The organism is Candidatus Spyradosoma sp. SGI.093 (assembly GCF_050314555.1).
Taxonomy (GTDB): Bacteria; Verrucomicrobiota; Verrucomicrobiia; order Opitutales; family UBA953; genus Spyradosoma.
Genome location: NZ_JBNPNH010000006.1, coordinates 1 through 57,671, shown reverse-complemented (window position 1 = coordinate 57,671; position 57,671 = coordinate 1). Strand labels below are relative to the sequence as shown.

The 57,671-nt window shown below is 61.3% G+C and carries 46 protein-coding genes (1 of these 46 running past the window's edge); 22 read left to right on the top strand and 24 right to left on the bottom strand.

What is annotated here, in order from left to right; translation table 11 throughout:
* The 3 genes in view from ACQREB_RS06815 to ACQREB_RS06805 are tightly spaced (at most 12 nt apart) and all read left to right on the top strand, a layout consistent with a single transcriptional unit that may run on beyond the window.
* A protein-coding gene (locus tag ACQREB_RS06815) for a hypothetical protein (protein ID WP_427766893.1) crosses the window boundary here: on the top strand, positions 1–94 show its final stretch. It extends 500 nt beyond the left edge of the window; the window shows 94 of its 594 coding nt (coding positions 501–594); its start codon lies beyond the left edge, outside the window; it ends in the stop codon at positions 92–94.
* A 12-nt stretch (positions 95–106) separates the two neighbouring features.
* On the top strand, positions 107–2,464 hold the full coding sequence (gene gspD, locus ACQREB_RS06810) for a type II secretion system secretin GspD (protein ID WP_427766891.1): 2,358 nt from the start codon (positions 107–109) through the stop codon (positions 2,462–2,464).
* Entirely contained in the window at positions 2,461–3,039 is a 579-nt protein-coding gene (locus ACQREB_RS06805; protein WP_427766890.1) for a hypothetical protein, read from the top strand. The genes gspD and ACQREB_RS06805 overlap by 4 nt, the downstream gene beginning before the upstream one ends.
* Before the next feature lie 19 nt (positions 3,040–3,058).
* Here the strand turns inward: ACQREB_RS06805 and hisF are convergent, their stop codons facing one another.
* The 8 genes from hisF to ACQREB_RS06765 all read right to left on the bottom strand — a co-directional run bounded on the left by hisF (position 3,059) and on the right by ACQREB_RS06765 (position 10,340).
* Positions 3,059–3,820 (bottom strand): imidazole glycerol phosphate synthase subunit HisF, encoded by a 762-nt coding sequence (gene hisF, locus ACQREB_RS06800; RefSeq protein WP_427766888.1) that lies wholly within the window; start codon positions 3,818–3,820, stop codon positions 3,059–3,061.
* 154 nt (positions 3,821–3,974) lie between these two features.
* Positions 3,975–4,526, bottom strand: coding sequence for a NuoI/complex I 23 kDa subunit family protein (locus ACQREB_RS06795; RefSeq protein ID WP_427766885.1), 552 nt, complete (start codon positions 4,524–4,526; stop codon positions 3,975–3,977).
* Positions 4,527–4,553: 27 nt separating this feature from the next.
* The gene (locus ACQREB_RS06790; RefSeq protein WP_427766882.1) at positions 4,554–5,759 is read right to left on the bottom strand and encodes a complex I subunit 1/NuoH family protein; all 1,206 of its coding nucleotides are present in this window, start codon (positions 5,757–5,759) and stop codon (positions 4,554–4,556) included.
* A 21-nt stretch (positions 5,760–5,780) separates the two neighbouring features.
* A complete protein-coding gene (locus ACQREB_RS06785) occupies positions 5,781–7,457 on the bottom strand; it encodes a 2Fe-2S iron-sulfur cluster-binding protein (RefSeq protein ID WP_427766880.1) in 1,677 nt (558 codons plus the stop codon).
* Positions 7,458–7,542: 85 nt separating this feature from the next.
* The gene (locus ACQREB_RS06780) at positions 7,543–8,337 is read right to left on the bottom strand and encodes a hypothetical protein (RefSeq protein WP_427766878.1); all 795 of its coding nucleotides are present in this window, start codon (positions 8,335–8,337) and stop codon (positions 7,543–7,545) included.
* A gap of 17 nt (positions 8,338–8,354) precedes the next feature.
* Positions 8,355–9,176: an ABC transporter permease subunit gene (locus ACQREB_RS06775; RefSeq protein ID WP_427766875.1), complete on the bottom strand. Its 822-nt coding sequence runs from the start codon at positions 9,174–9,176 to the stop codon at positions 8,355–8,357.
* Positions 9,173–10,051, bottom strand: coding sequence for an ABC transporter ATP-binding protein (locus ACQREB_RS06770; RefSeq protein WP_427766873.1), 879 nt, complete (start codon positions 10,049–10,051; stop codon positions 9,173–9,175). The genes ACQREB_RS06775 and ACQREB_RS06770 overlap by 4 nt, the downstream gene beginning before the upstream one ends.
* Before the next feature lie 7 nt (positions 10,052–10,058).
* Positions 10,059–10,340 carry an acylphosphatase gene (locus ACQREB_RS06765; RefSeq protein WP_427766870.1) on the bottom strand — a complete coding sequence of 94 codons (282 nt, stop codon included), beginning with the start codon at positions 10,338–10,340 and terminating at the stop codon, positions 10,059–10,061.
* A gap of 82 nt (positions 10,341–10,422) precedes the next feature.
* On the opposite strand from ACQREB_RS06765, the gene ACQREB_RS06760 reads away from it, so the two are divergent.
* The 3 genes from ACQREB_RS06760 (at position 10,423) to ACQREB_RS06750 (ending at position 13,680) form a co-directional block, all read left to right on the top strand.
* Positions 10,423–10,860: a 6-pyruvoyl trahydropterin synthase family protein gene (locus ACQREB_RS06760; protein WP_427766868.1), complete on the top strand. Its 438-nt coding sequence runs from the start codon at positions 10,423–10,425 to the stop codon at positions 10,858–10,860.
* A gap of 36 nt (positions 10,861–10,896) precedes the next feature.
* Positions 10,897–11,514 (top strand): 7-carboxy-7-deazaguanine synthase QueE, encoded by a 618-nt coding sequence (locus ACQREB_RS06755; protein ID WP_427766865.1) that lies wholly within the window; start codon positions 10,897–10,899, stop codon positions 11,512–11,514.
* Between the two features lie 411 nt (positions 11,515–11,925).
* Positions 11,926–13,680 carry a peptide ABC transporter substrate-binding protein gene (locus ACQREB_RS06750; protein ID WP_427766863.1) on the top strand — a complete coding sequence of 585 codons (1,755 nt, stop codon included), beginning with the start codon at positions 11,926–11,928 and terminating at the stop codon, positions 13,678–13,680.
* A 35-nt stretch (positions 13,681–13,715) separates the two neighbouring features.
* Here ACQREB_RS06750 and ACQREB_RS06745 read toward each other — a convergent pair whose 3' ends face one another.
* From ACQREB_RS06745 to ACQREB_RS06735, 3 genes are all read right to left on the bottom strand, one after another.
* Positions 13,716–15,263 carry a YihY/virulence factor BrkB family protein gene (locus ACQREB_RS06745; protein ID WP_427766861.1) on the bottom strand — a complete coding sequence of 516 codons (1,548 nt, stop codon included), beginning with the start codon at positions 15,261–15,263 and terminating at the stop codon, positions 13,716–13,718.
* Positions 15,264–15,324: 61 nt separating this feature from the next.
* A complete protein-coding gene (locus ACQREB_RS06740; RefSeq protein WP_427766858.1) occupies positions 15,325–16,107 on the bottom strand; it encodes a potassium channel family protein in 783 nt (260 codons plus the stop codon).
* Positions 16,108–16,212: 105 nt separating this feature from the next.
* Positions 16,213–16,836 carry a hypothetical protein gene (locus ACQREB_RS06735; protein WP_427766856.1) on the bottom strand — a complete coding sequence of 208 codons (624 nt, stop codon included), beginning with the start codon at positions 16,834–16,836 and terminating at the stop codon, positions 16,213–16,215.
* Between the two features lie 106 nt (positions 16,837–16,942).
* On the opposite strand from ACQREB_RS06735, the gene priA reads away from it, so the two are divergent.
* The 3 genes from priA (at position 16,943) to ACQREB_RS06720 (ending at position 20,714) form a co-directional block, all read left to right on the top strand.
* Positions 16,943–19,231 carry a replication restart helicase PriA gene (priA, locus tag ACQREB_RS06730; protein WP_427766854.1) on the top strand — a complete coding sequence of 763 codons (2,289 nt, stop codon included), beginning with the start codon at positions 16,943–16,945 and terminating at the stop codon, positions 19,229–19,231.
* Between the two features lie 77 nt (positions 19,232–19,308).
* Positions 19,309–19,869 (top strand): OmpA family protein, encoded by a 561-nt coding sequence (locus ACQREB_RS06725; protein ID WP_427766851.1) that lies wholly within the window; start codon positions 19,309–19,311, stop codon positions 19,867–19,869.
* 68 nt (positions 19,870–19,937) lie between these two features.
* Positions 19,938–20,714 carry a hypothetical protein gene (locus ACQREB_RS06720; protein WP_427766849.1) on the top strand — a complete coding sequence of 259 codons (777 nt, stop codon included), beginning with the start codon at positions 19,938–19,940 and terminating at the stop codon, positions 20,712–20,714.
* A gap of 656 nt (positions 20,715–21,370) precedes the next feature.
* Here the strand turns inward: ACQREB_RS06720 and ACQREB_RS06715 are convergent.
* From ACQREB_RS06715 to ACQREB_RS06705, 3 genes are all read right to left on the bottom strand, one after another.
* Positions 21,371–23,839 (bottom strand): autotransporter-associated beta strand repeat-containing protein, encoded by a 2,469-nt coding sequence (locus tag ACQREB_RS06715; protein WP_427766846.1) that lies wholly within the window; start codon positions 23,837–23,839, stop codon positions 21,371–21,373.
* A 443-nt stretch (positions 23,840–24,282) separates the two neighbouring features.
* Positions 24,283–24,786: an anaerobic ribonucleoside-triphosphate reductase activating protein gene (gene nrdG / locus ACQREB_RS06710; protein ID WP_427767018.1), complete on the bottom strand. Its 504-nt coding sequence runs from the start codon at positions 24,784–24,786 to the stop codon at positions 24,283–24,285.
* Positions 24,787–24,896: 110 nt separating this feature from the next.
* Positions 24,897–27,104 (bottom strand): anaerobic ribonucleoside triphosphate reductase, encoded by a 2,208-nt coding sequence (locus tag ACQREB_RS06705; protein WP_427766844.1) that lies wholly within the window; start codon positions 27,102–27,104, stop codon positions 24,897–24,899.
* Between the two features lie 239 nt (positions 27,105–27,343).
* Here ACQREB_RS06705 and ACQREB_RS06700 point away from each other — a divergent pair, with 239 nt between their 5' ends.
* A complete protein-coding gene (locus tag ACQREB_RS06700) occupies positions 27,344–27,664 on the top strand; it encodes an ArsR/SmtB family transcription factor (protein ID WP_427766841.1) in 321 nt (106 codons plus the stop codon).
* Positions 27,665–27,736: 72 nt separating this feature from the next.
* Complete coding sequence (gene prmC, locus ACQREB_RS06695) at positions 27,737–28,603, top strand: peptide chain release factor N(5)-glutamine methyltransferase (RefSeq protein WP_427766839.1); 867 nt, start codon at positions 27,737–27,739, stop codon at positions 28,601–28,603.
* Positions 28,604–28,714: 111 nt separating this feature from the next.
* Here prmC and ACQREB_RS06690 read toward each other — a convergent pair whose 3' ends face one another.
* From ACQREB_RS06690 to ACQREB_RS06645, 10 genes are all read right to left on the bottom strand, one after another.
* Entirely contained in the window at positions 28,715–30,823 is a 2,109-nt protein-coding gene (locus ACQREB_RS06690; protein ID WP_427766836.1) for a sodium:solute symporter family transporter, read from the bottom strand.
* A 476-nt stretch (positions 30,824–31,299) separates the two neighbouring features.
* Positions 31,300–32,193 carry a succinate--CoA ligase subunit alpha gene (sucD, locus tag ACQREB_RS06685; protein ID WP_427766834.1) on the bottom strand — a complete coding sequence of 298 codons (894 nt, stop codon included), beginning with the start codon at positions 32,191–32,193 and terminating at the stop codon, positions 31,300–31,302.
* 24 nt (positions 32,194–32,217) lie between these two features.
* Positions 32,218–33,420: an ADP-forming succinate--CoA ligase subunit beta gene (gene sucC / locus ACQREB_RS06680; RefSeq protein WP_427766832.1), complete on the bottom strand. Its 1,203-nt coding sequence runs from the start codon at positions 33,418–33,420 to the stop codon at positions 32,218–32,220.
* A 138-nt stretch (positions 33,421–33,558) separates the two neighbouring features.
* Entirely contained in the window at positions 33,559–34,338 is a 780-nt protein-coding gene (locus tag ACQREB_RS06675; RefSeq protein WP_427766829.1) for an SDR family NAD(P)-dependent oxidoreductase, read from the bottom strand.
* A gap of 53 nt (positions 34,339–34,391) precedes the next feature.
* Positions 34,392–35,309 (bottom strand): ABC transporter permease, encoded by a 918-nt coding sequence (locus tag ACQREB_RS06670; RefSeq protein ID WP_427766826.1) that lies wholly within the window; start codon positions 35,307–35,309, stop codon positions 34,392–34,394.
* A 48-nt stretch (positions 35,310–35,357) separates the two neighbouring features.
* Complete coding sequence (locus ACQREB_RS06665) at positions 35,358–35,672, bottom strand: hypothetical protein (protein ID WP_427766823.1); 315 nt, start codon at positions 35,670–35,672, stop codon at positions 35,358–35,360.
* 213 nt (positions 35,673–35,885) lie between these two features.
* A complete protein-coding gene (locus ACQREB_RS06660) occupies positions 35,886–36,680 on the bottom strand; it encodes a PEP-CTERM sorting domain-containing protein (RefSeq protein ID WP_427766821.1) in 795 nt (264 codons plus the stop codon).
* A gap of 358 nt (positions 36,681–37,038) precedes the next feature.
* Positions 37,039–38,181: an alanine racemase gene (alr, locus tag ACQREB_RS06655; RefSeq protein ID WP_427766818.1), complete on the bottom strand. Its 1,143-nt coding sequence runs from the start codon at positions 38,179–38,181 to the stop codon at positions 37,039–37,041.
* A gap of 34 nt (positions 38,182–38,215) precedes the next feature.
* On the bottom strand, positions 38,216–42,229 hold the full coding sequence (gene dnaE, locus ACQREB_RS06650) for a DNA polymerase III subunit alpha (RefSeq protein ID WP_427766815.1): 4,014 nt from the start codon (positions 42,227–42,229) through the stop codon (positions 38,216–38,218).
* A 74-nt stretch (positions 42,230–42,303) separates the two neighbouring features.
* A complete protein-coding gene (locus tag ACQREB_RS06645; protein WP_427766813.1) occupies positions 42,304–42,525 on the bottom strand; it encodes a SlyX family protein in 222 nt (73 codons plus the stop codon).
* 380 nt (positions 42,526–42,905) lie between these two features.
* Between ACQREB_RS06645 and ACQREB_RS06640 the strand changes: the two genes are divergently transcribed.
* From ACQREB_RS06640 to ACQREB_RS06590, 11 genes are all read left to right on the top strand, one after another.
* Positions 42,906–48,464, top strand: a complete 5,559-nt coding sequence (locus ACQREB_RS06640; RefSeq protein ID WP_427766812.1) for an RHS repeat-associated core domain-containing protein — start codon at positions 42,906–42,908, stop codon at positions 48,462–48,464.
* Between the two features lies 1 nt (position 48,465).
* Complete coding sequence (locus tag ACQREB_RS06635) at positions 48,466–48,912, top strand: hypothetical protein (RefSeq protein ID WP_427766809.1); 447 nt, start codon at positions 48,466–48,468, stop codon at positions 48,910–48,912.
* 50 nt (positions 48,913–48,962) lie between these two features.
* A complete protein-coding gene (locus tag ACQREB_RS06630) occupies positions 48,963–50,078 on the top strand; it encodes an RHS repeat domain-containing protein (RefSeq protein ID WP_427766807.1) in 1,116 nt (371 codons plus the stop codon).
* 13 nt (positions 50,079–50,091) lie between these two features.
* Complete coding sequence (locus ACQREB_RS06625) at positions 50,092–51,243, top strand: hypothetical protein (protein ID WP_427766805.1); 1,152 nt, start codon at positions 50,092–50,094, stop codon at positions 51,241–51,243.
* A gap of 19 nt (positions 51,244–51,262) precedes the next feature.
* A complete protein-coding gene (locus ACQREB_RS06620; protein ID WP_427766803.1) occupies positions 51,263–53,077 on the top strand; it encodes an RHS repeat-associated core domain-containing protein in 1,815 nt (604 codons plus the stop codon).
* A gap of 279 nt (positions 53,078–53,356) precedes the next feature.
* Entirely contained in the window at positions 53,357–54,247 is an 891-nt protein-coding gene (locus ACQREB_RS06615) for an RHS repeat domain-containing protein (RefSeq protein ID WP_427766801.1), read from the top strand.
* Positions 54,248–54,306: 59 nt separating this feature from the next.
* Complete coding sequence (locus tag ACQREB_RS06610; protein ID WP_427766799.1) at positions 54,307–54,819, top strand: hypothetical protein; 513 nt, start codon at positions 54,307–54,309, stop codon at positions 54,817–54,819.
* Between the two features lie 90 nt (positions 54,820–54,909).
* The gene (locus tag ACQREB_RS06605) at positions 54,910–55,404 is read left to right on the top strand and encodes a hypothetical protein (RefSeq protein WP_427766797.1); all 495 of its coding nucleotides are present in this window, start codon (positions 54,910–54,912) and stop codon (positions 55,402–55,404) included.
* A gap of 4 nt (positions 55,405–55,408) precedes the next feature.
* On the top strand, positions 55,409–56,365 hold the full coding sequence (locus tag ACQREB_RS06600) for an RHS repeat-associated core domain-containing protein (RefSeq protein ID WP_427766794.1): 957 nt from the start codon (positions 55,409–55,411) through the stop codon (positions 56,363–56,365).
* Position 56,366: 1 nt separating this feature from the next.
* A complete protein-coding gene (locus ACQREB_RS06595) occupies positions 56,367–56,855 on the top strand; it encodes a hypothetical protein (RefSeq protein WP_427766790.1) in 489 nt (162 codons plus the stop codon).
* 282 nt (positions 56,856–57,137) lie between these two features.
* Positions 57,138–57,671, top strand: a 534-nt coding sequence (locus ACQREB_RS06590; RefSeq protein ID WP_427766788.1) for a hypothetical protein, incomplete at its 3' end; no start/stop codon positions are given.

Genomic DNA, 57,671 nt, shown 5'->3' with positions numbered 1-57,671 from the left:
TCAGCCTTCGGGCTCCGACGGGCTCACGCTCACCGCGAGCTATGAAATCACTTCGTTCCAGCTGCAGCCTTCCGCGCAGAAAAACCTTCGCTGAAAAATCTCCGTCATGAAAATCTCCTCGCATTTTCTTTTCGCCGCGGCGCTCTTCGCCGCCCTTTCCTCGGGCGTTCCCGCGTCCGCGCAGCAGACGCAGGCCGTTCCCGTGCGCCGCACGATTCAGGCGGGCACGACGACGCGCGCGGGCGCGACGCCCGTTCCCGCCGGACGCGCGGCCGAACAGACGCCCGCGAACAACGAGCCGATCGCGGTGAAGTTCGTCGAAGCCGCGCCCGCGGGAACGCCCGACGGCGAAAAGCCGCGGCTCATCGAGCGCCTCCTCATCGTCGATTCTCCCGCGCCGCAGGTCTTCGACCTGCTCGAACGGCTCACGGGCAAGAGCGTCATCCGCAGCCAGACGCTTCCCGTGCTGCGCATCAATTTCGACTCGCGCGGGCCCATCGCGACGGACAAGGCGATCGTCGCGCTCGAATCCCTGCTCGCGCTCAACGGCGTCTCCGTCATTCCCGAAGGCGAGGATTTCCTGAAGGCCGTCGTCTCCGGCTACGCGACCTCGGAGGCGCCGCCGCTCTACGTCGATTCCGTCGCGGACCTGCCCGCGAGCGAGCGTTCCGTCGCGCGCCTCTTCCGCTTCAGAAACATCAACGTCGCGAACGTCGAGCCGCTCATGCGCGGGATGGTGACGCACCACCGCGGCGGCTCGCTGCTTTCGATGCCGGCGGCGAACTCCATCCTCGTCACGGATTCGCTCACCAACGTCCAGCGGCTCGAACGTCTCGTCGGCAGCCTCGACGTTCCCGGCCAGGTGCTTTTCTACAATCTCAAAAACGTCAAGGCGTCCGAGATCGTCAAGCAGCTGCAGGCGCTCCAGCAGGGCGGCATGAAGAATCTGCTGCAGGGTGAAGTCGGCTTTTCCGCGAACGACACGACGAACCAGCTCCTCATCGTCACCAGCACGGCGAACAAGGATTTCATCGACTCGCTCGTCGAGCGGCTCGACGTCGAGACCGTCCCGCTCACGCGCAGCGCGATCTTTCCGCTGAAGCACGCGGACGCGGACGACGTCGCCGACGCGCTCAAGGGCGTCATCGAAGGCTCGCGCCCGAACGTCTCCGGGCAGAACAAGACCGCCTCGGTGACGATCATCGGAAACGGCTCCTCCTCGACGGGAACGTCTTCCTCGTCTTCTTCGTCGCGCGCTTCCTCGTCGGCGTCCTCCGGCGGGAGCACGTCCGCGCGGCGTTATTCGGCGGACGGCGCGGACGGGAGCGCCGCAGCCTCCTCGGGCGGCACCTACGACGTCGTCTCCGCGCCTCGCGGGAGCGGCGACGGCGTTCCCGCGACGACGGCGGAAAACGCCTCCGACACGCAGCGCTTTTCGGATTACCTGACAATCATCGGCGACACGCGCGCGAACTCCGTCATCGTCATCGGCACGAACAGCGACATCCGCCAGATCGCGGACGTCGTCGAAAAGATCGACATTCCGCTCCCGCAGGTGCGCATCGAGGCGATCATCGTCGAAGTGCTGCTTTCGGACAGCGACGTCAGCGGGCTGAACACGCTCGGCTTCGGCTACAAGCTCTCGCCGACGGGAACGACGAACACGCTCGCGGGCAACTACCGGCTCGCGGCGGGCGCGCCCAACGGCGCGTTCTCGATGGAGGGCTCGCTGCGCGACCTCGCCTTCGAGATGGTCTTCAATCAGGCGAAGACGGACTCGCGCGTGAAGGTGCTTTCCTCGCCGACGATCATGACGATGCACAACAAGAGCGCGCAGATCGTCATCAGCGAGCAGCGTCCCGTCATCACGGGTTCGACGACGGACTCGACGAGCATGAACACGTCGTCGCAGGTCACCTACAAGGACATCGGGCTCGAGCTCGAAGTCACGCCGCGCATCGGCTCGAACGGCACGGTGCAGATCGACGTCTCGCAGAAGATCGACAACATCATCGGCACGACGAGCATCGACGGAAACGAACAGCCGCTCATCTCCTCGCGCCGCGCGACGTCCTACATCAGCATCAAGGACCGCGAGACGATCGCGCTCGCCGGTCTGCAGTCGTTCGACGAGACGACCAACAAGGGCAAGGTCTACATTCTCGGCGACATTCCGCTGATCGGCGCGCTGTTCCGCCCGAAGACGTACTCCTCGACGCGGCGCGAGCTCATCGTCTTCCTGCGGCCCTTCGTCATCACCGACGCCGGAGAGGAGAAAAATCTCGGCGTGCGCGACGAGGCGCTCACCCGCGACGACGCGCGCGCCTTCATCGAGACGGGACGCTTCCCGCAGCTCGAGAATCCGGACTTCACCGCGGAAAAACGGGCGAAAGCGGAAGCCGACGCCGCCGCGGGAACGCCCGAAGACTCCGAAACTCCGAAGGAAACGGAGGACGCGCGATGAAGAACGCCGCGCGTGAAATTCTTTTCGTCGGCGCGGCGTTCGCGCTCGCCGCGGCGGCGCGAGCCGAGGAGACCGCGGCGGGAACGCCCGCCGAAGACGCCGCCCTTCCCGCGCATTCCTTCGCCGCGCTCGTGAGGAATTCGCCCTTCAAGGCGACCGCGAAAAACAAGGCCGGCGGGAACGCGCCCGCCGCGTCGCGCCGCCTGCGCTTCGTCGGCATGCTGACCGTCGCCGGGCGGACCGCGTTCGGGCTCTACGACGACGCCGCGCAGCGCGGCTTCTGGCTCGGCGTGCGGGAGACGAACGACGCCGGGATTTTCGTCGAAGGCTTCGACGCCGAACGCAGGACGCTCGCCGTGCGCGTCGGCGCGGAACGCCTGACGATTCCGCTCGCGACGCCGGAAGAAAAGCCGCTCGCGATTCAGGGCGCGACCTACGTTCCCGCGCCGCGGCCGACGACGCAGACGAACGCGACGCAGCCCGTCGCGCCGGCGACGAAAATCGCGCCCGCGCAGCCCGCGGACCGGAATCAGCCTCAGACGCGGCGCGGCAATCGCGGAGACCGCCCGCGCTGAGCGCGGGAACGCGCGGAAATCACAGGCGCACGGGAACGCCCGCCGCGCGCATCGCTTCCTTCGCCTCGCGGATCGAATACGTCCCGAAGTGGAAGATCGACGCCGCGAGCACCGCGCTCGCCTTGCCCTTCTTCACGCCGTCCACGAGGTGTTCGAGCGTTCCAGCGCCGCCCGAGGCGATGACGGGAACGCCGACGCTCTCGCTCACGCGGCGCGTCAGCTCCAGGTCGTAGCCCGTCTTCACGCCGTCGCAGTCCATGCTCGTGAGCAGGATTTCGCCCGCGCCGAGCGCGACGACCTTTTTCGCCCACTCGACGACGTCGAGCCCGCAGGGCTTGCGCCCGCCGTGCGAATACACCTGCCACGTGTCCGTGCCGGGATTGCGCCGCGCGTCGATCGCGACGACGATGCACTGGCTGCCGAACTTCTTCGCGGCGTCGAGGACGAGCTCCGGCGCGGCGATCGCCGAGGAGTTCAGCGAAACCTTGTCCGCGCCCGCGTTCAGCATCGCGCGGATGTCCTCGAGCGTGCGCAGCCCGCCGCCCACCGTGAGCGGCATGAACACCTGGTCGGCGGTGCGCTCGACGACGTCGCGCATGATCGCGCGCCCGTCGGACGACGCCGTGATGTCGAGAAAGACCAGCTCGTCCGCACCCTGTTTTTCGTAGGCGCGCGCGCAGTCCACGGGATCGCCCGCGTCGCGGAGCGACTCGAACTGCACGCCTTTGACGACGCGCCCGGCTTTGACGTCGAGACAGGGAATGATGCGGACCGAAAGCATTTTTCAAAAAAAATCGTGAGCGCGATAATGCCCGATTCGCTCCCTCGCGAAAAGGTTTTATTTCCCGTCCGTAAAATCGAGGGGCGCGGACGCGAAAAAATCCGCCGCGGGAACGGGCCTGCGGCGGATCGACGAAAAACGGACGGGAACGCGCTCAGTGCGCGGAAGCGCGCGCGCGGGCTTCGGCTTTCCGGTCCCACTTGCGGATCTTGTCCGGAAGCGTGCCGCCGAGCTCGTAGAGCTTCGCCTTGTCGTGAATCATCGACGCGCGGGAGAAACCGTTGAGCGAGTATTCGTTCTGCAGCCAGATCGCCTCTTCGGGGCAGACTTCCTGGCACATGCCGCAGTAGATGCAGCGGAGCATGTTGATCTCGAAAGCCTTGGGCGCCTTTTCGACGACGTCGGCGTGCGGCGCGGCGGGATCGATTTCGCCGGGCGTCACGCGGATCGCCTTCGCCGGGCAGACGAATTCGCAGAGCTGGCAGGACACGCATTTTTCGCGCCCGGAAGGATCTTTGACGAGCGTCGGCACGCCGCGATAGCCTTTCGGGATGTTCGGGCGCTCTTCGGGATACTTGAGCGTGACCGGTTTGCGGAGCATGATGCCGAGCGTGATCTTCATTCCCGCGAGCACCTGCGGAATGTAAAGTTTTTCCCACCAGCGGAGCGGCTTGCGGGTGACGACCTTGATGTTTTGCGTAGCCATTGCGTTGAATCTTTCAGTACGTGAACGTTATTTCAGCAGACCGTCCCACACGCCGAAGCCGACGAGATAGGCGACGAGGTTGGCGATCGCGAAGGGCAGGAGCAGCTTCCAGCCGACGCGCATCACCTGGTCGAAACGGAAGCGCGGCACCGTCCAGCGGATCCAGATGATGACGAAAAGCATGAAGACGATCTTCACCAGCAGGCAGACGACGCCGAGAATCGCGGCGGGGACGCCGGCGAGCCCGAGCGTCGGCAGGAACGGGAACGCGTGCCAGCCGCCGAGGAAGAACAGCGAGAACATCGTCGATCCGAGAATCATGTGCAGGTATTCGCCCGTGAAGAAAAGGCCGAACTTGAACGTGCCGTATTCCGTGTGGAAGCCGCCGACGGTGTCCGTTTCCGATTCCGGCATGTCGAAGGGCTGGCGGTTCATTTCCGCCATGAGCGCGACGAAGAAGAGAATCGCGGAAAGCGGCGCGAGCACGACGTTCCAGAGCCCGTTCTGTTCGCGGACGATGTCGAAGAGCGAGAGCGGGTTCGCGTCGGGATTGCCGCTCGTGAGCAGCACGACGGGCAGCACAGAGAGCACCATCGAAAGCTCGTAGGAAATCAGCTGCGCGCTCCCGCGGACGGAGCCGAGGAACGGATACTTCGAATTGGACGCCCAGCCGCCGAGCACGACGCCGTAGACGCCGAGCGAGCTGACCGCCATCACGAAGACGAAGCCGGGATTCATGTTGCAGAGCATCAGCGCCGTCTCCTTGCCCGTCTCCGGATCAACGTAGGACGTGAACGGCATCATCACGATCGTCAGAATCGCGGGCGCGAGCGCGAGGCACGGCGCCAGGCAGTAATAGAACTTGTTGACGTGCTCGGGCATCGGCTCCTGGCGCATGAAGAGCTTGCCGCCGTCGGCGATCGGCTGGATGAAGCCGCAGTAGGTCAGCACCTTGCCGACGACCGGAATCGCCGCGATGAAGGGCATCGTCGTGCGGCAGGGACCGACGCGGCCCTGCGCCCACGCCGCCGTCTTGCGTTCAAGCAGCACGGTGTAGAGACACCCGCCCATGATCACGAGGACGAGCGCGACGGCGAAAATCGCCTTGAAGACCGCGCCCGTGACGGCGACGGCGTCGTCGCCCGCGGGAATGTCCGGAATGCCGAGCCAATCCTGCACGCACGTGTCCGTGCCGTTGAACCACTCGATGAAGGCTTTTGCGAATTCGTTCATGGTGAATTTCTCCGAGAAAAATTATTTCGTCGCCGGCTTGTAGAGCAGCGAGCCCGTTTCCGGAAACGCGATTTTCGCCCAAGGCGCGGCGTCGAGCAACACGCCCTCGTCCGGAATCTTCGCGAAATCGACCGTGGCGAGCGCGGGGCATTCGCGGCGCATCCCGATCCAGATCGTTTCGACGGAAGCGTCCGCGGCGGCGTTCCCGCCCGAGGCGAGCGCGGCGAAGACGTCGAGCTCGTCGCGCGTTCCCGCGATTCCGGGAATCGCGGCGTCGAACTTCTGCAGGCGGAACTGCTGGTTGACGAAGGTGCCGGTCTTTTCGAACACCGTGCGGCCGGAGAAGACGACCGTCGCCTCCGCCTCCGTCGCGTTCCTGTGCGTGCCGAGATAGACGACGTCCGCCTTCTTCAGCTGCTTCTGCGTGAAGCCCTGCGCGAGGAGATCTTCGCCGCAGACGAAGACGGTCTTGACTTCGCCCGCCTCGACGGCGGCGGCGAGCGCGGAGACGTCCGCCAACTCGAAATCCTTCACGAGCCCGGAGACGAGCGCCCCGCGGCGGTTCGGCGTGCGGTCCTCGGAAATGAGGAAGCCGTCGTTGGCGTCGAGCGTCTTCGCCAAATAAACTTTACCGCCGAAGGACGCGGCGAGCTTCTTGAGCGCCCACTGCTCTTCGAGGCTCATCCTGCCGGAAGCGACGAACGCCGGCGTTCCCGCGGAAAGCAGCGCGCGCGCGGCGTCGACCGCCTCTTCGAACTCGACGGCGCTTTCCCCGCGGCGCGTTCCCGCGAGGCGGTTCGCGTCGTCCACGGTCTTGTAGATCATGCGGCCGGAGTCGGACATCCACGCGTCGTTCACGCAGTCGTTGCGGCGCGGCGTGATGCGGTAGATCTTGCCTTCGCGGGACCAGACGGTCGTGTTCACGCCGACGCTGGATTCCGTGCACACGCTCTTCGTGCGCTTCAGGAACCACACGCGCATCTTGAAGCGGAAATCCTTGCTGGTGAGCGCGCCGACCGGGCAGAGATCGACGACGTTCATCGAATAGTTCCCGTCGAGCTCCTGTCCCGGATAGCAGTCGATCTGCGTCATCGAGCCGCGCTGGACGGCGCCGAGAACGGGGCGCTTCAGAATGTCGCGGCAGAAGCGGACGCAGCGGCGACAGAGCACGCAGCGCTCGTTGTTGAGCGAGACGCGCGGACCGATGCTCTTGGCGCGCGGCTTCACGTTCTTGTCGTCGCGGTAGCGGGAACGCCCCTTGCCGTACGCGAACGAAAACGCCTGCAGCGTGCACTCGCCCGCCTGGTCGCAGATCGGGCAGTCCAGCGGGTGATTGGCGAGAAGAAATTCCGTCACGCCCTCGCGGCTGGTCGTCACCATGGGAGACTTCGTCTTGACGTGCAGATTCGGCGAAACCGTCGTGCCGCAGGCGATGGCGGGCTTGGGCATCCAGCCGATTTTCGGCGAACCGTCTTCGTTCAGCACGGGCGCGCCCGTCGCGCGGTCGCGCATCGGCATGCCGATTTCGACGAGGCACATGCGACACGTTCCCGCCATCGGCAATTTCGGGTGATAGCAATAGTGCGGAATTTCGATTCCGACGCTCTTCGCCGCCTCGATGAGATTCTGTTTGGCGGCGACGCTGTAGTCCTTGCCGTCAATGTTGATGGTGACTGAGTTCGACTGTTCTTCTGCCATGGGAGAAAATTCAAAAATGCTTCGCCGAGCATATTCCGCCGCTCCCGCGAGTGCAAGGAATATCGCGGCGCGCGCCCGCGGCGGGTCAGTCCGTTTCCGGGCGGAGGAGCTCGTCGAGGGCTTCGGCGAGGATTTTCGCCCTGCCGGCGTTCCCGCGGCGCTCCGCGGCGGCGAGCTGTTCCCGGAAATACCGCTCCGTCTCGGGGACGCGCTCGGGGAAGTGCAGCTTGACGATCGTCGCGTAGGAGAGAAACGCGAACCACGGCGCGCGGCGGCTCTCCATCGCCTTTTTGTAGAAGGCGAGCGCGGGCTCGAAGTCGGGCTCGCCGTAGATCAGCGGCGTCTTCACGTTGGAGACCTGCGCGCCGAGCGCGAAGACCTTGCCTTCGCCGGGGAAGCGTTTCTCCATCTGCGCGACGAGCTCGAGCGCGCGCTCGTAAGCCTTGCGGTGGATTTCCGCGCGCACCTGCGGCGAGACGCGCCGCCCGCCGCGCGCCGAGACGATCCACGACGGGAAGTCGAACGCGACGTAGTTCACGGAATGTTCCCAGAAAAAGTAGTTCTGCGGGTCGAGGGCGCGCGCGAGGTCCGCCAGCGCCTCGCAGCTTTGCAGGTCGCGTTCGCTCCAGAAGTGGAACGCGCGCAGCCACGCGACGTCGGCGAGCACGGTGCGGAAGCCGCCGAGCGTGCCGAACACGACGCCCGTTCCCGCGGTCTCCGCGAGCGTTTCGGCGGAAAGTTCCGGGAGCGTCGCCTTCACGGCGGCCCAGGCGGGCTTTTCGAGCGGCGCCGAGGCGAATCCCGCTCCCGCGAGCACGAGCGCGGGAACGCCCCAGCGCTTCGCGAAGCGGAAAACCGTATCCGAAATCCGATGACGCATGGCGGGAACGGGCCTCCTCACATCTCCCGGCTCCGGAAGAACCAGAGCGTCACGACGAGCGGCGCCGCGATCCACAGCGCGCCGTAGCCGAAGATCTCCCACAGCGTCTCCGCGGGAAGTCCGGCGCGCTCGAGCGTGAGCTGCGGCCCGACGTTGAAGAGCTGGAGATTCGGCACGACCTTCGCGAGCGCCGCCGCGCCGAGCTTCGCCGCCGCGGAGGATTTTTCCGAAACCGCGACGTCCTGAAGCACGTACTGCAGCTGCGCGATCAGCAGCCCGCAGAACGAGACGACGACAGCGTAGAGGTACGTCTGCGAAAAGCTCGTGAACGCCATCGTCATCGCCGCGACGACGCCGAGCCGCGCCCACTGGACGAGCGCGAAGACGGCGAGCCCGCCGAGGCTCAGAAACGGCTCCGGCATTCCGCGCGCCGCCGCCTGCGCCGCGAGCGCGGGCTGGCGCAGCGCGAGCACGAGACCGAGCAGCGCCGCCAGAATCAGCGTGAAGACGCCCAGCAGCAGCCACACGCCGAAGAATTTCCCCAGCACGAACGAGGCGCGGCTCACCGGCTTCGCCAGCAGCGTGATCGCCGTGCGGTTGTCGATTTCCGCGAAAAAGAGCTGCACGCTCATCACCACGGCGAGCACCGAGCCGAAAAGAAACAGCCCGCCGAAACCGAAGTCGGCGACGAACTTCAGCTCCGTGCCTCCGAAATTGAGCCCGGAAAGCCCGACGGAGACCAGCGTCAGCGCCAGCCCGAGCAGGAGCAGGAAATTGAAGAATTTTTGCCGGACGGCTTCGAGAAACGTGTTTCCGGCGATCAGGGCGACGGCTTTCATGAGCGGCGGTTCTCCTTGGAAAAGTTGCTGACGAAGAATTTTTCGAGCGACATGCGCGGGTGCGCGACGGATTCGATTTCCGCGCCGCGGGAACGCAGGAACGCGCGCAGCTCCGCGAAGTCCGCCTCCGAAAGTCCCTCGGCGCCGGAAAGCGTCAGCGTCGTGCGGTCGCGGCGCGTGAGCACGGCGTCGAGCGTTCCCGCGACGACGAGCCTGCCCTTGTCCATGATCGCGATGCGGTCGCAGATGTTTTCGACCTGCCCGAGCAGGTGCGAGCACAGCAGCACCGTCTTGCCGCGGCGCTTCATGCCGAGGATGCACTCGCCGATTTCCGCCGAGCCGATCGGGTCGATGCCCGCCGTGGGCTCGTCGAGAATCACGAGCCGCGGGTCGTGCACGATCGCCTGCGCGACGCCGATGCGCTGCAGCATGCCCTTGGAATACGTCTTCACGCGGCGGGAAGCGGCGGCGGTCATTCCCGTGATCTCGAGCGCCTCCTCGACGGCGGCGTCGAGCCGTTTCGCGGGAACGCCGGCGAGCTTCGCGTAAAACCGCACCAGCTCGCGCCCGGAAAGCCAGCCGTAAAAATACGGCGCCTCGGGCAGAAACCCGACGTCGCGGCGCGCGGCGGCGTCCGTGCTTTCCCTGCCGAAGAGGCGGCACGTGCCCGAAGTCGGGCGGAAGAGCCCGAGCATGATCTTCAGCGTCGTGGATTTCCCCGAGCCGTTCGGCCCGAGCAGCCCGAAGATCTCGCCCGGCGCGACGCTGAAGGAGACGTCGTCCACGGCGCGCAGCTTCACGCCGCGCACGCCGATGCGGAAGTCTTTGGTCAGCCGCGAGATTTCGACGGCGGGAACGGTGTCGGAAGATGCCATTGCTTTCTCAGGAAACGATGGTGAAGCCGCGTTCCCGCGGCGGGGCGACGCTGAGGCGCGTTTCGACGGAGCGGATGAAGGAACGCATCTCTTCGGCGACGGCGCGCGTGAACGCCGAGACTTCTCCCTCGGCGCCTTCCGCGTGGAGCAGCACGCGCCCGTCGGGAAGATTGCGGACCGTCCCCGAAACGTCGTAGCCGCGCGCGAGCTTCAGCGTCTGATACCGAAACCCGACGCCCTGGACGCGCCCCTCGAACCAGACGTCCGCATGGTGAATCTCTTTGTCCATGCCGCAATGCAAACGAGTTCCCGCGCCGCCGCCAAGAAAATTTTCTCGCAAGCCGGACGCGGGAACGCATGATTGAAAAGCCATGCATACCTGCGAAAAAATCTATACCGACGTTCCGATCGGCCACGTCCAACACCGCCATCCCGGGCACTGCCGTTTCGTGCACGGGCACAACTGGTCGTTCGCGCTGACGTTCGCCTGCGAAGAGCTCGACGAGCAGGGATTCGTCGTCGATTTCGGCGGGATAAAATTCATCTCCCGGTGGATCGCGGAAAACCTCGACCACGCGTGCACGTTCGCGAAGTCCGACGCCGAGGGGCTCCGGATGCTCGCGGCGTTCCCGCATCTCTTCAAGCCCTACGTCATGGAAAACTGCTCGGCGGAAGGCATGGCGGAGCACCTGTTCGGCGTCTTCGACAAACTCATCCGCGAGGAATCGAAAAACCGCGTGCGCCTGCTTTCCATCCGCGTCGGCGAGGACAGCAAGAACTTCGCGACCTACGCGCCGAAAAGCGCCTGAGCCGCGCGCGGACGCAATGCTTCGCGGGAACGAAAAATGACTTATCCGGTTTTTGAGACTTTCCACTCGTGGCAGGGCGAGGGCGAACACGTCGGGCGCTCGGCGTTCTTCATCCGCCTCTACGGCTGCCCGATCCGCTGCAGCTGGTGCGATTCCGCGGGAACGTGGAAGCGCGACTGGACGGGCTCGCGCGACGTGCGCGACCTCGACGCGCGCACGCTCGCGGACGCCGCCGCCGCGGCGCGTCCGGACTTCGTCGTCGTCACCGGCGGCGAGCCCGCGATCCACGACCTCGCGCCGCTCGTCGACGCGCTTCACGCGAAGAAGCTCCGCGTCCACGTCGAGACCTGCGGCGCGTTTGAAATCCGCGGGAACGTCGATTGGGTGACGCTTTCGCCGAAGCCGCAGCGCCCGCCGCTCGCGGAAAACTGGGCGCGCGCGAGCGAAATCAAGCTCATCATCTCCGAGCCCGCCGACATCGCGTTCTGGGAGGCGCGGATCGGTCCGAACTCCGTGCGCTCGATCTGGCTGCACCCGGAATGGTCGCGCCGCGAAAACGCCGAAGTCCTCGACGCGATTTCGGCGCACGTGCGCGCGCGCGGCGCTCCCTTCCGCGCCGGCTGGCAGACGCACAAGCTCTTCGGCGTCCGCTGACGAAGTTTTCCGTCAGAAAACCGCAAAGTCAAAGGACGTTAAAAAAAGTTTTATTTCGGGGATTTTAAGGGATTCGATTCAGCCCCGCGAAACGCCCGCCGGAAAACCGAAAAAATATGCGCCGCCTCACGACCGAAGGCAGGAATGCCTTCGCCCCCAAGGCGGCGTTCCCGCGGAGCCCCGTTTCCCTGCTCCTCCGTTCCTCTGTGTTAAAATTGTGCGGGAAGGAATTTCAAAGAAGCGGCTGGAAAACCGCCTTTCCTCCATAAACTTTCTTTAACTTCCTTTGACTTCGCGGTTCTTCTCTGCGTTCTTCGCGTTTTTTGATTTCGCGGGCAAGCGGGACGCTTACTCTCCCGAAAATTCCGCGTTTGCGGTTTCGGCGGGAGCGCGTATGCTTGCGCGGAGTTTATGAGGTTCACGCCCGACAATCATCCGCCGAGAGGCCTGCTCCGCGGCGAAAAAATCTCGGCGGCGGCGCGCGCGCGAGGGTTTCTCGCGGCGTTCGCGCTCGGGCTCGCGGGAACGCTGACGGCGGCGCTTTTCTGCGGCTGCGGCGAGAACGTGCCGCCCGCGGAACTCGCCGCGCGCGCGGGCGTGCTGCTCGCGAACAACGGCGGCGAGCCGTCGGCGCTCGATCCGCAGTTCGCGCAGCCGGGCGTCATCGAAAACCGCATCATGCTCGCGCTCTTCGAAGGGCTCGTCACCTACGATCCGCGCACGCTCGCGCCCGTTCCCGCGATCGCCGAATCGTGGGAGACTTCCGCCGACGGGCGCACGTGGACCTTCCGCCTGCGGGAGGACGCGAAGTTTTCCGACGGCGCGCCGATCACGTCCGCGGACTTTCTTTTTTCCTTCCGCCGCATTCTTTCGCCGAAGCTCGCCTCGCCCTGCGCGTCGCTGTTTTTCGCGCCCGTGAAGAACGCCCGCGCGTTCGCGAAAGGCGAGCTGACGGATTTCTCGCAGGTCGGCTTTTCCGCGCCCGACGCGCGCACGATCGTCGTCGAGCTCGAAAGCCCGTGCCCGTACTTCCTGTCGCTAGCGTGCCATTCGAGCTGGAGCGTCGTTCCCGCGCACGCGATTCTGAAATTCGGCGCGATCGACGAACGCTCGACACGCTGGACGCGCCCGGAAAACTTCGTCGGCAGCGGACCGTTCCGCCTCAAATCCTGGCGCGTCGCCTACCGCATCGAGACCGAAAAAAATCCGTTCTACCGCGACGCCGCGCGCGTCGCGCTCAGCGGCGTCCGCTTCGACGCGGTCGAGGACCAGTTCGCCGAGGAAAAGGCGTTCAACGACGGGCAGTATCACGTAACGAACACCGTGCCGCCCTCGCGCGTTCCCGTGCTGCGCGCCGAGGCCTCGCCGACGCTGCGTCTGGACCCGTATCTTTCGACCGCGTTCATCCGCGTGAACTGCGCGCGCCCGCCGCTCGCCGACCCGCGCGTGCGCCGCGCGCTCTCGCTCGCGCTGGACCGGCGCGCGCTCGCCGAACGCGTCATGCGCGGCGGCGAAACGCCGACGGCGACGCTCGTGCCCGAAGCCGCCTACGCCGCCTGCGCGGGAACGGCGCCCGCCGCGCCCGAGGAAGCCTCGCCCGCCGAATACGCCGCGACGCGGGAACGCGAAATCGCCGAAGCGCGCCGTCTGCTCGCCGAAGCCGGATTTCCCGGCGGCGCGGGCTTCCCGGAAATTTCCTACCTCTTCAACACCTCGGACGGCGCCCAGTTCTTCGCGCAGGCGATTCAGGAAATGTGGCGGAAAAATCTCGGCGTCCGCGTCGAGCTGCGCAATCAGGAATACAAAGTTTACCGCACGAGCCTCGCGCGCGGCGACTACGAGCTGGCGCGCTCGGCGTGGAGCGGCGACTATCTCGACCCGACGACGTTTCTCGAGCTCTTCGTCTCCGGCGGGCACATCAACTGGACGAACTGGAACGACGCGCGCTACGACGCGCTGCTCGCCGCCGCCGCGCGGGAACGCGTTCCCGCCGCGCGCGAGCGACTGCTCCGCGACGCCGAGGCGATTCTGATCGACGCGGCGCCGATCATCCCGACTCTGCATTCGCGCAGCAAGTTCCTGCTCGACCCGCGCGTCCGCGGCTGGCATCCGAACCTGCTCGACATCCACCCCTACAACGCGGTGACGCTGGACTCCGGGAACTGAGCGGATTTCGGAAAATCCTCTCCCGCGGGAACGCGTCAGGAATCCTTGAGGAGGGATTCGAGCGTGACGGAGTCTTCGGCGGTTTCGAAGCTCGCGGAAAATTTAGCGAGCGCGGCGTGCAGTTTTTCGTCGCCGGCGAAGCTGATTTTTTTGCGGATGGTGTCGAATTTATCCCGCAGCTTGCTGAGGGTGATTCTGTTCAGCGTTCCCGCGGCGGCGTAGCGGGTTTTCCCGGTCTCGTCGGGCGCGAGCGCGCTGACGAGCTTCATCTCCGTCAGCGTTCCGACGCATTCGGAAGCGAAATTGGCGGGAATGCGGATTTTGTCGCAAAGTTCTTCGAGCGTCGGTCCCACGCCCTTGCTCGCGCCTTCCGCGAAAATCACGAACAGGCAGGCGAAGAGCGCCTCACGCTTGGAGCGCGGGCTGAGCTCCGCCCACTGCCGGCTCACGTTCCGGTACGTTCCCGCGTTCTGCACGGCGTAGGAAATCTGCCCGCCGACGAGCAGGAACATCCACGAAAGATAGAGCGCGAACATCAGAATGAAGATCACGCTGAGGTTGCCGTAGATCGAATTGAACTCGGAAATCTTCGACACGAACAGCGACGCCGCCTTGCCGCACGCCGCGAACGTCGCGGCGACGGTCGCGCCGCCCAGGAGCGCCGGACCCCAGTTCACGTTCGTCTTCGGCAGGTAGCGGTTCAGGCTCGCGAAGAGCACCGTCGTGACCGCGAACGCGAAAAGCCCGGGCACGAACGAGGTCATCACGTCGAAAAAGACTTCACCGTTCGGCACGGCGGCGAACCAGGCGGCGACGTCGTTCGTGTGTTCCGAAAGGTTTTTGAGAATCGCGGAAACGGAAAGCACCGACATCGAAATCGCCGAAAACACGCCTCCGAGAAGCAGAAAAAGAAAATACACCCAGAAGCGGCGCGCCCAGCTGCGGCGTTTTTTGACGTTCCAGATGAGATTGTAGGCGTCCTCGACGCGGGCGATCATGAACACGGCGAGCACGACGAGGACGAGCGTGCCGATCGTTCCCGAGGAGCCGGAATTCGCCATCGTGTTCTTGAGCAGCATGCCCGCGAACTCTTCGAGCTGAGGCGCGACGCCGCCGATCGTCGCTTCCGCGGAAGGCGCGGCGGCGGCGGCGCCTTCCGCGAGCGCGTCCGCGGATTCCGCCGTTTCCGCGGGCGGAAGCGCCGGCAGGACAAGCTGCATCGTCTCCGCGAGACGGTCCTGCATGATGCGGACGGCCTCTTCGCCGCGCACGTTCATCACGACGCCGAAGATCGTCAGCACGAGCATGACGAACGGCGCGAGCGCCATCAGCGCGTAATACGTCAGCGCCGCGGCGTGCATCGGAATGTTGTTGTCGATCGTGCCGTTGACGGTGATTTCGACGATGCGCCAGATCGCCGTGAAGACGCGCATCGGCAAGGAATGGTGCGCCGCCTCGGTCGGCGTCCACACGGTTTCGTCGTAGAATTTTTCGAAGGACTTTTTTCGCGCCGCGCACCAGACGGCCACGCGCGGCGGCCTTTTCGCGGGAACGGCGTTCGGGGTATTCGGGGAATCGGACATGACGGCGAAAGCGGGGAGTTTTTCGGGGCGGGAAGGGCTTCGGCGGCGGCGCGGCCGAACGTCACGGCGCGGGCTCGGCGGGAACCTCGCGGGCGAGCTCGTCGAGAAATTCGCGGAGATTGGTCTCTTCGCCGAAGAGCACGAGCACGTCGCTCTTCTCGAAGCGATCGGCCTGCTTCGGTACGCCGAGCGTCCGGCGGGTACGATCCTCGAGACGGACGTCGCGGTCCGGGACGGTCTCGTCGTGCGGCTCGCGCTTCTCCGGCTTCTCTCTGCGCCGTTTGATGGTGACAAGCAGAATGCTGTTTCTGCGGAATTTTTCGGTCGCCTCGCGCAGCGTTCTGCCGACGAGACCATTCGGCGTCTCCGCCTCGACGATGATGTGCCCGTCGCCGAGGTCGTAGCCGTCCACCGCTCCGCGCATCATGATGGAGTGCGCGAGTCCGCGCGCCGCGAATTCTTCGGGCACGACGATGCGGTCCACGCCGAGGAGATTCAGCAGGTGTTCGTGCATCGGCGAAAGCACGCGCACGATCAGCTTCTTCACCTTCAGCTCCTGCATGCGGGCGGTGAGCGTCATCGACGCCTCGAAATCGTCGCCGATCGCGATGAAGACGGCGTCCATCTTCTCCAGCGAATAGTTCCCGAAGCGCGCGAGATTGTTGAAGTCCAACTCGATCGCGGCCGACGCGTAATCCTTGACGGCGGCGACGTTCTCCTCGCGGCAGTCGATCGCCAGCACCTGCGCGGAAAGACTCGCCAGATGGCGGCAGAGATGTCGCCCGAAAACGCCCAGCCCGATGACGCAGTACTGGGGATCCTGTGTTTTTGTTATGCCGAACATTATGCGGAGAGCTTAACGCTTTTTCGCGCCTCGGAAAAGAAAAGTCTGCGCGAAGACGCTCTGCGCCCTTCGAAATCGCGTTCTCCGTTCCCGCGCCGCGCGCCTTCACATCAGCAGCGGACGCGAGCCCGAGGCGCGGCACGCGGCGTCCGCCGTGCGGAAAATCGCCGCCAACGCGGCGAAGCCGAGCAGAATCAGCGCCGTCGTCACGCTCCACGCGAGCAGAAAAAAGATGCCCGCCGCGCACGACGCGCCAAGCGCGAGCGGCGCGGGATTCGGCGGCGGCGTCAGCCAGAACACGCCGATCCAGGCGAGCGTGTTGAAGACCTCGAAAACGATCCCGACGACGCAGGCGGCCTTCGCCCACACGGCGTAGACGGTCGGCTCGGTCTTCGCGGCGGCGGGCGCGTTCGCCTTGCCTTCCTTCGCGGGTTCAGCCGTCGCCGGCTTCGCGGCGGGTTTCGCGGGAGCGGGTCCCGCGGTCTTGGCGGCGGGAACGCGTTTCGCGGCTTCGGAGGCGACGGCGGGTTTCGGCGCCGCGGGGCGAGGCGTGAACGCCGGTTTCGCGGAAGCCGGAGCTCTCGCGGGCTCGGGTTTCGCCGGCGCCTTCGCGGGCGTCGGCGGCACGGGAACGGACACTTCCTCGCCGCAGCGGCAACGGAAGATTTTTCCGAAATAATCGGGGTCGGCGTCGTATTCCGCCTTGCATTTGGGGCAATGGACAATCATGAAGCGGATTGTGAGCCTTCGCCGCCGTTTCGGCAAAATTTTTCGGCGCCTTCTCCGGCGATTTTGATTTTTACTTTCCGCGGGGAAATTTTTAGCGTTCGCGGGCATGGATGAGCTCTTTCCCGCGAACGCGTTTTCGAAAGACGTTCCCGCGAAGGAAAAGCCCGCGGCGGACGCGCCGCGCTGCGTCCGCGTGATGCCTTTCGACGGCGGCGGGCGCGCCTACGCCTACGCCGTTCCCGCGGAGCTCGCGGGCAGGACGGCGCTCGGCTCGCTCGTGCGGATTCCGCTCGGTTCGCGCACGACGCTCGGGCTCGTCTGGGAGACCGACGTCGCGCCGGATCCGGCCTTCGCGAAGAAGATCCGCGCGATTTCGGAGCTGCTCTACGACATTCCCGTGCTCGCGCCCGACGCGATAAAGCTCTGCGAATGGATCGCCGGCTACTATGCGGCGCCGCTCAATTCCGTGCTGCTCACGATGCTCCCCGCGGCGGTGCGCCAGGGCGTGCGTCCGGTGCTCGAGCGCACAGTTTCGCTTGCGCGCGAGCTCGACGCGGACGCGCTCGCGGCGCTGAAGAGGCGAGCGAAAAAGCAGGCGGAGCTCTACGAATTTCTGCGGGAACGCGGCGCCGCGCCGCGCGGCACGCTCCCGTTTTCCGCCGCGGTCGTGAACGCGCTGCTGCTGTCCGGCGTCGCGCGGGAGAGCGCCGTTCCCGTGTCGCGGCTCGCCTACGCGGACATCGGCGCGGGCGTTCCCGCGCGGCGCGACGTCGTGCTCAACGCGGAACAGCAGGCGGCGCTCGATTCGATTTCCGCCAGCCTCGACGCGGGAAAATTCCGCGCGCACCTGCTGCACGGCGTGACGGGCTCGGGCAAGACGGAGGTTTACGTCGGCGCGATCCGCAAGACGCTCGCGTCCGGCGGGAGCGCGATCTTTCTCGTGCCCGAAGTCGCGCTGACGCCGCAGACGGTGGAGCGGCTGCGTTCCCGCCTCGCCGACTGCGGGACGCGGATCGTCGTCTGGCACAGCAATCTTTCCGCGGGCGAACGCTTCGACGCGTGGATGGACATGGCGCGCGGGAACGCCCGCGTGCTCGTCGGCGCGCGCTCGGCGATCTTCGCGCCGCTGCGCGATCTGCGGCTCATCGTCGTGGACGAGGAGCACGAGCCTTCGTTCAAGCAAGGCGAGACGCCGTTCTACCACGGGCGCGACGTCGCCGTCTATCGCGCGCACCTGCTCGGCGCCGTCTGCGTGCTCGGTTCGGCGACGCCTTCGCTGGAAAGCTTCTACAACGCGCGCGTCGGAAAATACGTGCTGAACCGCATTCTGAAGCGCGTGGACGACCGCCCGTTCCCGCCGATGCGCGTCATCGACATGCGCCGCGAAATCCTCCACATGCAGGGGCAGACGACGTTCTCGCGGCCGATGCTCGACGCGATCGCCGAGCGCCTCGCCGGGCACGAGCAGTGCATTCTCTTTCTCAACCGTCGCGGCTATTCCCGCGCGCTGATTTGCCCGGACTGCGGGAACGTCGTCGAGTGCCCGCACTGTTCGAGCGCGCTCACCTTTCACCGCGAGGACAACACGCTGCGCTGCCACCTCTGCGACCACACGGAATCCGCGCCGTCGCGCTGCCCCGCGTGCGGCTCCGAAAACGTGCGCAAGCGCGGCTTCGGCACGCAGCGCGCGGAGGAGATTCTCGCGCAGCGTTTCCCGGAAGCGCGCGTCGTCCGGCTCGACGCCGACACGATGGCGAAAAAGAACGAGTTCCGCTCGATTCTCGAACGCTTCCGCGCGGGCGAAATCGACGTGCTGCTCGGCACGCAGATGATCGCGAAGGGGCTGGATTTTCCGCGCGTCACGCTCGCGGGCATTCTCGACGCGGATCTCTCGCTGCACGTGCCCGACTTCCGCGCCGCGGAGCGCACGTTTCAGCTGCTCGTCCAGGTCGCCGGACGCGCCGGACGCGGGCAGCTCGACGGCGAGGTGCTCGTGCAGACCTTCACGCCGAGCGCGCCGCCGATTCAGTTCGCGAAGCGCGCCGAGTTCGACGAATTTCTCGAAGACGAGCTGGAGCGCCGCCGCGAATTCCACTACCCGCCGGAGCGCCACCTCATACGCCACGTCTTCCGCGGGACCGACCGCGACCGCGTCGAGGCGGCGGCGCTGGCGTGGACGGAGTTCTTCGAGAAAAACGCGCCGGGGCTCGTCGAAATCCGCGGTCCCGCGCCCTGCCCCACGGAAAAGATTCTGGACAACTTCCGCTTTCATCTGTGGTATTTCTGCGCGCGCGTTCCCGCGGTCGTCGGCGCGATTTCCCGTCTGCGCGCGGCGTTCCCGCGCGACGCCGACGTGATCGACCTCCTCGACGTCGATCCCGCCGACGTGAACTGAGCGACCGCGCGTTTCCGCCCCGCCCTGCCCCTTTTTCGCTTGCGGGAAAACGGGCTTTAACATTTCATTTCCGCATCATGAAAATCGTCAATTTCGCACTCATTCTCCTCGCCGCCCTCGCGGTCGGCTGCACGCCCAGCCGCGGCCCGACCGACGGCGCGAACGCCCGCAAAGCCCCGCTCGGCGGACAGAACGAAATTTCCGCCGTCGAATCCGACGACGTTTCCGGCGATCAGCTCACCGACGCGGACGCCCGTTCCGTCGATGAAAAGGCGGCCGAATGGTTCGCGACCAACTCCATTCCCGAAGAAGCGAAGCTGTGCACGATTTATTTCGGCTTCGACAAGTTCTCCGTGGACGCCGACGCGCGCGCGCAGCTCGACGCGATCGCGGACAAGACCCGCGGGAACGGCATCTACGTCGTCGGCTACTCCGACTACTTCGGCACCGCGGACTACAACCTGGCGCTCTCCGACAAGCGCGCCAACGCCGTCAAGGCCTACCTGAACAAGATCGGCGGCGCGCAGTCCGCGCAGATTCAGGCGATGGGCGAGCAGTTCGCGCGCCAGGCCGGCACGAAGGACGAAGTGCGCGAAGACCGCAAAGTCGTCGTCGTGGACGGCAACGCCGCGAACTGAACCGTTCCCGAAAAACGAACTCCGGCACGCTCGCGTTCCGGAGTTTTTTTGACACGAAAAATTTTCCTATGAAAAACGACACGCCTCAACTGACCTGGTGCGAAATCCGCTTCGGCGACGACATGAACTGGTGGGTGAAGGAGCTCAGCATTCCCGTGCAGTGGGACATCGACTCGCTCTCCATCATCGATCCGCGACAGATGAGCTACATCCTCGACCTGCTCGACGGGATGCGCGACTACGGGCTCTCGACCGACATCGTCGAAAACGCCTTCATTCCTTTCCAGCTTCAGAAAATCAATCCGGACAAGACCGCGCGCCTCGTCCGCGTCAACGAAACCTTCTTCGACACGGACGAAGAGCTCTTCGCGCTGCCCGACACGCTCGACGAAAACAGCTCCGTTTACGCAGACTTCCTCGCGCACATCACCAAGCTGCGCGTGAATTATCTGAACGACAAGATCGAGTTCGAGCAGAAATTCACCACGACCGAACTCGAAGAGCAGATCCGCGACGCGCAGACGCAGGCGTTCATGGAAGGCCGCGCCACGCACCTCTTCCGCGAAATCATCGACATTCTCGAGTTCGTTCCCGACGGATTCGAAATCAGCGGCACCGACGACAACGAAGAAAAGCTCAAGGCCAAGAGCGAAGAGGATTTCTCCGCCGTCAAGGACATCGCCGAAATCGACGACAAGGATCTCGAAGGCGGTGAAGGCGCGAACTGGGGCGACGACGACGACGCGGACGCCGACGACTTCGACGGCGAGGACGACGACGAAGAGGACATGCCGATCAAGCCCGAGAAGAAACGCCGCGGCCGCAAGCCCAAGAAACGCGACTGAGCGCGCCCGATTTTTTCAGACGCGGAAAACACGCAAGCCGGTCACGGAAATTTTTCTCCCGCGAAAACGCAAAGAAAAACCGCGAAGTCAAAGAAAAGTTTTTAGAGGGGAAGCGACATGGTTCCACGCTTCGCTTACCTGCCGCTTCCTCGAAATCCGCCCGCACAAACTTCCCCTTTAAGCTCTTTAACACAGAGGAACGAAGAAACAGGGGAACGGAGGGTACGCGTCCCGCTTGCCCTGCGAAAAACCGCGAACGGAAACTTCACCGCCCCGACGGGGCGAAACAAATGTAACCCCATGCGCGCGGCAACGCGCGCTTGGGGAAGAGAGTGCACATGCGCCGCGCCTGAAAGGCGCAACCGCCCGAAGCGTCCGACGTCTCGCGGCGCGCGTTCCCGCGGGAGTGAATCCAATCCCTTAAAATCCCCGAAATCCCTGTTCCTTTTCGCGCGCCGCCGCGACGGAGACGAGGACGTCTCCGCTCCCAAGGCGCACAAAAAAACGTCCCCGAGGATTTCTCCCCGGGGACGCACACACTAACTAACACACACTATGAAAAAAATGGATGAGAAAAAGTCGAGGAGTAGAGAAGATTTAAAAGGTTGAAAAGTAATTACCTTTTAAACTCCTAAACTCCTCCACTCCTAAACTTTTTAAGCTTTCTTCCGGCGTCGGCGTGTTCCCGCGAGCGCGAGCGCCCCGAGCCCCGCCAACAGCCCGAACGTGCTCGGCTCCGGAATCGTCATGGTCAACGAAAGCGTCGAGCCGTCGTAAGACCATTCGCGCAGATAACTCGACCAAGAACCGAGATTGGAATTCTCCAAGTCGAAGAACGTGTTCTCCATGAGATCCGAAGAAAATTCCTGCGAATTGAACGAAATCGCGCTCGAAGAAATAATCGTCAGCGCCGTTCCTTCCTCGACGTTCGAATACGCCGTCAGATCAATCGCGAGCAGCGCGCCTTGGTTGAGCGTCACCGTGCCCGCCGTCAGCCCGCCGTTAACGGCAATCTTCAGAACGCCGCCGGAATTGACCGTCGTCGTCGCCGTCGAAGCGCCGAGCGCGCTCGCGTGCGCCGCGACGAGCACGCCCCGCTCGATTGTCGTGCTGCCCGTGTAGATGTTCTCGCCCGCGAGCGTCACCGTTCCCGTGCCCGTCTTCTTGATTGCGCCCGCACCGGAAATCACGTTGGAAAACGTTCCCGTCGCGGCGGCGAGTTCGAGCGTTCCCACGTTCGCGATCGCGATTGCACCCGAGCCGAGCGCAGTCGCGCTCTGCGCGACCAAGGTGCCCTTTTGAATTGAAAAACCGCCGTTGCTGTAATTGGAATTATCCCCGCTCAGAATCATCTTCCCGTAGCCGGTTTTCACGATCTTTCGGGTATTATTATCCTTCTTCTTGTTGATGACGCCGGAAACCGTGAGCGTCGCTCCGTCATCGACATCGAAAGTCAAATCTCCGCTTCCGCCGTCGGAGCGCAAACGAATCGACGCTTCGATTGAAGAATCCGCCGTAACCTTGACAGTGTTTTCCTTATAAAAGTCCATCGCTCCATCGGCATCACCCGCACCTATGATTGTGCCGCCTTTAAGCGTGAACTTCACTCTGGAATTGAGCGACTGCCTTTTCTCTCCGAAATTGAGCGTCCCGCCTTCGTTCAAGACGATAAGCTGGTCTCTGGTATTGTTCCCCCAGTCGAACGTGTCATTTTGAGCGGAAACGTTCACCGTCGCATTGCCGATGGTAAGACTTCCAGAAAGCTTCTTCCCCCCGGAAATGGAAACGGTCGATTTGTTGTTCGCATCCGTTCCCGCAAGCGTCAGCGACGAACCCAAGCCCATGGACGTAATTGTTCCCGAAAGCGTTCCCGAAGAAACATTGACGGCTGCGCCCGCGCCGATTGCGCCGTTCAGCGTCACTGCGTTCGCGCCCGTGCCGCCGAGCACCAGTTGAGCATTCGAGCCGACGGAAGTAATCGTTCCCGAAAGCGTACCCGAAGAGACGTTGACGGCTGCGCCCGCGCCGATTGCGCCGTTCAGCGTCACTGCGTTCGCGCCCGTGCCGCCGAGCACCAGTTGAGCATTCGAGCCGACGGAAGTAATGGTCGTGTTCAACGCTCCGTCGCCGGAAACGGTGAGCTGAGCGTTCGCGCCGATCGTCGTCGTGCCGGAACCCGTATTGACGCTCGTACCATTGAGGGAAAGCGTCGTGCCATCGCTCAGCGCAAGTCCGGATTTCACCGCGACTGCGCCGCCGGAAAACGAAACCGTTCCCGAAGAAATCGCCAGCGTGTCCACCGCGACGCCTCCGGAATCAACCGCAACGGTCGCGGACGAATCGAAAATAACGTCATCAAACGATGTCGCCGCGACGTTGCCGATCGTTTCCGAGCTGGTCGCGTTCCACGTCGTGGAAGTCGAGCTCCACGTGGCGTCGCCTCCGCGCCAATAAAGCGTCGCGTAATTGGTGGACACCGCATAGGAGGACGTCAGATTGGTGATGGTGTTGGACGAGCCGCCGGAGTTGTCGTTCCAGACGACGAAGAGCTTGTCTGAGCTCGACAGCACCACGTTTTTGGAAAAATCAATCGTCTGCGCAGTCGCGGGAAATCCGATGGTTTTGTAGATTTCCGTCGCGCCGCCCGCCGAATTCCAGCTCCAAACCGAGAAGCTCGCGGAGCTTTGCCCGGCGGCGTCAAACGAGATGTTCAACTCGACCTTCCCGCTGTCGACGCCCTCGCCGAGCAGAGAGGACACGTCAATCGTCGCGGAGACGAATTCTCCTTGGAAAGCCTTGCGCCCCGTGAAAGTAAATCCGCCGTTTCCAGTGTTGACCGAAACGTCGTTAGAAATACCATAATCCGTTGAAGCTGAAAGTCCTCCAAGTCCCCAATGCCACCCAGAGTTCTGAAGATCGGTCAATGCAGTCAAATCAGAATTGACCACCGTAGCTGAAATGGAGCTGCTCCCGATGTCGGCGTTCCAGCCGGTCGGTTTGGAAGATGAGCTTACTCGGGAAATCGAAGTAAGCTCCGGCAGAAGCGGCGTCGAGTCCGCGAACGCGTCAGCCCCCATCGCGGCGGCGGCGAGGAGCGAAGTGATAAGCAATTTTGATGTTTTCATTGTGTGAATATGTTTTTGGTTTTCGTTGAATTTTTCCGCAATCCTACCCCGGTTGCGAATACCGAGGGGGAACGCCTTCCAGCCCTTTATTCATCACGTTTTGTCAAACAATCAAATATAAGTTTAATCTTCAACGCAAAGAACGCGAAGACTTTGGCCGCAAAGTCAAAGGAAGTTAAAGAAAGTTTTTTGACCACGAATTGACACGAATTTTCACGAATCTCGGGTAAACGACATCACGCGGGGCGCGTAGCGGCTCGCTTTCCTGAAAACTCTGTGCTGCTTTGCGTTCTTTGCGTTAAACCTTTGTTGAAATTCAGTGCTTTTCCGTGGTCAAAAATTGTGCTTGCACCGGTATTCGCAACCGGGGAAGCCGGTTTCCTTTAAAAAAATCCGCGCGGGAAGTATTCCGAGGACGCGCCGTCCCCTGCTCTCCCGCGGGATCAGAAGCGGGAGCTCCAGGCGACGGGAACGCCCGCGGCGAGCGAGGCGGGAACGTCGATCAGGCGCTGATTCGACGAGCCGCGGAAACGGAAGTTCGTCACGTCGCGCCGGGCAAGCACGAACGGCCCGTCCACGAGCACGTCGATTTTTTCGAGCAGCGCGCGCAGGCGGGCGTCGGCGAGAATTTCCTCGAACGTGAATCCCGTGTAGCACCAGATCGTCTTTTTCGGATCGTACGCCTTGGCAAGTTCCGCGAGTTCGGCGAAGGCTTCCGCCTGGTAGAACGGGTCGCCGCCCGTGAAGGTGAGGTTCGAGTCCGGAGACTCGGCGAGCACGGCGTCGAGAATCTCCCGCGGCGTCATCGGCGTTCCCGCGGAAAAGTCCCAGCTCTGCGGATTGTGGCAGCCTTCGCAATGGTGCGCGCAGCCCGCGCAGTAGATGCTCGTGCGGAAGCCGGGACCGTCGACGACGGTGTCGGGCACGATGCGCAGAACTCGAATCACGTGCGGCATGAGGAAAACGAAACGCGGAAAATGAAAAGCGGAAAATGAAAAGCGGAAAACGGAAAATCGTCTGCCGGCGGCGGAGATTTTCCGTTTTCCGCTTTCCGTGCTTATTCATGGACGACGCGGTCGCGGAGCTCGGCGAGCTTGCCCGAATTCCAGCGCGACGTCGTGCCGACGAGGTAGCCGGTGATGCGCTGAATCTGGTCGATGTGCGTGCTCCCGCAGACGCGGCACTTGTGGTAGTCCTTTTCCGCGTTCTCGTCGCCGCAGTCCATGCAGCGGTTGCGGGAATGGTTCACGGACGCGTAGCCGATGTCGTATTTGTCCATCAGATCGACGACGGCGGCGACCGCCTCGGGATTGTGCGTCGCGTCCCCGTCGATCTCGACGTAGAAGATGTGGCCGCCGCGCGTGAGGTCGTGATACGGCGCCTCGATCTTCGCCTTGTGCGTCGCGGAGCACTTGTAGTACACGGGAACGTGGTTGGAGTTCGTGTAGTAGTCGCGGTCGGTGACGCCGGGAATGGAGCCGAAGGCCTTGCGGTCCCCGCGCGTGAATTTTCCGGCGAGCCCTTCCGCGGGCGTCGCGAGCACGGAATAATTGTGCTTGTAGAAATCCGCGTAGCCGTTCGCCTTGTCGCGCATCCACGTGACGATGCGCAGCCCGAGTTCCTGCGACGCGGGATCTTCGCCGTGATGCTTGCCCGTGAGCGCGACGAGGCATTCCGCGAGCCCGATGAAGCCGATGCCCAGCGTGCCCTGGTTGATGACGGGCTCGATCGTGTCGTCGGGCTTCAGCGCGTTGCAGCCGACCCAAAGCGACGACATCAGCAGCGGGAACTGCTTCGCGAGCGCGGTCTTCTGGAACTCGAAGCGCTCGTGCAGCTGCTTCGCGGCGACGTCCAGCGTGCTCGAAAGCTTTTCGAAAAACCGCGTGATGCGCTCGTCCTTGTTCGCGATCTCGCGGCATTCGAGCGCGAGGCGCACGAGGTTGACCGTCGTGAACGAAAGGTTCCCGCGGCCGACGGACGTCTTTTCGCCGAAGCGGTTTTCGAAGACGCGCGTGCGGCAGCCCATCGTCGCCGTCTCGTAAACGTAGCGCTGAGGATCGTCGGCGCGCCACTTTTCGTGCTGATTGAACGGCGCGTCGAGGTTGAGGAAGTTCGGGAAGAAGCGGTGAGAGGAGACCTTGCACGCGAGCGTGTACAGGTCGTAGTTGCGGTCGGTCGGCAGATAGCTCACGCCGCGCTTCTTCTTCCAGATCTGAATCGGGAAGATTGCGGTCGCGCCGTTGCCGACGCCGCGGTCCGTCGTCAGCAGCAGCTCGCGGATGATGCAGCGGCCTTCCGCCGACGTGTCCGTGCCGTAGTTGATTGAGCTGAAGACGACCTGATTGCCGCCGCGGGAGTGAATCGTGTTCATGTTGTGCACGAACGCCTCCATCGCCTGGTGCACGCGCTCGACCGTGCGGTTGACCGCCTGCTGGACGATGCGCGCCTCGCCCTCGAACGCGTTGAGCGGCTTCGTCAGATAATCCTGAATCTCGACGTCGTAGAGGCGCGAGAAGTCCTTACCCTCATAGGCCTCGAGCACCTTGATTTCCTCGATGAAGCTGCGGCGGACGAACGGCGCGAGATAGAAGTCGAACGCCGGGATCGCCTGCCCGCCGTGCATTTCGTTCTGCGCGGTCTCCATGGAGATGCAGGCGAGAATGCTCGCCGTCTCGATGCGCTTGGCGGGGCGGGACTCGCCGTGGCCGGCGAAGAAGCCGCCGTTCAGAATCTTGTCGAGCGGGTGCTGCACGCACGTGAGCGACTTCGTCGGGTAGTAGTCCTTGTCGTGAATGTGGATGTAGCCTTTGCGGACGGCTTCCTTGACCTCGGGCGAGAGCAGATAGTCGTCCACGAAGGGCTTGGTCGTCTCGCTCGCGAACTTCATCATCATGCCCGCGGGCGTGTCGGCGTTCATGTTCGCGTTCTCGCGCGTGACGTCGTTCGCCTTCGCCTCGATGATCTCGAGGAAGATGTCGCGCGTCTTCGCCTTGCGGGCGACGTTGCGCATGTCGCGGTAGGCGATGTATTTGCGGGCGACGTCCTTGCGCTCCGACTTCATCAGCTCGTTTTCCACGAGATCCTGAATCGCCTCGACGGACATCGCCTCGTCGCCCTGATAGGCGATGCGCTGCGCGATCTGCTGCGCCAGCGAAATGTCTTCGCCGAGATCGGTCGCGAGCATCGCCTTCTGAATGGCGGCGATGATCTTGTCCGTGTGAAAGCCGACCTTGCGGCCGTCGCGTTTGATGACTGTGAGGATCATGGAATGAGGATGATGGCTGTGTTTTGAAGGTAAGGGGAAAATCCCGCGAAAATTTCGTGAAGTAAGTCGAAATCCTGCCCCGAAAACGCGCTCCCGCAAGCACGATTTTCCCGAAAAATTTTCTTCCCGATGAAATGCGGCCTCGGCGGCGAAAAAAAAATTTTCGCTTGACGGATTTTCGCCCGAAAAATACCTGTTTCAAATAAATTTAAATATCTCAATAATTCATAAACGGAATCATGATTTCGAAAAATGAACTGCGCTACGGCGACCTCGCCGAGGAAATGGCGGAAGATCTTCGCGCCCTCGGGCACCCGCAGAGGATCCGCATCATCGACGAGCTCAGGCTGCAGGGCGAGCTGACGGTTTCCGAGCTCGTACGCCGCACCAGGCTCCCGCAGCCGGTCGTGTCGCTCCACCTTTCCAAGATGAAGGCGACGCATCTCGTTCTTTCCCGCCGCGAAGCCCGCCAAGTCGTCTATTGGCTTTCGACCGAGATCGCCTTCGTCGTCGCCGAATGCTTCCGCCGCAAATACGAGGCGGCCGCGGCGACCCGCTGAATCGGCGCCTCGAACGCGCGCCCCGTTTTTTTGCGCTCGTGAAAAGTGCGGAAGCGCGTAAAAATTCCGCTCATGAATTCACTCCTCGAGCTGCTGAAGAAAAGCACGGACTTCCTCGCGAAAAAAGGCGTCGGGAACGCGCGCCTGCAGAGCGAGCTCATCTTCGCGGGAACGCTCGGCTGCCGCCGCCTCGATCTCTACCTGCAGTTCGAACGCCCGCTCACGCGGGAGCAAACCGACCTGCTGCGGGAACGCGTCGTGCGCCGCTCCCGCCGCGAGCCCGTGCAGTACGTCGTCGGCGAAACGGATTTCCGCACGCTCACGCTGAAGTGCGATCCGCGCGCGCTCATTCCGCGCCCGGAGACGGAGGAGCTCGTCGGCTTCGTGCTCGAAAAGCTCGCCGCCGCGCGCCCCGCGGGAACACCCGCCGCGCGCGTGCTCGACCTCGGCACGGGAACGGGCGCGATCGCCCTCGCGATCGCCGCCGAACGCCCGGGAACGCGCCTCGTCGCCGCGGACGTCTCCGCCGACGCGCTCGCCCTCGCCCGCGAAAATTTCGCGCTCAATTTCGAGAAGAAAGGCGTTCCCGCCGACGTCGAATTTCTGCGGAGCGACTGGTTCGAAAACGTCGCGGGAACGTTCGACGCGATCGTCTCCAACCCGCCCTACCTCACGCGCGCGGAATGGGAGTGCGCCGAGCCGGAAGTGCGCGAACGCGAGCCGCTTTCCGCGCTCGTCGCCGAGAACGACGGGCTCGCCGACCTCGAAAAAATCCTGCGCGGCGCGAGGGAACGCCTCGCTCCCGGCGGATTCGTCGCGCTCGAAACGGGCGTCGCGCACCACGCGCGCCTCGCGGAAATCGCCCGCGAATGCGGCTTTTCCGAAACGGAATCCCGCACCGACCTCTCCGACCGCCCGCGCTTCTTCTTCGCGCGGTGAAAAAAACGTTCCCGCCGGAATCCCGACGGGAACGTTTTTTCAGTTTAAGAGTCTAAGAGTTGAGGAATAACCGCCTTTTCAGCGCCTCGACTTTTCGACTCCTCGTCTTTCTTACCAGAACAGCGTGTAGAGCGCGAGGGTCGCGACGATCACGAACACGCCGAACGCCTTCGCCTTGCCCGAGCCTTCGAGCGGCACTTCGTTCTTCGCGGGAACGATGACCGCCTGGCCGCCCTTCGCCGCGTTCCACGCCGTGAGCAGCGCGCCGATGACGATGCAGACGATGAGGCAGATCGACATGCGGTTCAGGAACGCCATGTCCGGCACCGAGAGCTTCAGCGCGCCGTAGAGCACCGCGTTCACGAGAATGCCGAGCCAGCCGAACACGCGCGGGCACTTCGGCACGAAGAAGCCGAAGAGGAACACGCACAGAACGCCCGGGGAAATGAAGCCCTGGAATTCCTGAATGAAGTTGAAGATGCCGCCGAAGATCGGGCTGTTCAGGAACGGCGCGAGACCGAGCGCGATCAGCACGCAGACGACGACGCCGATCTTGCCGACCTTCACGAGCGATTCCGGCGAAGACGAGGGAACCAGCTTGTGGTAGATGTCCATCGTGAAGATGGTCGAGGCGGAATTGAGCATCGACGCGAGCGAGGAGACGACCGCGCCGAAGAGCGCCGCGAGCACGAACCACGTGATGCCCGGCTTCATCAGCTTCTTCATCAGCGTCGGGAACGCCGCGTCGTAGTCGAAGCCGACGAGCTTCTGCGAAACCTTCAGCCCCTTCGCGGGAGCGGTCGCGACGAAGGTCTCCGCGTTCCAGTCCGCCACCTTCTGCGCGAGCGGGATGCGGTCCGCGAGCGTCGTTTCCGGGTTCTTGATGTCCGCGAGCAGCGCGTTCACGTGGGGAACGATCGTGGCGTCGAGGACTTCCTGCGTGAGCGGCGCTTCCGGATTCGCCTTGTTGTAGGCGACGATGTTCTTTTCAAGGAGCGCGATGCCCTTGTCGCTGTTCTGGAGCAGGTATTCGCCGGTCACGAAATAAACCGTCTTGTCCGCGTCGGCGGAATTTTCCACGACCTGGATCGCCGCGGCGTTCTTTTCGTCCGCGGAGGACTTGAGGTCGTCGCGGTAAAGGTTGTAGGCGAGAATGCCGGGAATGACGACGACGAACGGGATCAGCAGCTTCAGGAACGCCGCGAACACGATGCCCATCTGCCCTTCGGCGACGGACTTCGACGCGAGCGTGCGCTGCATGATGTACTGGTTCAGCCCCCAGTAGAAGAAATTCGGAATCCACAGACCGAGCAGCAGCGCCGTCCACGGGATCGACGGGTCGTCCGCCGGACGGATCATGTGCAGCTTGCCGCCGATGGAGTTCATGCCGGAAGCGGCTTCGCCCGCGTTGAGCTGCAGGAAGCGTTCAATCCCGCCCGCGTTCTGCAGGCCTTCGACCGTCGCGCCGGAATTCGCCGCCGCGGACTGGATCAGGTGATTCGGATCCGCGTTCCCGAGCGCCGTGATCGCCAAATACGCGATGACGCCGCCGCCGAGAATCAGCGCCGAGCCCCAAATGAGGTCCGTCCACGCGCAGGCCTTCAGCCCGCCCACGAAGACGTAAACCGCCGCGCAGAACGCGATGATGACGCAGCCGACGAGAATGTTCCCGTCCACGAGGCTGCCGAGCGTGAGCGCGCCGTCCGCGACCGTGTTGAAGTCGACGCCCGTGACGCCCGTCGCGCCGAAGAAGAACACCGCGATGCACTTCGCGCCCGCGAAGATGACGCCCGCCGTCGGCACGCCGACGAGAATCAGCAGCGTCGAAATCGCCATGATCGTGCGCGAGCCGAGATTGTAGCGCGTTTCCAGAAATTCCGGAATCGTGTACACGCCGCAGCGCAGCAGTTTCGGCAGGAAGAAGAACGCGACGATGACCAACACGATCGCCGCGAGCCATTCATAGCCCGCGATCGCGAGCCCCAGCCAGTCCGCCGCCTGCCCGGACATGCCGACGAACTGCTCCGTCGAAATGTTCGCCGCGATCAGCGAGAAGCCGACCAGCCACCAGGACAGACCGCGCCCGGCGAGAAAGTAATCCGCCGCGCTGGTGTCCTTCTTCGCTTCGCCCTCGACTTTCTTCGGGCGGGCCTTGTAGATGCCAAGGCCGATGACGCCGACGACCGCCAGACAGAAAAGGACGGCGTCGAGCATGCTCATTGGATTTTCTGAAGCGGCAGCTGCCGCCTGCGCCAATAATGACATGGTATACATAAGGAATTTGGGTAACGATTTCCGAGTGATTTAAAGGTGGGAAAGTGTAAGCCGTTCCCGCCCCGGAGCAAGCACGAATTCAGATTTTTACCGGAAGCTCAGAAGTCGATGGAAGTTTCTTTCGAGGAAAGCGATTCTTCCCGCCGCGTCCTCGGAAACCGCCCGCACAAACGCCCCTTTAAGCTTTAAGCTTTTTTAGAAACAGGGGAACGGAACGCCGCGAGCGCAACCTTACGAAACCTGAATCAAATCCCTTGAAATCCCCGAAATCCCTGTTCGTTTTCACGTTCCCGCGGAGGGCTGGCGCGAAGCTTCCCCGAAACAAAACTTCCGTTACCTTTGCGGTTTCCTCCGCGCAAAAAAAGCGTTCCCGCGAACGGATCGCGGGAACGCTCTTCTTTCAGGCGTTGAGGCTCGGGGCTTCAGGCCTTCGGGTTCCAGACGGAGAACAGCGCTTCGGCGAGGTGCGAAGGCGTCTTCGCGACCGCGATGCCCGCGGCTTCGAGCGCGCGCACCTTGTCTTCCGCCGAGGTGCCCTTGCCGCCGACGACCGCGCCGGCGTGGCCCATGCGGCGGCCGGGAGGCGCCGTGCGGCCCGCGATGAACGCCGCGACCGGCTTCTTCACGTTCGCCTTGATGTATTCGGCGGCTTCGATTTCGGCGGTGCCGCCGATTTCGCCGATCATCAGAATCGCGTCCGTGTCCGGGTCTTCATTGAAGAGCTTCACCACGTCGAGGTGCGTGAGGCCCTGAATCGGGTCGCCGCCGATGCCGACGCAGGTGGACTGACCGTAGCCCGCCTGGGTGATCTGGTACATGCCTTCGTAGGTCAGCGTTCCCGAGCGGGAAAGGATGCCGACGCGGCCCGGGCGCGCGATGTAGCCCGGCATGATGCCGATGTTGCACTCGCCCGGCGTCATGATGCCCGGGCAGTTCGGCCCGATGAGGCGGACGTCCGGAGCCTGGCGCAGCTTTTCCTTCACGAGCGCCATGTCGCGCACCGGAATGCCTTCCGTGATGCAGACGATGGTCTTGATGCCCGCGTCGATCGCTTCCATGATGCCTTCCGCGGCGAAGGGCGGCGGAACGAAAATGACGGACGTGTTCGCGCCTTCCTTTTCGACGGCCTCGCGCACCGTGTTGAGCACGGGAATCGTTTTGCCGTCGGCGTCAAACTTCTGTCCGCCCTTGCCCGGCGTGACCGCGGCGACGTAGTTCGTGCCGTAGCGGATGTTGTTGAGCGCGTGCTTGGAGCCCGCCTTGCCGGTGATGCCCTGCCCGACGACGCGCGTGTCTTTGTTGACGAGAATACTCATGGTCTGAAACTTTCTCTTTTGAAATTATTTGTTCGCCGCGACGTACGCGTTGACTTCCGCGACGGCCTTCTGCGCGCCGTCGAAAAGGCTGTCCGCCGGCGTGATCTTCAGGCCGCTTTCGGCGAGAACCTTCTTGCCTTCCTCGACCTGGTTGCCTTCGAGGCGCACGATCAGCGGCACCTTGATGCCGACCGCCTTCGTCGCTTCGACGACGCCTTCCGCGATCGTGAGGCAGCTCATGATCCCGCCGAAGATGTTGACGAGAATGCCCTTCACGTTCGGGTCCTGCGAAATGATGCGGAACGCCGCCGTGACCTGCTCGACCGTGGCGGAGCCGCCGACGTCGAGGAAGTTCGCGGGAGAGCCGCCGCAGTGCTTGATGATGTCCATCGTGGACATGGCGAGACCGGCGCCGTTGACGAGGCACGCGATCGAGCCGTCGAGCGCGATGTAGTTCAGGTCGTACTTGCGGGCTTCGACTTCCTTCGGGTCCTCCTCCGTGATGTCGCGCAGCGCTTCGACTTCCGGGTGGCGGAACAGCGCGTTGTCGTCGAACGAAACCTTCGCGTCGAGCGCGATGACCTTGCCGTCGTTCGTGGAGACCATCGGGTTGATTTCGACGAGCGAGCAGTCCTTCGCCGCGTAGAGCTTGTAGAGGTTCATCACGAGCTTCTTGAACTGCTTCGCCTCTTCGCCCTCGAAACCGAGCGCGAACGCGAGCTCGCCCGCCTGATAGGCGCGCATGCCGATCGCGGGATCGATCCAGACCTTGGCGATCTTTTCCGGCGTCTTTTCGGCGACTTCCTCGATGTTCATGCCGCCTTCCGTGGAGGCGATCACGACCGGCTTCGAGCACGTGCGGTCGAGCAGAATCGCGAGATAGTATTCGTGCTTGATCGAGGAGGCCTCATTGAAATAAATCGTGCGCACGACGCGGCCCGCGGGACCGGTCTGCTTCGTGACGAGCGTGTTGCCCAGCATCGCCTTCGCGGCGGCGAGCGCTTCTTCCTTGCTCTTCGTCACCTTGACGCCGCCCTGGTAGCCGTCCTTGAACGTGCCTTTGCCGCGCCCGCCCGCATGAATCTGCGACTTGACGACGTACACGCCGCCCGGAATCTGATCGATCGCGGCGGCGAATTCTTCTTCTTTCTGACAAGCAACGCCGGCGGGAACGGGAATTCCGAATTCCGCAAAGAGCTGCTTCGCTTGGTATTCGTGGATGTTCATGATTTTTTGGATTGTTTTGAAAATCGGAGCTCCGGGAACGGCATGTCCGTCGGCCGCTGAAACGAGCTCGTTCCGACATTCTCCCCCCGCGCCCCCTTTCTTGCAAGAGGAAAAACGGACGCGGCGGAAAAGAATTTCTCACTTCCGCCGCGCGAGAGTCTTCGAGCTTTGGAGGCGATAGACGATTCGGGCGGCGAAGCGCGACGAAAACAGCGCGCCGAGGAAACGCAGGATTTTGTTGGAAAAACCCGGAACGACGTAGAGTCTGCCCGCGAGCATGCCGCGCACGGCGGCTTCCGCGACGGCGCGCGCCGGCGTTCCCGCGAGCCCGAAGGAGACGCCCGCGCGCGCGCCGAAGCCCGTCGGGACCGGACCCGGGCACAAGAGCGAAATCGTCACGTTCGCGCGTTTCCGCCGCAGCTCCTCCGCGACGCCTTCGGAAAGGCGCGTCACGTAGTTCTTCGAAGCGTAGTAGGACGCGAAAAGCGGTCCCGCGAAGAATCCCGCCATCGACGACACGTTCAGAATGCGGCACGGCGCGGCGGCGTTCCCGCGCGCGATGAAATCGCGCAGGAAGAGCTTCGTCAGCACGTGCACGGCGCGCACGTTCAGGTCGATCAGGTTGAGCTCCGCGTCCAAGTCCGTCTCGTCGAAGGCGCCGAAGACGCCGAAACCGGCGTTGTTGACGAGCACGTCCACGCCCTCGTCGCGCGTCATCGCGTGCAGCCTGCGGCAGTTTTCCTCGACGGAAAGGTCGAGCGCGATCGTGCGCACGGGAACGCGCGCGAGCTCCGCCGCGACGGCGTTCAGCGCCGCTTCGTCGCGGGAACACAAAATGAGCGCGCAGCCGCGCTCCGCCAAAACTCTCGCGATCTCGCGGCCGATGCCGCCGCTCGCTCCGGTGATCAGGGCTTTCATGACGGGAAGGGAGGAAAGATTAAAGGTTAAAGGTTGATGGAGCTTGAGGGCGCTCAGTCGAGCCGCACGCGCGGATTGAGCTTCGCGAGCACGATTTCGCCCAGCAGGTTCAGCCCGACGAGAACGACCGCGTAAAACATCACCGTGCCGACGATCATCGTGAAGTCGCGGTTGAACGCCGCCTTGACGAAAAACTGACCGAGCCCGGGAACGTTGAACATCGATTCCACGACGAACGAACCGGAAATCAGCCCCGCCGCCGTCGGCGCGACGTAGGAGACCACGGGAATCAGCGCGTTGCGCAGCCCGTGCACGAAATAAACGCGCAGCGGCGAGAGCCCCTTCGCGCGAGCCGTCTTCATGTAGTCGGCGCCGCGCACTTCAAGCATCGACGCGCGCATCAGCCGCGCGACCGGCGCCGCGTAAACGAGCCCCAACGTCAGCGAAGGCAGCACGAAATCCGAGGGAACGTTCCACCCCGACGCGTTGAACCAGCCCAGCCAAACCGAAAAAATCAGCACCAGCAACGGACCGATGACGAAGGTCGGCAGACAGATGCCGAGCGTCGCGATGCCCGTCGGCAGCCGGTCCAGCCACGAGTCCGGCTTTATCGAAGCGACGCAGCCCAGCGGAATCCCCAGCGCGAGCGCGATCGCCAGCGCCCCGCCGCCGAGCGCGAGCGACGCGGGAACGCGGTCCGCGATCAGCTCGTTCACGCTCCAGCCGTGATACTTGTAGGAAGGCCCGAAATCGCCGCGCGCGAGATTGCCGAGAAACCGCACGTACTGCACGCCGAGAGGCTTGTCCAGACCGTAATGCGCGTCCATCTGCGCCTTGACCTCGGGCGGGAGCGGACGCGCCTCGTCGAAAGGCCCGCCCGGCGCGAAGCGCGCGAGAAAAAACGTCGCCGTCGCCACCACGAAAAGCACGGGAACGGCCTCAAGCAGGCGCCTCAGAACGAAACGGAACATTTTTTGCGAATCTCGAAAAACGCGGGAACGCCCCGCGGGAACGCGGAATCAGCGCTTTCTGCGCGCCTCGCGCTCGCGCTCCTGCTGTTCGCGCAGCTCTTCGATTGAGAGCGGGCGCGACGTCGTCGAACGACGCGTGCCGACGGACGAACGCGCGTTCACGGCGTTGATCTGCTGGTCCGTGTAGTTCGCGTCGTTCTGCATCCGCAGCGCGCGGTCTTCCTCGAGCGCGCGCATCTCGCGGTCGGCGGCAGTCTCGTCATGCTCGTGCGACGAAATTTTCCACAGCATGAAATAGGTGCACCCGTTCCCGCAGAGAGCGACGGCGCAGAGAAGCGCAAAAATCGAAAGACGTTTTTTCATGGCGGCGAAAAATACACCGTTTTCGGCGTTCCCGCGAGCGAATTTCAGAAGCGCAAAAGCTGAAAGGACCGACGCGGAGAAAATCTCCGCAAAGCGGCGGGAACGCCGTCGCCCCGAAAGCGTTCCCGCGAAGACGAAGCTCGACGACGCGGCGAACGCGCGCAAAAAAAAGCGTTCCCGCGAAACGAAACGCGGGAACGCGATGAAGTCGCTTCAAGCTCTGCGCGTCAGGCTTTTTTTGCGACGACGACGCGACGCCGCGAGCGCCAGCGCGCCCAAGCCCGCCAACAGCCCGAACGCCGACGGCTCGGGGATGCCGGAAACGAGGTAAAGTCCCTTATTCTTATAAACCAACGCCGCCTGCCCGGCTGAAAGCGTCGTTCCTTCCGACACCAACCCTAACGTGTCATATCCGTCGACCCTCAACATAACGCTATTGGCATCGGTCAAGTTCCAAATTCCATTCTGATTTTCCGTTGAGAGCAGAAGGCGCTCCGCGCCGGCGGCAATTCCGGAAGCCACAATGTTGATGCTTCCGCCCTCTTCTTTTACTTTCGTGCCAAAATTCAATTTACTTTTTGCCGTAATTGAACCGGACGTCCCAAAATCCAATGTAAACGACGAGGGAACGGATGACGCCACATCGAAAGAATCGAAGTAAACAGCGGTGTTCACGGAAAGAGAAACTGCGTCGGCTTGCGAAAAGATCAAGTTGTAATCCGTATTTCCGACCGTCGTGAGCGCCTTGTAGACGCTCCCCTCGGAATCCTTAGTTGTATCGGCTGTTTTAGGCACGCCTGCCCATGCGTTGTTTAAGCCATTTGAGTCAGGCCCAGACGGGCGAGTCTTTAAGGTATCATCCCATAAATTCCAAAAGTAGCCGTAGCTACTGACGTCGAGGAGACCTGGCGTCGCTGCAGCAGATTTATGATACCGCAAATCGGTCGCCGCGTTGGCGAGAGCCGCACCCGCGACGAGAAGGGCGGCGACTGTAAGATGTTTGTTCATTCTGATGTAGTTTTATAGGTTAAAAAAGAACGGAGTCCGGCGGGAACGATTCCCGCCAAAGTCGACTCGATTCTTGCGCATTATCATCCTCGGTTTAAAATACCGGTGCAAGACGACGCCGAATCCGCATAAACGCAAGAATTTCAATAACAATTAAAGAAGAATCAAAGGAGAGGCGACATTCCTGTCGCTTCCTCGAAATTGCTTTCAGGCAAACTTCAAAAAAGCGGCAGGAACGCCGCTTCCCCCCCCCCCCCCCTGTGTTCCCGCGAATCTTAGCCGAACGACGAATTCCGTGTTCGTCCGTGTTTCCCGTGGGCGAAAATTAGGCTTGCCCCGGTATTTTAAACCGAGGGGCTCAGCGGCGGAGGCCTTCGTAGATGCGCGGGACGCGCTTCGTGATGGAGACGAGCGCCTCCCAGGAAATGCAGTCTCCCCAGGCGCAGAATTCCTCGATCGAGACGGAGGCGCCGTCGGCGGCGCCGATGAGCGTGACGACGTCGCCGACGCGCGCTTCGGGAACGTCGGAGACGTCCACGAGCGTCTGGTCCATCGTCACGCGTCCGAGCACGGGAACGCGTCTGCCGTGCAGCAGAAAGCTCGCGCGGTTGCTCGCGGCGGTGGGAATGCCGTCGCCGTATCCGGCGGTGACGATCGCGACGCGCGTCTCGCGCGCGAGGGTCTTCGTGCGGTTGTAGCTGACCGGCGTTCCCGCGGGCAGCGTCTTCACGAGCCCGACGCGGGAACGGAAGGAGAGCACGGGCTCCGGCGAAATCTTCTCGAAGAGCGTTCCCGGCGCGGGCGGAAGCCCGTACTGGAGAATGCCGACGCGCACGGCGTTGAACGGGCGTTCCCGCGAAAAGGTCTCGAGCCCGGCGGAATTGTCCGCGTGAATCGTAAGTTTTTCGCGGATACTCTCCGGAATCTTTCCGACGGCGGCGAGGAAGCGCGCGCGCTGCAGCTGCGTGTATTCGAACGAGGTGTCGGCGCTGGAGAAATGCGTGAACACGCCGCGGAAATCGACGCCCGGAAGCTCCGCGAGCAGCTCCGCGAGCGGCGCCGCGTTCTCGTGCCAGACGCCCATGCGTCCCATGCCCGTGTCGATCTTCAGGTTCACGGCGACGCGCGTTCCGCGGGACTCGGCGAGCGCGGACAGCGCGCGCGCCTCCTCCGCGTCGGAGACGGCGACGGTGAGGCGGTCTGCGACGGCGGACTCCGCCTCTTCCGGCAGCGTGGGGCCGAGGATGAAGATCTCGGACTGCGGCGCGACGTAGCGGACGTCCGCGCCCTCGCGCGCGTTGGCGACGGCGAAGGCGTCGATCCCGCACTGCAGCAGGCGCTCGACGATGTGTCCGACGCCGTGCCCGTAGCCGTCCGCCTTGACGACGGCGATGTAGCGGATGTGCGGCGGGAGCGACGCCTTGATTTTTCCGACGTTGCGCTCGAAGGCGGGCAAGTCGATTTCCGCCCATGCGCGCGGGAGATGTGAAACGGCGTTCATGACGATTTCGCGGTTGTGATTTTTTCGGGAAGCCTCAGGCCCTCTCGCGCGCGGGAAAGCGCGACGGCCGCCTGTAGGGCGCGACGGGAACGATCTCGTAGCCGAGCACGGCGGGATCTTCCGCGAGTTTCCGGAACGCCTCCGCCGGGAAGAACGCCGTCATGCCCTCGCCGAGCTCCGCCTGCGCGAGCGTCTCGCGGTCTCCGTCCACGGCGAGCGCGAGCGCGATTTCCGTGCCGCCGGGATTGTTCGCGATGTGCGGCAGCAGCTTTTCCGCGAGAAAGTCGCGGACGGGTTCCGGCGAGGCGCCGTCGAGGATGAAGACGATCTTCTTCAGCAGCACGGGCACCTGGCGCTTCAGCGACGAAATGCGCGTGGCGGTGAAGCGCCATTCGGCGACCTCGGCGGCGTCCTTCTTGCGCTTCGCGAAACGCAGCTCGCCGTCGATCGCGAGCACGGCGCCGTCCTCGAGAATCGTGCCGTCCTCGAGCATCGCGCCGCTCTTGACGACGCGGCCGTCGGGCAGCTGCATTCCCGGCGTGACGAACTTGAGGTTGACGACGTCGCTGAAGCAGAAGACGTCGTAGGTGTCCGTGTGCGTCTCCAGAAAGAGCGTCATGTACTTGCGGCCGTCCTTGGAGGTCTTCACCTTCACTTCGGAACACATGCCGCAGAGGCGGACGTCGTGCTTTTCGTAGCGGGAAAGGCGGCAGTCCTCGAACGCGCCCGAGAACGTCGTCAGCGCGCGGTCGAGCTTCACGAACGCGTCGAGCGGGTGCCCGGAAAGGTAGAAGCCGAGCAGCTCGCGCTCCCAGCGGAGTTTTTCCGCCTCGGACATCGGCGTTCCCGCGCGCGAGATGAGATCGCTGTTGAGATTCGCGCTGACGTCCCCGCCGAGCATGTCGAAGAGCCCGAGCTGGCTCGCGTCCTCCTCTTCCTTGGAGAAGGAATTGCGCACGGCGTCGGCGGAGTCGAGCAGATGGCGGCGGTCTTCGAAGATCTCGCAGCCGTCGAACGCGCCCGTGACGATGAGCGCCTGCAGCCCGCGGCCGAACTGGATCTTCTGTTCCCGCCGCGCCCCGGATTCGTCCACGCTCACGACGCGGACGCGCGCCATGCGCTGCATGAAGTCGAGGAAGCTCTTGTACTTCCCGTTCGTCCTGCGCTCGCGGATGATTTCCTCGGCGACCTTTTCGCCGAGCCCCTTGAGTCCGCCGAAGCCGAAGCGGATCGCGTTGTTCGCGGCGTCCGGCGCGAAGCCGAGCAGCGAGGAATTGACGTCCGGTCCGAGCACGCGGATGCCCATGCTTTCGCATTCGCCGATGAAGAAGAGCATCTTCTCCGGGTTGCCGGTTTCGGAGTCGAGCACGGACGCCATGAACTCCACCGGATAGTGCGCCTTCAGCCAGCCCGTCTGGTACGCGACGTAGGCGTAGCAGACGGAGTGCGATTTGTTGAACGCGTACTGCGCGAACGCCTCCCAGTCGCTCCAGATCTTTTCGCAGAGCGCGGTCGCCTTCTTCGGATCGTTCCCGCAGACGTCCGCCTCCATGAACTTCGGATTCGAGAGACAGCCGGAGATGAACTTCTCCTTCAGCTTCGCCATCATTTCCGCCTGCTTCTTGCCCATCGCCTTGCGGAGCGTGTCGGACTCGCCGCGCGTGAACTGCCCGAGCGCGCGCGACTGGAGCATGACCTGCTCCTGATAGACGGTGATGCCGTAAGTGTCCTTCAGATACGTTTCCATCAGCGGATGGTCGTACACGATGGGCTCCTCGCCGTGCTTGCGCCGGATAAACTGCGGAATGTAGGCCATCGGTCCCGGGCGGTAGAGCGCGTTCATCGCGACGAGGTCCTCGAAGCGGTTCGGCCGCAGCGCCATGAGGTGCTTCTTCATGCCGCCGGACTCGAACTGGAAGAGCGCCGTCGTCCTGCCCGCGGAAAAGAGCTCGAAGGTCTCGCGGTCGTCCATCGGGATCCTGTCGATGTCGATCTCTTTCCCCGTGGATTCGCGGATGTTCGCGAGCGCCGCCTTGATGATCGTCAGCGTGCGCAGGCCGAGAAAGTCCATCTTGATGAGCCCGATCGGCTCGACGAAGTGCCCGTCGTACTGCGTCGTGAGCAGGCTCTCGCCGTCCGTCGGCATGACGGGAATCGTCTCCGTGAGCGGGTCGCGGCTGATGAGGATGCCGCACGCGTGGACGCCGTTCTGCCGCACGGTGCCGTCGAGCACGTTCGCGAGGCGCATCGTGCGCGCGACGAGCGGCTCCGGCGCGTCGAGCTTTTCCTTCAGCTCGGGCACCTCCTCCATCGCCTTGTACATCGTGATCTTCGGCGTCGCGGGAACGAGCTTCGCGAGCGCGTTCGCCTCCGGAAGCGGCAGCTCGAGCACGCGCGCCACGTCCTTGATCGCGCTCTTCGGCGCCATCACGCCGAACGTGACGATGTGCGAGACGTGGTCCTGCCCGTACTTGCGCGTGACCCATTCGAGCACGCGCTGCCGCCCGGCGTCGTCGAAGTCGATGTCGATGTCGGGCATGGAGATGCGGTCCGGATTCAGAAAGCGCTCGAACAGCAGGTCGTACTTCGTCGGGTCGATGCCGGTGATGCCGAGACAGTAGGCGACGACGCAGCCCGCCGCGCTCCCGCGCCCGGGGCCGACGATGACGCCGAGCCCGCGCGCCGCCGCGATGAAGTCCTGCACGATCAGAAAGTAGCCCGGGAAGCCCATCGTGCGGATCGTGTTCAGCTCGAAGTCGATGCGCTCGCGCACCTCCGCGGGAACGCCGTCGGGCCAGCGCCGCGCCGCGCCTTCGAGCGTGAGGTGTTCGAGATAGTCGCTCTCGAGCTTGATGCGCAGCACCTTTTCGTAGCCGCCGAGCTTTTCGTAGCGGTCCGCGCCCCAGAGGGCGACGAGCGCCGCCTCGTCGAAGCGCTTCGCATATTCCGCCTCCGTGCCGAAGCTCTCCGGAATCGGGAAGAACGGCATGATCGGCGGCGAGTCCAGCTTGTATTCCTCGACCTTGTCGGCGATCTCCGTCGTCGCGCTCAGCGTCTCCGGGCGGTCGCGGAAAAGCGCGAACATCTCCTCCTTGCTCTTGAACCATTCCTGGCGCGTGTAGCGCATGCGGTTTTCGTCGGAAAGCTTCTTCCCCGTGCTCAGGCAGAGCAGAATCTCGTGCGCGTCCGCGTCCGTCTCGTCGAGAAAGTGCACGTCGTTCGTCGCGACGACCTTGACGCCGATCTTCTTCGCGAGCTCGAAAATCGCCTCCGCCGCGCGCACCTCGCGCAGATAGACTTCGCGCGTCTCCTCCGTGCTGTGCTCGCCGGAGTTCGGGTGGCGCTGAATCTCCAGATAAAAATCGTCGCCGAAGACCTTCTTGTACCACCGCGCCGCCGCCTCCGCCTTCGCCGCGTCCTTGGCGAGAATCGCGCGCGGAATCTCGCCCGCGATGCACGCGCTCGAGCAGATCAGCCCTTCGTGGTAGCGCTCGAGCAGCTCCTTGTCCACGCGCGGGCGGTAGTGGAAGCCCTCCGTCCAGCCGAAGGAGACGAGCTTCACGAGGTTGCGGTAGCCCGTCAGATTCTTCGCGAGCAGAATCAGGTGGTCGCCGGAACGGTCGAGCTTTTCGTCCGCGCCCGCGGGAAGATTCTTCCCCTTGTCGAAACGCGTGCGCCGCGCGACGTACACCTCGCAGCCGATGATCGGCTTGATCTTTTCCGCGCGGCAGGTGTCGTAGAAAAGCTTCGCGCCGAACATGTTCCCGTGGTCCGTGAGCGCGACCGCGCGCATGCCCAGCTCCTTCGCCTTCTGCACGAGCCCCTTAGCGAGGAGCTTCTTCGTCTTCTTGTCGGAGACGCTCGCGATGCGCGTCGCGCCGTCGAGCATCGAATACTGCGAATGCACGTGCAGGTGCACGAAGTCCGGCGCCTCGCCGCCCGAGCCCGCCGCGGGAGCGTCCTCGCGGAGCGCCTCGGGCGCCCTCTCGGCAGGTTTCGCGTAGGGCGCGGCCTGCGCGGAAAGGTCGAAATTCAGATCTGAGCTCATGGCGTGGGGAAAAGGGGAAAATTCTTTGTGGACGCGGGAACGCGCGGCGCCGCGGCGAGGCGTTCCCGCAGGGTTCACCAGTGCGGCGGCTTCTCGTTCGCGGGCGCGGAATCGGCGTCGCCGAAGCCGAAGCTCTCCGCCTTTTCGGCGAGCCGGCGCAGCGCCTGCGTCAGGCGGTCGATCGCCCTGCCCTGCTCGACGATCACCTCGTTCTGCTTGGAGACGTAGTCCTCCAAAAACGTGATTTTGACTTCGAGCTCCCGAAGCCGCGCTTCCGTTTCCGCGTTCCCGCTCATCGCCGGAACTCCTTTCTTTCCGCGGACGCGCCGACGCCGCGGACGGCGGCGCCCGCGGCGTAAGGAAGCGGCAATGCTGATTTCGGTCGGAACATAAAAATCGAGAACGCGAGCGTAAAGGACGCGCCCGAAAATGTCGAGGGCGGACGCGCCCCCGCCCCTCCGCGCCGCCGCTCCGAAACGTTCCCGCGGAGACGAGACGATTTGCTCCGAGAGGGCTTTTTTCTTTTTCGTCAAGAAAAGAAACATTACATTTTTTAATGTTTGATCGCTTGCATTTTGCTTCGGGAGGGGTTTGCCTATAAATCAAGAGCGGGGGCGGGAACGGTTTCCGCGCCGCTCGAAAATCCTTCACCCCCTTGAAAGAAAGACTTCAGACGATGAACGACATCACTCCGAACACGAATCCCCGGACGCTCGCCGATTCTCCGGTCGTCACGACCGGCACGGATTCCGACCGCAGCTACACGGAATACAAATGGGGATTTTCCGGGACGGCTCCCTATAACGAAAACGCGTTCACGCAGCGCATCGAAGGCGAAATCCTCGCCGAAGGGAATCTCATCACGATCGCGGTCGCCTCCGACGACACGGCGACGGTTTCGATCGCCGGAATCGGGAGCGCGTCCTCTTCGCTGGGCTCTCCCGGGAGCGCGTCGTTCTTCAAGAGCGACGGTTCGAAATTTTCGGGGAGATACGCCGTGACCATCGATTTCGAGACCATCGGCGGGCCGTGGATGCTGGACGCGCGCGTCAGCGTTTCCGACGCCGTCGAGCTTCCGCCGAAACAGGCGTGCGAGTGCTCGGGCACGTGCGATTCGGCGCCCGTGATCAAAAGCGGAAGCGTGGATTTTTCCCAGCCTTTCGGCGGGACGCCCTTCGCGGCGGGTTTTCCGAAAGGCGCGCTGCGCATCTACGACCGCATTCCCGTGCGCGAACTTTTTTCCGGCGCGGGGCTGCGCTACGTGCATCCGATGACGCGCCGCGTGCGGGAAATTTCGGGAACGACGGTCGTCATTGAAGACGCGCTGCACACGCCCTACACCTACGAGAACGGCCGCCCCGCGGGAACGGCGGTCTGGACGGACAATCAGCTTGAGTCTCTCGGCGGCGGACGCTTCGCCGAAACGCTTCCCGACCGCACGCGCGTCACCTACGGCGCGGACGGGAACGTCGAGAAAATCCGCTCCCCCGAAGGCGTCGAACTGACGCCCGCGCAGCTCGGAATCGAGGCGGTTTTCGACTCCGACGGGAATCTGGTCCAGGTATGGTCGCTGACGGACGGGCTGGCGGAAGTCGTTTCCCTGGGCGCGAAGAAATTCCGTCTCGACTGGTACAAGCCCGCGGACGTCGTCGGAAAGGACGGGCAGACGGGCCGCTACGCGCGCACGGGAACGCCGATCAAGACGTTCACGTTCGGCGACGTGGACGGAGACGGCGACTGCGGCGTCTTCGAGCTTTTGGAAGAACGCGCGGGGACGGAGTTCGCGTTTCATTACGCGTGGCGCTACGACGCGGGGAAAAAGGACTGGGTGTTCGTCCGCGGGAACGAAGGCGACGCGGATTCGGAAACTTCGCAGAAGGAGAAGATTTTCTGGAAGGACGCCGACGGCGCGGATTTCGTCACCGTCAAGGAATGGAAACGGACGGGGAACGGCGCGCGGACTCTCGTTTCGACCGAGGTCTATTCCTACGGCGCGGACGGGGAAATGCTCGTCTCGCGCAGACTCGGCGACAACGAGGACTTCGAGTTCACGGCGACGCGCGTCGCGGAGGGGAACGGACGCGGCAAATTTGCCGAAGAGACGGACAAAAGCGGTGCCCGCACGACTTACGACTACGACGCCTGCGGGCGCACGACGCGGACGGTCCGCACGAAAGGCTATGCGAACGAAACCGAGGAGACGCTCTACGTCTACGAGGAGGCGCCCGCCTCCGGCGCGGCGGATCCGCGTCCGCGCACGGTCGTTCACAAGATCGCGGGGACGGTCTTTAAGACGGAGACGTTTTCCTACGACGACGACTCCGCGAACGGGCGCGAGGAGACGCGCTCCGTCACGGCGAACGGCGAAACGCTGACCGCGCGCACGCTTTATTATCCGGCGAACACGGGAACCGTCGCCGCCGGGCGCGTGAAGCTCGAGATCCGCGAGGACGGCACGGCGACGTTCCGTGAATATTCCTCGACGGGCGTTCCCGCCGCGGTCGGCGTGTCATCGGATCTCGGATACACGGAGACCGTGACCGAAGGCGTCTTCGCGGGCGGCGCGTTCGCGCCCGTTCCCGGGAAATCGACGCGCGTCGTGCGCGTCTTCGATTCGCGCGGAAACGAGACGCGCACGGAAAACCACGCGCACACGGGCGCGGCGTTCGAGCTCGTCTCCTGGGAAAACAGGACGTATTCGCCCGCGCACAAGGTGATTTCGACGACGCGCTCCGACGGAAAAACGACGAGCGCGGATTACATCTGCACGGGCCCCGTATGGACGATCGACGCCGACGGCGTGCGCACCGACAACACGTTCGATTCGGCGAAACGCCTCGCGAGCTCCACGCGGCACGGCGCGCGCGGAGACGTCACGACGACCTACGCCTACGACGCCGAAGGCCGCGTGGTGCGCGAGACGCGCACGGCGGGAACGCTCTCCGCGACGACGCTGCGCGCCTACGACGCGCGCGGCGAACTCGTCTCCGAGACCGACGCGCTCGGCAAGTCGACGACGTATTCGATTTCCGACGACGGGCTGACCGAAACCGTGACGTTCCCGGACGGCGGCACGCGCGTCACGCGCAAGAACGCGGACGGCTCGCTCGCGTCCGTCACGGGCACGGCGGTCGTCGCGAAACATTACGTCTATTCCTTCGACGCCGAAAACGCGCTGAAGATCACGACGGTCTTCACGGGCGGCGAAGACTCCCCGCGCTGGGAAAAAACTTACGCGGACGGGCACGGGCGCACGGTGAAGACGGAGCGCCCCGGCTTCGGCGACGACGTCGTGCTGACGACGGAAAACGCCTACGCGGGAACGCGCCTCGTCTCGACCGCCGCGACGGGGCAGCCGGGCGTCGCCTACGCGCACGACGCGTTCGGCGCCGTGATCTCGACGACGCGGAGCGCGGGCGGGGCGTGGAACAGAACCGAGACGGACGCCGTTTTCGAAAAGGACGCCGCGGGCGTGATCTGGAAAAAGACGACGACCGTCGTCTCCTGCTCGGACGCGTCGATCCCCGCGCGGACGAGCGTCTCCAGGACGCGCCTCTCCGCGCTCTCGCCCGCGCTCGAAAGCGAGCAGGTCGAGATCGACGCCCGCGGGAACGCGACGCGCACGACCGGCGCCTATGATTCGGCGACGAAGACGCGCACGACCGTCACGACGTTCCCGCAGACGACCGGCGCACAGACGAGCGTCGCCGTGGACGGCGCCGTCGTTTCGCGGACTTCGCCGAGCGGCGTCTCGACGTCCTCGAGCTACGACGCCCTCTCGCGGAAATTCTCCGACACGGACGCGCGCGGGAACGTCGTGAACTACGCCTACGACGCCGCCGACCGCCTCGTCTCCGAGACGCGCACGATCGCGGGCGCGGCGGCGACGACCGCCTTCGAATACGACGCCCTGGGCAGACGGAAGAAAATCACGTATCCGGACGGAACTTACACGGCGACCGCCTACGACGCGCGCGGGAACGTTCTCGCCGAATACGGGAACGCCGCGTATCCGGTGAAGTTCGCCTACGACGCGTTCGGGCAGAAGACGCAAATGCGCACCTTCCGCGCGCTCGCGGGCGCGCCGGAATCCCCGGACGCTCTCGACGACGACGCGGGCGACCTCACGACGTGGACTTACGACGCGGCGACGGGCGCGCTGCTTTCGAAGACGGACGCCGCCGGCGCGTCGGTGAACTATAATTACACGGCGACGGGGCTGCTCGCCTCGCGCGCGTGGTCGCGCGGCGTCTCGACCGCCTGCGCCTACGACGCGTGGAACCGGCTCGTCTCGACGACGTATTCCGACGGCACGGCGGGCGTTTCCCAAACCTACGACGCGCTCGGGCGCCTCGTTTCCGTGACGGACGGCTCGGGCACGAAAACCTTCGCGTACGACGCGTACGGCTCGCTCGTTTCGGAGAGCGACGCCGCGTTGAACGCGTCGCTGGCGCGCGGGCTCGACGCGTACGGGCGGGAAATCTCGCTCACGGCGACGCGCGGGGGCGAGCCCTTCGCGCTCTTCGCGCGGAGCTGGGACGCGGCGACGGGGCGGCTCTCGAGCTGCGCCTACGGGAACGTGGAGTTCGCGTACGGTCGGCTCGCGGGAACGGATCTGCTCTCGGAAATCGCGGTGATGGGCGGCTACGTGATGACGAAGCGCGTCGGCTACGCGGCGGACCGGGATTTGCCGGTTGAAATCGCCTACGAAAAAAGCGATGCTTCGCTCATCGCGAAACGCACTTACAGCCACGACGCGCTCGGGCGCGTTTCCGCGCGGACGCAGACGCGCGGGAGCGCCGCCGCGCGCTCGGATTCCTTCGGGTACAACGCGCGTTCGGAGCTGACCTCGGCGACGCTCGGTTCCGACGCGTACGCCTACGCGTTCGACTACATCGGCAACCGCGGCGCGGCGACGGAAGCGGGAATACAGTTCGTCTACACGACGAACAATCTGAATCAGTACACGTCCAGGGGAGAGGCGGCATTCTTGCCGCTTCCCGAAAACCCCTCCGAAAGCGATTCCGAACAAAGCGACAGGAATGTCGCTTCTCCCCTGACGTTCTCTCCGACCTACGACTTGGACGGGAACGCGACTTTGGTTCAGACTTCCACGGGAACGTGGTCGATCTCCTACAACGGCGAAAACCGCCCGATCCGCTTCGAAAACGCGGCGACGCAGACCGTCGTCGAATGCGCGTACGACTCGCAGGGACGCCGCTTCGAGAAAAAAGTGACCGTCGCGGGAACGCTCACGCTGCACGAACGCTATGTTTACGACGGCTATCTGCAGATCGCCGCGTTCGACGTTTCGACGGACGCCGCGGGAACGGAAAGTTTTTCGCTGAAACGCGTGATTTTCTGGGATCCCGAAGAACCGACCGCGACGCGCCCGCTCGCGATCAACGTCCTCGGCGACAACCTCTATTTCCCGACCGTGGACCTGACGAAAAACGTCTGCGAGCTCGTCGATTTCTATGGGGACGTGGCGGCGACCTACGATTACGCGCCCTTCGGCGCAGGCACCGCGGGAACGCCCTCCGGCTCCGCCGTTCCCGCGAACCCGTTCCAGTTCTCATCCGAAGTTTACGACGCCGAACTCGGTCTCGTGTACTACAACTACCGCCACTACTCCCCGACCGACGGCCGCTTCCTCTCCCGCGACCCAATCGAGGAACAGGGAGGACGAAATCTGTATGCTTTCCTCAGAAACAGCGTGATGAGGGGTAATGATTTTTGGGGGTTAGTGTTTGATAAAGAGGCGTGTCGGAAGTTGATGGAAAAAATTCAAGATTTAGGGAATAAATTGAGGCGAGAATTAGATAAATACAATCCCATAGAAGACGGGAAAGGCGGATTTTCTCATAAATATGGCACAACAAAGCCTGGAGGACATTACACGGAGATCAAAAACTTGCAAAATGGACTAAAAAACAATCTTAAAAATTGGAAAGATGTTTGCAAAGACGACGACAATAATCCTCCATGTTCGCCGCCCTATCCTGCGTGGGCAGATCAGCTTTCCAACAAGCATATTCCTGAGCCAATATATGCAACTCATATGTCTAAAAAAGATCTTTGGGAAGCGTTTGTCATTGGTGCAGGGGTTGGAGTTTCAATTGCCATAATCGGCGGACAATCTGGCCCTCAAGTTTTCATTCCTGAAGAAGTGGTGACGGTCCCGATTTCCGCTATTGTCGGTGGGATTGTTGGTGTTGTTAAATGGATTGAGTAAAATGAAAACTTCAAAAGACGAAAAGAGGGACGTTTTGGAGCTTAGAGATAAAATAAAAAGAAGTCTCCTTTCTGGATCCGATGTGAAAAACCAAGAGCCAGATTACGAGTATCTTTCGTTATGCTATGAGATTTCTCTTTTGTGTTATCCTGATGTATTGCTTCCTTTAGGCCTTGTTCTTTACACAGAATGCAGCCTCTTCTTACAGGAGGGAATTTCTAAAATTCCTCAAGGGTATGGGGATGCGGTTGTCTATTGGATTCTGTCTGACCTGAAAGATTGTGCTGATCATGGGAACAGTGTCTTAAAAAAATTTTCATCAGAGCATTTAGAAATAATCTTTCTTTGGCTAAAAAAAGTAGCGCGACCTGTGTATTCGACCGTGTGTTTTTCAAAGATTGAGGAGGCTGAAAAAATCATAGAGTCACTGCTCGTTTCTAAAAAATGAAATGTTTTTAACGATTCAATCACGAAATTTGATTGCCTAATAGACGAGGGTTGCCTGGAGCAGAAAAAGAGATGTATGTAAAACAATTAATCTTTAAAAAATTAAAGAAGAGAAGTTCTTGCCTAAGAATTATCCAGAATGAAAATCGTAACTTCTACACAGCTTGTGTCAGCGAGCCTCCGCTAGAAGACCGTAAAAGGAGCTACGAAAACCGCCCGGTCAGCTTCCGCAACGACGCGACGGACACGCTCGTCGAATGCGCGTACGACTACCGCGGGCGGCGTTGCACGAAGAAGGTGACCGTCGCGGGAACGGTCACGCTGAATCAGCGCTACATCTACCGCGAATATCTGCAGATCGCCTGCGTAGATCTGACGCGCGCCGCGCATCCCGCGCTGTGGCTCGTGCTGTGGGATCCGACGCAGACGACCGCGACGCGCCCGCTCGCCATTCAGAAAGACGGCTCGTGGTTCACCTACGGGCACGACATCACGAAGAACGTGTGGGAAGTCTTCGGGCCCTCCGGCTACGTCCGCACGAGCTACGACTACGCGCCCTTCGGAGCCGTTTCCGCGACGGGCTACGTCACGCAGCCCTTCCAATGGTCGTCCGAGTTCTACGACTCCGAACTCGGTCTCGTGTACTACAACTACCGCCACTACTCCCCGACCGACGGTCGCTGGCTCTCCCGCGACCCAATTGAAGAACAGGGAGGGCGCAATTTGTATGCGATTATCGGAAACAATGTTTCCAAAGAAACAGATTCATTGGGTAAGAATTTAATAGAGGATAGTTACGAGGAATTTGAATTCGAGTTTTATTCGCAACAGGATCTGAATCTTTGTAATTCTTATAAATATGGATCTTTACTGATAGACAATAGCTTTGTTCCAGATGACATTCGAAAATATTTCCCCGATAATCAAATTTGGAATGTCGACTTCCCATTGGAGAACTGTCCACAAAAACCGACAGTTACGGCAGGCATCTATATTTTTGGAAAGTTCGGAATAGAAATAGATAACTCGAACTCGTCGCCCTCCCCGCACATCGGATTTCCTGAAAATCCTCTGTTTCCGCCTCCGGATCCCGACGATTATCATCGTTTTAAATATCAAAGTTCAAATGTAACAGTTATCCAAATCGGCATTCGCATTATTTTTTGAGGTCATATTACTTATGAAAACCAAAACAATACTCGCATTCTTTTTACTTGTCTTTTTCCCGTATTATTCTATTTTTGCAGAAGACGTTTCTTGGAATGATTGGGAAGTACTTGGAAGTTCTGCTTTCAAGAATACATTGAGGCGAAAAAAAGACGGATATGAGGTCAAAAGCCTCTTTGAAATTCGAAAAATCCTCCAGAAGATTTCAGATCGAGAATCTTCGACAGAAGAGATTCGAAGTGCAATACGTGAAAACGACCTACAAGCCGCCAGGCTCTATGGAATGTTGGCGAGATATTCAATGACTTCCACGAAAGCAGAAGACGCGATGCTGTTTTTGCGCTCGGAATACAATCGCTTAAAAAAGGTTTCTTCGTGTTTAAACAGCAGCGATTTGAGAGAACTCGAAAAGAATCTTTCCAGCTATTTTTCAGACATGAACTACCCTTCGTACAGAGAAATTCATCTGTTTTTGAGTAGGGTTTCGGAAGCGAAGAATGAAGCGGAATTCAATAGCTTGCGTGAAGGTATTGAAAAACTTGACTTTCCCGAAGCGAAAGCCGTTTTCTTTTTTTGGAAAATGGCAAAGAGCGTTCCGCTATCCGAATCGGAGAAAAAAGATTATTTAAGCGCAAAGAAAGATTTAGACTTCGAGATTTTAGAGGTCCTTGAGTGCATGGAGTGCTTAGATTTAAAAAATCAATCTGCAATTCATGCATACAAGCTTTATAGTTATGCATCGATGGGAATGAGCCTCTCTTTGCCGACGACTAGGGGAGTAGCCTATTATTTAGGAGATTACAAAACGGGAACTTTTTTCTCGTACCTGAGCTATAAGCTTCGCCCTCATTCAAAAGACAGACTTGACGACCTTTATTACATCCTTGTATATCTTCTTGGATCTTATGAAGATTCTGAAGCAGCGATACTCGCCGGGTTTATTGAATCAGATTTGAAAGAATATGATTGCAATTGGGATAAAAGAGAGAAATTTTTGGGATTACGAGATCGATTGGAAAGAAGGATGAAAAGTTCTCGATTTGAAGAATTTTTCTCAAAAGGAAAAAAGCTTTATGCCGAGCAAGGAGTTTATGAAAATTCATTCTTTGAAGATCGGTTCCGCATTTTAATCTCTCCCTATGATTTGGATTCGAAAGAGGATTAGTTCTCGAAACGCTTCAGAATTGAAAAATTTCCTCGGGCGCCTCGTCTCCGTGACCGACGCCGCGGGAACGCGCGCGCTCGCCTACGACGCCTTCGGCGATCCCGCCTCCGAGACGCTGAGCGCGGGCGGAAAAACGCACGCCGTCGCGGAATCGCGCGACGCGTTCGGGCGATTCGTCGGCTACGTCTATTCCAAGGACGGCGCGGCGCAGCAGACGGTCTCCGCCGCCTACGACGCGGCGACGGGACGCGTCGCGAGCGCGGGCTTCCTGCACGGCGGCGCGGAAAAGCTCTTCTCCTACGCGTATCTCGCGGGAACGGATCTGCTCGAAACGCTGACGTGCCCGAACAACATGAGCGCGAACTTCGCCTATGACGACGAGCGCGACCTGACGGTCGGGATCGCGCTCAAGCGCGGCGCGACGCTCGTCGCTCAGCGCGCTTACGCCTACGACGCGCTCGGGCGGCCGACCTCGCGCACGCTCGCCCGAGGCGGCTCGACGCGCACGGATTCCTTCGGCTACAACGCGCGGAGCGAGCTGACTTCCGCGACGCTCGGGAACGCCGCGTACGCCTACGCGTTCGACAACGTCGGCAACCGCGGCGCGGCGACCGAGGCGGGAACGCAGTTCGCCTACACGACGAACGAGCTCAATCAGTATCCGGCGCTGACGAAGACGCCCGCCGAGGGGCAGACGCAGTACTTCACGCCGGCTTACGACGCCGACGGGAACGCGGTTCTGATCTGGACGGAGACCGGCGTCTGGGTCGTCTCCTACAACGCGCAGAACCGCCCGGTCAGCTTCCGCAACGACGCGACGGACACGCTCGTCGAATGCGCGTACGACTACCGCGGGCGACGCTGCACGAAGAAGGTGACCGTCGCGGGAACGGTGACGCTGCACCAGCGCTACATCTACCGCGAGTATCTGCAGATCGCGTGCGTGGATCTGACGCGCGCCGCGCATCCCGCGCTGTGGTTCGTGCTGTGGGATCCGACGCAGCCGACCGCGACGCGCCCGCTCGCGATCCAAAAAGACGGCTCGTGGTTCACTTACGGGCACGACGTCACGAAGAACGTGTGGGAAATCTTCGGGCCCTCCGGCTACGTCCGTACGAGCTACGACTACGCGCCCTTCGGCGCCGTTTCTGCGACGGGCGACGTCACGCAGCCCTTCCAATGGTCATCCGAAGTTTACGACTCCGAACTCGGTCTCGTCTATTACAACTACCGCCACTACTCCCCGACCGACGGCCGCTGGCTCTCCCGCGACCCCATCGAGGAACAAGGAGGACGGAATCTCTATGCATACGTCGGAAATAATCCTATTCTTAAATGGGACAAGCTCGGAGTTGCCTATTTGGCAACGAGACCATTGGCGTTAAGGTTTTGGAATTCGGGAAAAGAAAAACTTCTCTGGTTTAAGGGAGAAATATACAAAGCTGAAGGACTATCTCTTTCTCATTCGCATTTCTTTTTCAATGACGGAAGTAATATTGGATATTTTCTCGAAGGGAAAAAGTCGGATGACGAGGAATATCTTTCTTCTTATGAGGTTATTATTCCAAATTTAGACGATAAACTGCTCCAGTGTGCTATCGAGAAAACACCACCCAAGCCATACAATTTTTCAAGGACTAAAATCACTATTGTTAGCGAAGAAGTACACGAAGAAATACAAGTAAACAATATGGGGCAGTTGATTCCGGTGCCCACTACGAAGCTTGTAACGAAAGTGGTTTGGGCTATAAATCCGGATGTGGATAATTGTAATTCATGGGCAAGTCGTGTAATGGAAAAGTATAACGCGTTGGAAAAAGAATGTAAAAAATGAGAATAATCTTTGTTTCGCTTCTTCCGTACATGATACCGGCAGGGTATTTTGTTGTCGCGTTGAATAATCAAGAGTTGCTTTTCCCAGAGCATAGTCTTACTTCCGAGCAGTATGTATGGTTGCAGATAATTACAGGCATCCTTCATTGGATAGCTACAGGCTTAAACATAACCACGTTTTTGATATCTGTTATAAAAATTCTTAAGAAAAAGATACAGTGTCGCTACATTCTTTCGTTGGCAATTTCTATCCCTTTTTTAATTTTAAACGTTCAATCATATGTTCCTAATTAAATGGTCCTGGACCCCGACGCAGCCGACCGCGACGCGCCCGCTCGCGATCCAAAAGGACGGCTCGTGGTTCACCTATGGGCACGACGTCACGAAGAACGTGTGGGAAGTCTTCGGGCCCTCCGGCTACGTCCGCACGAGCTACGACTACGCGCCCTTCGGCGCCGTTTCCGCGACGGGCGACGTCACGCAGCCGTTCCAATGGTCGTCCGAGTTCTACGATTCCGAACTCGACCTCGTGTACTACAACTACCGCCACTACTCCCCCACCGACGGAAGATGGCTGAGCAGAGATCCCATTGGAGAGCAGGGAGGAAGGAATCTGTATTGTTTCGTCGGCAACAATAGTGTTTCTAACGAAGAATTCTTGGGCTTGAAACGGAATCTTCCCTGTTGCGGCGGGAAAGAATACAACCCCAAAATTAAATGTTGTATCAACGAGAAACTAGTTTCGCGCCAAGGCACGGCAACGATTGTGTTAAAACTCGGGCATAACTATAGCGCGCGGGATGATTTCAGGGAAAAACGACCAGGTGCCAAGGAAAAATGGGGCTATGTGTGCTGCACAGGAAAATCCGTCAATGACGAGTTTATTTCTCTGCCTGCATCTGGGATTCCTGATCACAAGAACTGTCGGACGGATTGTTTTATCTATCCCCAAGGGGACGATGTGGAAACCAAATCTGTGGAGACAGCATATCAAGAGGAATTGGAAAATGCGACAATCGAGGCGAAAGCGTCTTGTGAGCAGGATTGTGTCAAGAATGTGAGAATCAGCGTCCGACCTCTTGATGAAGACAGTGAAAAATGGATGAAGAACCGCAAGCCGAGCCTGGCGAACGGTGGAGTCGTCAAGATTGTTTCATGCACGCGAGGATGATTGTGATGATGTATATTTTTCTTGTCAGAAGGATGACTGTTTTCTTTATCCTCGGGTGTATGCTGCACACAGGAATTCCCGTGGCGGAACTCACAGGAATTCCCGTGGCGGAAGCGAAAGAGTCTGATTATGCGGTGCTGTTGATTTCTCGACGCCGGAGCGGGGAGCTCTGGCGTTGCAATACTTGGGAAGTTCCATTGGACGATCCTCAAGATATCGTTTTTTTCAAGGAAATAACAACTTGTGATGCGGATTTGACGAAAGAGGGATTTTGGCACCCGTGGTTAGGACGAACGCTTTCTCTGGTGTTTTTGAAGAACGGCGTTCCGACAGGGCATGCGCTACGCATTGCAAATTATGACTGCGCGGCGGAGCATTGCTGGTTCTACGTCGTGGATTCTCCGAGCCGCAATCTGTTAGAAACGCTGATTCTCGATTCGGCAGAGCCGTCAAATTTTTTCCCTTTCAAGAATGATGCTTCAGCGGCTCGTTTTTGGAAATTCATAAAGAAATTGGGCATCGAGGAATTGGGAACAGAGAAATATGACGGGAGCGAGGATGAAGACATTTAAGGACATTCGAAACTGGCGATCGAGATGCAACGGAATTATTCGCGCGACGGCCTTACTTTTGCGGACACGAAGCGTGGAGAGAAATTTCTCATGAAAATTTCAACCACAATGAAAGCATGGATCATTTTTATGTGCGCCGTCGGAATCCTTTCCTTTTCTTTATCGAAAGGAATTTCCGCGTATGAAGCTTATCAAGATCGAGACAGGGACAAAGAATTTGTATTAAAGAATGAAGTTTCGGGCAGCACCGTAAAACTCCACCAACATTATCCCGATAAGTACAAGGGCCAACTCTGCGGAGGGTGGGGGAAAAACGGGTGGCATGTCTTCTATGAACACGAGGAATCATTCTGTTACATCCGGATCGACGAGGATAAAATCTTCGTTTTAAGGAGAAATCCGTATAATAGATTCGTTGTCCGTGTGAGTACCGACGGAAAAGATATAGAAGAGATTTTCAAGAAATCTCCATATCCTACAGCCGCAATCTTGCTGATAGATGAACCGCGAGAAGAGACGACTCATGATTCCGAGCTCGAAGTCCAAAATGCGAAGACTCTCCAAGGAAGAAGCAAAACGCTTTGATAAAATGGTTTTGCGCCGCATTACCGGCGTATGGGTCGTCTCCTACAACGCGCAGAACCGCCCGGTCCGTTTCGAGAATGCGGAAACTCAGACCATCGTCGAGTGCGCCTACGACTACCGCGGACGCCGCTGCACGAAGAAGGTGACCGTCGCGGGAACGGTCACGCTGCACCAGCGCTACATCTACCGCGAGTATCTGCAGATCGCGTGCGTGGATCTGACGCGCGCCGCGCATCCCGCGCTGTGGTTCGTGCTGTGGGATCCGACGCGGCCGACCGCGACGCGCCCGCTCGCGATCCAAAAGGACGGCTCGTGGTTCACCTACGGGCACGACATCACGAAGAATGTGTGGGAAGTCTTCGGACCCTCCGGCTACGTCCGCACGAGCTACGACTACGCGCCCTTCGGCGCCGTTTCCGCGACGGGCGACGTCACCCAGCCGTTCCAATGGTCGTCCGAGTTCTACGACTCCGAACTCGACCTCGTGTACTACAACTACCGCCACTACTCCCCGACCGACGGCCGCTGGCTTTCCCGCGACCCTATCGGGGAAGAAGGCGGGTGGAATCTGTATGCGTATTGCTCAAACATTCCAGATCTTAGAATTGATAAGCTGGGAAATGCTTGTGATTGCCATGAAGAAGGACGATTCGACGAATGCCTCGCAAATTGTATGTTCGGAGCTGAAACGGCTTGGGCGTATACAGCGTTGGGAATATCGTTTCCCGCGGTGGCGGTGAGCGTTCCTCTAAAACCATATGCTCCGCTAGGCTCAACACCGACATGGACAACGCTTTTCAGCTTCATAGAACTGAAGACGGAAATGAAAATAGGACTTCGAATGCTCGGACGAAGATTAAATCCCGTGTCTAATCTTATCGCGGTGTCCGCACTATCGTTTCTTTTCGGAAGATTTATCGGATGCCTGGGAGTCTGCGCCATAGACGACAGCACTTATTGACATGAATCTGCCTTTATTCATTTGTGCGACGTGGGTGGGTATTCTGATTGTCCTGACCGTTTATCTTGTCTCTCGCGTCCGGGACGTTCGTGTCTTTCTTAGAAGAGACATGTATGCGCGCAGGCGCTCTTTGCCCATCGAGACGCTTTATGAAAAAATAATATCAGAAAAAAAGATTTCCGAGGGACGACTCGAGGATTTTTGCATTCATTGGTGCCGTATCGCAAGTATCCTCGGCGTCGATCCGCTGAAGTTGAGACCGGAAGATCGAATCTCGGAATTGCTTTTGTCGGGAAAGGATATAATCGCGGATGAATCCGCAGACATCGCGGCATACCTGCTGTCGGCGCGCGGCAAATACGACGCCGCGCCTGACTCTTCCCGAGAGTTAACGACGTTGTCTGACGTCATCGCATATTTGTCTGCATCTTCTTCCGGCGTAATCCTAGAAACATTTCATGTGAAACGAAATGGAGATGTCCAAAAGTGAAAGAGTCTTAAATCCAACTGATTCCATGCCGAATATGCAGATCTTGAGTTATGTAGTATGGCTTATTGGCGTTCTCTCTTTTATAACATGGATAATCATAGAGGATAGAATCTGCTTCTATATTCTTTGGTTGCTGTCATCGATATTTATACTTCTAGTCGGAATTTCTAGGATAAAAAAATAAATCTCGATAAAAATATTTTTATATCTTCATTTTTCTCTTCTTTTCATTGTTTGTTTCACGACACGGATGTAAAAGTGGATAAGTTCTTAGAAGCCTTTGTGTTTAATGCTGTTTGCAATGCCGACGGGAACGCGACGCTCGTCCTCACCTCCACCGGAACGTGGTCGATCATCTACAACGCGCAGAACCGCCCGGTCAGCTTCCGCAACGACGCGACGGACACGCTCGTCGAGTGCGCGTACGACTACCGCGGGCGGCGCTGCACGAAGAAAGTGACCGTCGCGGGAACGGTCACGCTGCACCAACGCTACATCTACCGCGAATATCTGCAGATCGCGTGCGTGGATTTGACGCGCGCCGCGCACCCCGCGCTGTGGCTCGTGCTGTGGGATCCGACGCAGCCGACGGCGACGCGCCCGCTCGCGATCCAAAAAGACGGCTCGTGGTTCACTTACGGGCACGACATCACGAAAAACGTGTGGGAAGTCTTCGGGCCCTCCGGCTACGTCCGCACGAGCTACGACTACGCGCCTTTCGGAGCCGTCACGGCTTCCGGCGACGTCACGCAGCCCTTCCAATGGTCGTCCGAGTTCTACGACTCCGAACTCGGTCTCGTCTATTACAATTACCGC

Coding starts and splice junctions, on each gene's coding strand:
- ACQREB_RS06640 (WP_427766812.1), top strand. CDS start 42,906: ATGAACGACATCACTCCGAACACGAATCCCCGGACGCTCGCCGATTCT.
- ACQREB_RS06725 (WP_427766851.1), top strand. CDS start 19,309: ATGAAAATCGTCAATTTCGCACTCATTCTCCTCGCCGCCCTCGCGGTC.
- priA (WP_427766854.1), top strand. CDS start 16,943: ATGGATGAGCTCTTTCCCGCGAACGCGTTTTCGAAAGACGTTCCCGCG.
- ACQREB_RS06625 (WP_427766805.1), top strand. CDS start 50,092: ATGAAAACCAAAACAATACTCGCATTCTTTTTACTTGTCTTTTTCCCG.
- ACQREB_RS06610 (WP_427766799.1), top strand. CDS start 54,307: ATGCTGCACACAGGAATTCCCGTGGCGGAACTCACAGGAATTCCCGTG.
- sucC (WP_427766832.1), bottom strand. CDS start 33,420: ATGAACATCCACGAATACCAAGCGAAGCAGCTCTTTGCGGAATTCGGA.
- ACQREB_RS06645 (WP_427766813.1), bottom strand. CDS start 42,525: ATGAGCGGGAACGCGGAAACGGAAGCGCGGCTTCGGGAGCTCGAAGTC.
- ACQREB_RS06675 (WP_427766829.1), bottom strand. CDS start 34,338: ATGAAAGCCCTGATCACCGGAGCGAGCGGCGGCATCGGCCGCGAGATC.
- ACQREB_RS06790 (WP_427766882.1), bottom strand. CDS start 5,759: ATGAACGAATTCGCAAAAGCCTTCATCGAGTGGTTCAACGGCACGGAC.
- ACQREB_RS06770 (WP_427766873.1), bottom strand. CDS start 10,051: ATGGCATCTTCCGACACCGTTCCCGCCGTCGAAATCTCGCGGCTGACC.
- ACQREB_RS06635 (WP_427766809.1), top strand. CDS start 48,466: ATGAAAACTTCAAAAGACGAAAAGAGGGACGTTTTGGAGCTTAGAGAT.
- ACQREB_RS06740 (WP_427766858.1), bottom strand. CDS start 16,107: ATGTTCGGCATAACAAAAACACAGGATCCCCAGTACTGCGTCATCGGG.
- ACQREB_RS06750 (WP_427766863.1), top strand. CDS start 11,926: ATGAGGTTCACGCCCGACAATCATCCGCCGAGAGGCCTGCTCCGCGGC.
- sucD (WP_427766834.1), bottom strand. CDS start 32,193: ATGAGTATTCTCGTCAACAAAGACACGCGCGTCGTCGGGCAGGGCATC.
- ACQREB_RS06795 (WP_427766885.1), bottom strand. CDS start 4,526: ATGGCTACGCAAAACATCAAGGTCGTCACCCGCAAGCCGCTCCGCTGG.
- gspD (WP_427766891.1), top strand. CDS start 107: ATGAAAATCTCCTCGCATTTTCTTTTCGCCGCGGCGCTCTTCGCCGCC.
- dnaE (WP_427766815.1), bottom strand. CDS start 42,229: ATGAGCTCAGATCTGAATTTCGACCTTTCCGCGCAGGCCGCGCCCTAC.
- ACQREB_RS06605 (WP_427766797.1), top strand. CDS start 54,910: ATGAAAATTTCAACCACAATGAAAGCATGGATCATTTTTATGTGCGCC.
- ACQREB_RS06665 (WP_427766823.1), bottom strand. CDS start 35,672: ATGAAAAAACGTCTTTCGATTTTTGCGCTTCTCTGCGCCGTCGCTCTC.
- ACQREB_RS06700 (WP_427766841.1), top strand. CDS start 27,344: ATGATTTCGAAAAATGAACTGCGCTACGGCGACCTCGCCGAGGAAATG.
- ACQREB_RS06720 (WP_427766849.1), top strand. CDS start 19,938: ATGAAAAACGACACGCCTCAACTGACCTGGTGCGAAATCCGCTTCGGC.
- ACQREB_RS06805 (WP_427766890.1), top strand. CDS start 2,461: ATGAAGAACGCCGCGCGTGAAATTCTTTTCGTCGGCGCGGCGTTCGCG.
- ACQREB_RS06780 (WP_427766878.1), bottom strand. CDS start 8,337: ATGCGTCATCGGATTTCGGATACGGTTTTCCGCTTCGCGAAGCGCTGG.
- ACQREB_RS06785 (WP_427766880.1), bottom strand. CDS start 7,457: ATGGCAGAAGAACAGTCGAACTCAGTCACCATCAACATTGACGGCAAG.
- ACQREB_RS06765 (WP_427766870.1), bottom strand. CDS start 10,340: ATGGACAAAGAGATTCACCATGCGGACGTCTGGTTCGAGGGGCGCGTC.
- ACQREB_RS06600 (WP_427766794.1), top strand. CDS start 55,409: ATGGTTTTGCGCCGCATTACCGGCGTATGGGTCGTCTCCTACAACGCG.
- alr (WP_427766818.1), bottom strand. CDS start 38,181: ATGAACGCCGTTTCACATCTCCCGCGCGCATGGGCGGAAATCGACTTG.
- prmC (WP_427766839.1), top strand. CDS start 27,737: ATGAATTCACTCCTCGAGCTGCTGAAGAAAAGCACGGACTTCCTCGCG.
- ACQREB_RS06745 (WP_427766861.1), bottom strand. CDS start 15,263: ATGTCCGATTCCCCGAATACCCCGAACGCCGTTCCCGCGAAAAGGCCG.
- ACQREB_RS06670 (WP_427766826.1), bottom strand. CDS start 35,309: ATGTTCCGTTTCGTTCTGAGGCGCCTGCTTGAGGCCGTTCCCGTGCTT.
- ACQREB_RS06735 (WP_427766856.1), bottom strand. CDS start 16,836: ATGATTGTCCATTGCCCCAAATGCAAGGCGGAATACGACGCCGACCCC.
- ACQREB_RS06615 (WP_427766801.1), top strand. CDS start 53,357: ATGTTCCTAATTAAATGGTCCTGGACCCCGACGCAGCCGACCGCGACG.
- ACQREB_RS06705 (WP_427766844.1), bottom strand. CDS start 27,104: ATGATCCTCACAGTCATCAAACGCGACGGCCGCAAGGTCGGCTTTCAC.
- ACQREB_RS06690 (WP_427766836.1), bottom strand. CDS start 30,823: ATGAGCATGCTCGACGCCGTCCTTTTCTGTCTGGCGGTCGTCGGCGTC.
- ACQREB_RS06775 (WP_427766875.1), bottom strand. CDS start 9,176: ATGAAAGCCGTCGCCCTGATCGCCGGAAACACGTTTCTCGAAGCCGTC.
- ACQREB_RS06755 (WP_427766865.1), top strand. CDS start 10,897: ATGACTTATCCGGTTTTTGAGACTTTCCACTCGTGGCAGGGCGAGGGC.
- hisF (WP_427766888.1), bottom strand. CDS start 3,820: ATGCTTTCGGTCCGCATCATTCCCTGTCTCGACGTCAAAGCCGGGCGC.
- ACQREB_RS06595 (WP_427766790.1), top strand. CDS start 56,367: ATGAATCTGCCTTTATTCATTTGTGCGACGTGGGTGGGTATTCTGATT.
- ACQREB_RS06760 (WP_427766868.1), top strand. CDS start 10,423: ATGCATACCTGCGAAAAAATCTATACCGACGTTCCGATCGGCCACGTC.
- ACQREB_RS06660 (WP_427766821.1), bottom strand. CDS start 36,680: ATGAACAAACATCTTACAGTCGCCGCCCTTCTCGTCGCGGGTGCGGCT.
- ACQREB_RS06715 (WP_427766846.1), bottom strand. CDS start 23,839: ATGAAAACATCAAAATTGCTTATCACTTCGCTCCTCGCCGCCGCCGCG.